The organism is Streptomyces sp. NPDC002793 (genome assembly GCF_040295485.1).
In the GTDB taxonomy this organism is placed as follows: Bacteria; Actinomycetota; Actinomycetes; order Streptomycetales; family Streptomycetaceae; genus Streptomyces.
In genome coordinates, this window is record NZ_JBEOVL010000041.1 from 1 (window position 1) to 57209 (window position 57209).

General features: G+C 69.7%; 52 protein-coding genes and 4 pseudogenes (1 of these 56 running past the window's edge). 10 read left to right on the forward strand and 46 right to left on the reverse strand.

The window, feature by feature from the left end; genetic code table 11:
• Positions 1-132: 132 nt before the first annotated feature.
• The 5 genes from ABT001_RS29130 to ABT001_RS29150 form a co-directional block, all read right to left on the reverse strand.
• Entirely contained in the window at positions 133-366 is a 234-nt protein-coding gene (locus ABT001_RS29130; RefSeq protein WP_351283522.1) for a hypothetical protein, read from the reverse strand.
• A 31-nt stretch (positions 367-397) separates the two neighbouring features.
• Positions 398-634: a MarR family transcriptional regulator gene (locus ABT001_RS29135; RefSeq protein WP_351283524.1), complete on the reverse strand. Its 237-nt coding sequence runs from the start codon at positions 632-634 to the stop codon at positions 398-400.
• A gap of 102 nt (positions 635-736) precedes the next feature.
• Entirely contained in the window at positions 737-1054 is a 318-nt protein-coding gene (locus ABT001_RS29140; RefSeq protein WP_351283526.1) for an esterase, read from the reverse strand.
• Positions 1055-1142: 88 nt separating this feature from the next.
• Positions 1143-1355 (reverse strand): hypothetical protein, encoded by a 213-nt coding sequence (locus tag ABT001_RS29145; protein WP_351283529.1) that lies wholly within the window; start codon positions 1353-1355, stop codon positions 1143-1145.
• An 89-nt stretch (positions 1356-1444) separates the two neighbouring features.
• Positions 1445-1792 (reverse strand): SPDY domain-containing protein, encoded by a 348-nt coding sequence (locus ABT001_RS29150; RefSeq protein ID WP_351283532.1) that lies wholly within the window; start codon positions 1790-1792, stop codon positions 1445-1447.
• Between the two features lie 219 nt (positions 1793-2011).
• Here ABT001_RS29150 and ABT001_RS29155 point away from each other — a divergent pair, with 219 nt between their 5' ends.
• Positions 2012-2275, forward strand: a complete 264-nt coding sequence (locus tag ABT001_RS29155; protein WP_383027574.1) for a hypothetical protein — start codon at positions 2012-2014, stop codon at positions 2273-2275.
• Between the two features lie 4 nt (positions 2276-2279).
• Here the strand turns inward: ABT001_RS29155 and ABT001_RS29160 are convergent, their stop codons facing one another.
• The 27 genes and pseudogenes from ABT001_RS29160 to ABT001_RS29290 all read right to left on the reverse strand — a co-directional run bounded on the left by ABT001_RS29160 (position 2280) and on the right by ABT001_RS29290 (position 24352).
• Positions 2280-2651 (reverse strand): hypothetical protein, encoded by a 372-nt coding sequence (locus ABT001_RS29160; RefSeq protein WP_351283537.1) that lies wholly within the window; start codon positions 2649-2651, stop codon positions 2280-2282.
• A 57-nt stretch (positions 2652-2708) separates the two neighbouring features.
• A complete protein-coding gene (locus ABT001_RS29165; protein WP_351283540.1) occupies positions 2709-3659 on the reverse strand; it encodes an SPDY domain-containing protein in 951 nt (316 codons plus the stop codon).
• Positions 3660-3773: 114 nt separating this feature from the next.
• Positions 3774-4625 (reverse strand): winged helix-turn-helix transcriptional regulator, encoded by an 852-nt coding sequence (locus ABT001_RS29170; protein ID WP_351283543.1) that lies wholly within the window; start codon positions 4623-4625, stop codon positions 3774-3776.
• A gap of 24 nt (positions 4626-4649) precedes the next feature.
• A complete protein-coding gene (locus ABT001_RS29175) occupies positions 4650-5477 on the reverse strand; it encodes a large ATP-binding protein (protein WP_351283545.1) in 828 nt (275 codons plus the stop codon).
• Entirely contained in the window at positions 5474-6139 is a 666-nt protein-coding gene (locus tag ABT001_RS29180; protein WP_351283548.1) for a hypothetical protein, read from the reverse strand. The genes ABT001_RS29175 and ABT001_RS29180 overlap by 4 nt, the downstream gene beginning before the upstream one ends.
• Positions 6136-6612 (reverse strand): hypothetical protein, encoded by a 477-nt coding sequence (locus ABT001_RS29185; protein ID WP_351283550.1) that lies wholly within the window; start codon positions 6610-6612, stop codon positions 6136-6138. The genes ABT001_RS29180 and ABT001_RS29185 overlap by 4 nt, the downstream gene beginning before the upstream one ends.
• Complete coding sequence (locus ABT001_RS29190; RefSeq protein ID WP_351283552.1) at positions 6609-7388, reverse strand: glycosyl hydrolase; 780 nt, start codon at positions 7386-7388, stop codon at positions 6609-6611. The genes ABT001_RS29185 and ABT001_RS29190 overlap by 4 nt, the downstream gene beginning before the upstream one ends.
• Positions 7385-7984, reverse strand: a complete 600-nt coding sequence (locus ABT001_RS29195) for a DUF4913 domain-containing protein (protein ID WP_351283555.1) — start codon at positions 7982-7984, stop codon at positions 7385-7387. Before ABT001_RS29195 ends, ABT001_RS29190 begins: the two co-directional genes overlap by 4 nt.
• A 93-nt stretch (positions 7985-8077) precedes the next feature.
• Positions 8078-8422, reverse strand: a complete 345-nt coding sequence (locus tag ABT001_RS29200; protein ID WP_351283558.1) for a hypothetical protein — start codon at positions 8420-8422, stop codon at positions 8078-8080.
• Between the two features lie 318 nt (positions 8423-8740).
• Positions 8741-8974, reverse strand: a pseudogene (locus tag ABT001_RS29205) (DNA cytosine methyltransferase); the annotation flags it as partial.
• A gap of 121 nt (positions 8975-9095) precedes the next feature.
• Positions 9096-9362 (reverse strand): annotated as a pseudogene (locus ABT001_RS29210) (hypothetical protein); the annotation flags it as partial.
• A complete protein-coding gene (locus tag ABT001_RS29215; protein ID WP_351283561.1) occupies positions 9359-10531 on the reverse strand; it encodes a DnaB-like helicase N-terminal domain-containing protein in 1173 nt (390 codons plus the stop codon). The gene ABT001_RS29215 and the pseudogene ABT001_RS29210, both read right to left, overlap by 4 nt.
• A complete protein-coding gene (locus ABT001_RS29220) occupies positions 10528-10758 on the reverse strand; it encodes a hypothetical protein (RefSeq protein ID WP_118898997.1) in 231 nt (76 codons plus the stop codon). Before ABT001_RS29220 ends, ABT001_RS29215 begins: the two co-directional genes overlap by 4 nt.
• Positions 10755-12543, reverse strand: a pseudogene (locus tag ABT001_RS29225) (type IV secretory system conjugative DNA transfer family protein). Before ABT001_RS29225 ends, ABT001_RS29220 begins: the two are co-directional and overlap by 4 nt.
• Positions 12544-12638: 95 nt before the next feature.
• Positions 12639-13304, reverse strand: a complete 666-nt coding sequence (locus tag ABT001_RS29230; RefSeq protein WP_351283564.1) for a hypothetical protein — start codon at positions 13302-13304, stop codon at positions 12639-12641.
• 91 nt (positions 13305-13395) lie between these two features.
• Positions 13396-14121: a hypothetical protein gene (locus ABT001_RS29235; protein WP_351283566.1), complete on the reverse strand. Its 726-nt coding sequence runs from the start codon at positions 14119-14121 to the stop codon at positions 13396-13398.
• A 158-nt stretch (positions 14122-14279) separates the two neighbouring features.
• The gene (locus ABT001_RS29240) at positions 14280-14777 is read right to left on the reverse strand and encodes a hypothetical protein (protein WP_351283568.1); all 498 of its coding nucleotides are present in this window, start codon (positions 14775-14777) and stop codon (positions 14280-14282) included.
• Positions 14778-14802: 25 nt separating this feature from the next.
• On the reverse strand, positions 14803-15564 hold the full coding sequence (locus tag ABT001_RS29245; protein ID WP_351283571.1) for a hypothetical protein: 762 nt from the start codon (positions 15562-15564) through the stop codon (positions 14803-14805).
• 97 nt (positions 15565-15661) lie between these two features.
• The gene (locus ABT001_RS29250; protein WP_351283574.1) at positions 15662-16225 is read right to left on the reverse strand and encodes a hypothetical protein; all 564 of its coding nucleotides are present in this window, start codon (positions 16223-16225) and stop codon (positions 15662-15664) included.
• 130 nt (positions 16226-16355) lie between these two features.
• The gene (locus ABT001_RS29255) at positions 16356-17051 is read right to left on the reverse strand and encodes a hypothetical protein (protein WP_351283577.1); all 696 of its coding nucleotides are present in this window, start codon (positions 17049-17051) and stop codon (positions 16356-16358) included.
• 32 nt (positions 17052-17083) lie between these two features.
• A complete protein-coding gene (locus ABT001_RS29260; protein ID WP_351283579.1) occupies positions 17084-18589 on the reverse strand; it encodes a putative type IV secretion/conjugal transfer ATPase in 1506 nt (501 codons plus the stop codon).
• Between the two features lie 26 nt (positions 18590-18615).
• A complete protein-coding gene (locus tag ABT001_RS29265) occupies positions 18616-19068 on the reverse strand; it encodes a DUF6238 family protein (RefSeq protein ID WP_351283582.1) in 453 nt (150 codons plus the stop codon).
• A 25-nt stretch (positions 19069-19093) separates the two neighbouring features.
• Positions 19094-20560, reverse strand: coding sequence for an SCO6880 family protein (locus ABT001_RS29270; RefSeq protein WP_351283585.1), 1467 nt, complete (start codon positions 20558-20560; stop codon positions 19094-19096).
• Positions 20561-20691: 131 nt separating this feature from the next.
• Positions 20692-22101: an SCO6881 family protein gene (locus ABT001_RS29275; RefSeq protein ID WP_351283587.1), complete on the reverse strand. Its 1410-nt coding sequence runs from the start codon at positions 22099-22101 to the stop codon at positions 20692-20694.
• 28 nt (positions 22102-22129) lie between these two features.
• Entirely contained in the window at positions 22130-22810 is a 681-nt protein-coding gene (locus tag ABT001_RS29280) for a hypothetical protein (RefSeq protein ID WP_351283589.1), read from the reverse strand.
• The gene (locus ABT001_RS29285) at positions 22810-23118 is read right to left on the reverse strand and encodes a DUF6112 family protein (protein WP_351283592.1); all 309 of its coding nucleotides are present in this window, start codon (positions 23116-23118) and stop codon (positions 22810-22812) included. The genes ABT001_RS29280 and ABT001_RS29285 overlap by 1 nt, the downstream gene beginning before the upstream one ends.
• 88 nt (positions 23119-23206) lie before the next feature.
• Positions 23207-24352: a C40 family peptidase gene (locus ABT001_RS29290; RefSeq protein ID WP_351283594.1), complete on the reverse strand. Its 1146-nt coding sequence runs from the start codon at positions 24350-24352 to the stop codon at positions 23207-23209.
• A 580-nt stretch (positions 24353-24932) separates the two neighbouring features.
• Here ABT001_RS29290 and ABT001_RS29295 point away from each other — a divergent pair.
• Complete coding sequence (locus ABT001_RS29295) at positions 24933-25679, forward strand: DNA-methyltransferase (RefSeq protein ID WP_047471334.1); 747 nt, start codon at positions 24933-24935, stop codon at positions 25677-25679.
• Between the two features lie 97 nt (positions 25680-25776).
• On the opposite strand, the gene ABT001_RS29300 is transcribed toward ABT001_RS29295, so the two are convergent.
• The 3 genes from ABT001_RS29300 to ABT001_RS29310 form a co-directional block, all read right to left on the reverse strand.
• Positions 25777-26709 carry a DUF5655 domain-containing protein gene (locus ABT001_RS29300; protein WP_351283644.1) on the reverse strand — a complete coding sequence of 311 codons (933 nt, stop codon included), beginning with the start codon at positions 26707-26709 and terminating at the stop codon, positions 25777-25779.
• A 340-nt stretch (positions 26710-27049) separates the two neighbouring features.
• Positions 27050-27481, reverse strand: coding sequence for a hypothetical protein (locus tag ABT001_RS29305; protein ID WP_351283597.1), 432 nt, complete (start codon positions 27479-27481; stop codon positions 27050-27052).
• A 63-nt stretch (positions 27482-27544) separates the two neighbouring features.
• Entirely contained in the window at positions 27545-27979 is a 435-nt protein-coding gene (locus ABT001_RS29310; RefSeq protein ID WP_351283600.1) for a hypothetical protein, read from the reverse strand.
• Positions 27980-28350: 371 nt separating this feature from the next.
• On the opposite strand from ABT001_RS29310, the gene ABT001_RS36140 reads away from it, so the two are divergent.
• From ABT001_RS36140 to ABT001_RS29320, 3 genes are all read left to right on the forward strand, one after another.
• Entirely contained in the window at positions 28351-28608 is a 258-nt protein-coding gene (locus ABT001_RS36140; protein ID WP_502967543.1) for a DUF8825 domain-containing protein, read from the forward strand.
• 42 nt (positions 28609-28650) lie between these two features.
• On the forward strand, positions 28651-28896 hold the full coding sequence (locus ABT001_RS29315) for a hypothetical protein (RefSeq protein ID WP_351283603.1): 246 nt from the start codon (positions 28651-28653) through the stop codon (positions 28894-28896).
• Positions 28897-30105: 1209 nt separating this feature from the next.
• Positions 30106-30378 (forward strand): hypothetical protein, encoded by a 273-nt coding sequence (locus ABT001_RS29320; RefSeq protein ID WP_351283606.1) that lies wholly within the window; start codon positions 30106-30108, stop codon positions 30376-30378.
• A 118-nt stretch (positions 30379-30496) separates the two neighbouring features.
• On the opposite strand, the gene ABT001_RS29325 is transcribed toward ABT001_RS29320, so the two are convergent.
• From ABT001_RS29325 to argJ, 5 genes and pseudogenes are all read right to left on the reverse strand, one after another.
• Positions 30497-32743, reverse strand: coding sequence for an MMPL family transporter (locus tag ABT001_RS29325; RefSeq protein ID WP_351283608.1), 2247 nt, complete (start codon positions 32741-32743; stop codon positions 30497-30499).
• A gap of 123 nt (positions 32744-32866) precedes the next feature.
• On the reverse strand, positions 32867-33457 hold the full coding sequence (locus tag ABT001_RS29330) for a hypothetical protein (protein ID WP_351283610.1): 591 nt from the start codon (positions 33455-33457) through the stop codon (positions 32867-32869).
• A gap of 277 nt (positions 33458-33734) precedes the next feature.
• A pseudogene (locus ABT001_RS29335) lies at positions 33735-34932 on the reverse strand (acetylornithine transaminase).
• Entirely contained in the window at positions 34929-35807 is an 879-nt protein-coding gene (gene argB, locus ABT001_RS29340; protein WP_351283612.1) for an acetylglutamate kinase, read from the reverse strand. The pseudogene ABT001_RS29335 and the gene argB overlap by 4 nt, the downstream one beginning before the upstream one ends.
• Positions 35804-36958, reverse strand: a complete 1155-nt coding sequence (gene argJ / locus ABT001_RS29345) for a bifunctional glutamate N-acetyltransferase/amino-acid acetyltransferase ArgJ (RefSeq protein WP_351283615.1) — start codon at positions 36956-36958, stop codon at positions 35804-35806. The genes argB and argJ overlap by 4 nt, the downstream gene beginning before the upstream one ends.
• A 323-nt stretch (positions 36959-37281) precedes the next feature.
• Between argJ and ABT001_RS29350 the strand changes: the two genes are divergently transcribed.
• Positions 37282-37926, forward strand: coding sequence for an FMN-binding negative transcriptional regulator (locus tag ABT001_RS29350; RefSeq protein ID WP_351283647.1), 645 nt, complete (start codon positions 37282-37284; stop codon positions 37924-37926).
• A 127-nt stretch (positions 37927-38053) separates the two neighbouring features.
• Here the strand turns inward: ABT001_RS29350 and ABT001_RS29355 are convergent, their stop codons facing one another.
• From ABT001_RS29355 to ABT001_RS29380, 6 genes are all read right to left on the reverse strand, one after another.
• The gene (locus tag ABT001_RS29355; protein ID WP_351283617.1) at positions 38054-38734 is read right to left on the reverse strand and encodes an LmbU family transcriptional regulator; all 681 of its coding nucleotides are present in this window, start codon (positions 38732-38734) and stop codon (positions 38054-38056) included.
• Positions 38735-39520: 786 nt separating this feature from the next.
• On the reverse strand, positions 39521-40069 hold the full coding sequence (locus tag ABT001_RS29360; RefSeq protein ID WP_351283620.1) for a hypothetical protein: 549 nt from the start codon (positions 40067-40069) through the stop codon (positions 39521-39523).
• A gap of 190 nt (positions 40070-40259) precedes the next feature.
• The gene (locus tag ABT001_RS29365; RefSeq protein WP_351283622.1) at positions 40260-40571 is read right to left on the reverse strand and encodes a hypothetical protein; all 312 of its coding nucleotides are present in this window, start codon (positions 40569-40571) and stop codon (positions 40260-40262) included.
• Positions 40572-40901: 330 nt separating this feature from the next.
• Positions 40902-43829 carry a non-ribosomal peptide synthetase gene (locus ABT001_RS29370; RefSeq protein ID WP_351283624.1) on the reverse strand — a complete coding sequence of 976 codons (2928 nt, stop codon included), beginning with the start codon at positions 43827-43829 and terminating at the stop codon, positions 40902-40904.
• A 50-nt stretch (positions 43830-43879) separates the two neighbouring features.
• On the reverse strand, positions 43880-44704 hold the full coding sequence (locus ABT001_RS29375; RefSeq protein ID WP_351283627.1) for an SDR family oxidoreductase: 825 nt from the start codon (positions 44702-44704) through the stop codon (positions 43880-43882).
• Between the two features lie 26 nt (positions 44705-44730).
• Positions 44731-45399, reverse strand: coding sequence for a thioesterase II family protein (locus ABT001_RS29380; protein ID WP_351283630.1), 669 nt, complete (start codon positions 45397-45399; stop codon positions 44731-44733).
• 517 nt (positions 45400-45916) lie between these two features.
• Between ABT001_RS29380 and ABT001_RS29385 the strand changes: the two genes are divergently transcribed.
• The 4 genes from ABT001_RS29385 to ABT001_RS29400 form a co-directional block, all read left to right on the forward strand.
• Complete coding sequence (locus ABT001_RS29385) at positions 45917-51991, forward strand: non-ribosomal peptide synthetase (protein WP_351283632.1); 6075 nt, start codon at positions 45917-45919, stop codon at positions 51989-51991.
• A 28-nt stretch (positions 51992-52019) separates the two neighbouring features.
• On the forward strand, positions 52020-52787 hold the full coding sequence (locus tag ABT001_RS29390) for a thioesterase II family protein (RefSeq protein WP_351283635.1): 768 nt from the start codon (positions 52020-52022) through the stop codon (positions 52785-52787).
• Complete coding sequence (locus tag ABT001_RS29395) at positions 52784-56566, forward strand: SDR family NAD(P)-dependent oxidoreductase (RefSeq protein ID WP_351283638.1); 3783 nt, start codon at positions 52784-52786, stop codon at positions 56564-56566. Before ABT001_RS29390 ends, ABT001_RS29395 begins: the two co-directional genes overlap by 4 nt.
• A 334-nt stretch (positions 56567-56900) precedes the next feature.
• The coding region annotated (locus ABT001_RS29400; RefSeq protein ID WP_351283641.1) for a non-ribosomal peptide synthetase crosses the window boundary (this coding region is incomplete at its 3' end): on the forward strand, positions 56901-57209 show 309 of its 3469 nt. 3160 nt of the annotated region lie beyond the right edge of the window.

Sequence of the window (57209 nt, forward strand, 5' to 3'; positions counted from 1 at the left end):
CACTCGCCCCAACACGCACCTCACACTTCGCAGCACTCCGCCCCACCGGATAAATCCGATGGGGCGGAACGAAGGGGCATTCGCCAACAGCATCCAGTACATCGGTGGCGCCCCCTCGGCGTCAGGTGAGGGTCAGCCGCGTGCGCTGTCCTTCGCCAGCCCACCCCGGAAGTCGCACCCCGGGCATTCGTCTTGACCCTGGACGTGTCCCTCGTACCAGCCGTGGACTGCCGCATGCAGGATGGCCTCCTCCACGGTGGCCTCGCCGCTGCGGACCGACTCGATGGCCCGACCGACGATCAACCCGAGTACGGCGCTGTCGGTCGAGGGGAATGGGGGCGAGGGCATCTGCGAGTCGGGCGTCACGCCCGCAGCCTACGGGCGAGTACCCGCTCGGTCAGTCGGTCGGGGTGGCCTCCTGCTGGGGGGAGCCGTGCAGGTCTCTGCGAAATCCCCGGCCGACCGGCCTCCAGTTATGGAACGTGGACGGCTTCCAGCGGGGACGGTCCGGCACGCTGTCGTCGTCGGGTGAGGGCAGGCTGCCCCGGCTCTTGCGGCTGCGGGTCGCGCCGACGCTGATACCCAGGTGGGCGGCGACCTCCGGGTACCCCCAGAGCCTCTGGTCGTCGGCCATGGCGTCCTCCTTCGTCGGGTCGAGCGTACGGAACGAACGGGTGCACGCACGACGAGGCCGCCCCTGCCTGAGCGGCGTGGGGCGGCCTTCGGCGGTCCTCGGTCAGACTCCGGAGAGCCGGTTGGAGAGGTCGAGGGCGTCGGTCGCGAAAGAGAGGGCGGCACACAGGCCGGTCACCTCGTACAGGGTCGGCCGGACTAGGCGCGGCCAGTCGTCCGGGGCGGCTGGCCATGAGCCGAGGAGCACCTCGGCCGTGGTCAGCCCCAGGTACGTCGTGACGTCCCAGCCGCTGCACGAGGCGGGCTCCCAGCGCAATCGGATGCGCCCGAGGGGAAGTTGAGGGGCCTCGGCAGTGAGCCAGGTGATGTCGAGGGGGCCGTCGGGGCGGGCGGAGATGCGATGGAGAAGCGCGCTGTGCACGCCGTACGGCATGGGGCGCGCGGCGACATCGTGCAGCGCGGGGCGCGAGAGGGACGAGATGGAAGCCTCCGTGGTGGTAGGGAAGCGATCAAGCCCAGGTGAGGGCGTCGCGCGCCCCCACCGGGAGGTAGTCCTCCTGGCCGTCGTCCGCGATGTACGCCTTGCCGTCGCGGACGACGACCTCGGCACCCACGAAGTGGGCGAAGGGGAAGTCGGGGTTGACGGCGAGACGGACAGGCAGGTTGGGGTCGAGTTCCTGGAGCTGACGGAGTAGGTGGCCGACGGTCAGATACTGAGGCAAGGGAAACTCCGAGAGCAGTGGGGGGCGGGGCCGGAACCAGCGCGGTGCACGGGGCGGGCCGTCGTCGGCCCGCCCCGTGGTCCGGCGGGTCAGCGCGAGGAGTGAGTGACGAGGGCGGCGAGGAATCCGGCGACGGCCTCGGAAGGGGTATGGACACCGAACTCCTGGACCCACACCTCGCCGTCGGCGGGCAGCACTTGGACGCGCCAGACGATCTCGCGCGCCCAGGCGGAGGGGTCCTCGGGAAGCCAGCCGACGTAGACGCCGCCGTCCGGGCTGGTCATGTGACTGTTGGCCTCCGGGGTCTCGGCGATCGTCCAGCCGAGAGCGTCCAGGAGGTCGAGCACCGGAGCGGCGCAGTGGTCGGAGGAGAGCCAGTGGCGGTCTTCCACGGCGGGGCGGACGACGGCGGGCAGGAGGGTGGCAGAGGCGTTCACGGTTGGACGATCCCTTCGTTGACCTGCTGTTTTCCCGACACCCGTACGTTGGCATGCGGCATGCCGAAGTGCGTAGTCGTTTCCCCGGGGATGCCGTCTGCCGTGGGCGAACTGGAGACCACCAGCGAGCGGTCGGCGGGACGGGAATGGATCGGCGACCGCGGTTGTCGTACCTGGGTTGCGGTGAGGGACCGCACGTTGGTGAAGGGGGAGCAGGGGATGGCCGAGGCGAGCAGACACTGGGACGGCGCCGGACTGGAACGCAAGATCCGCGCCGCCGGACGGCCCTGGACCGTGGGCGACATCGCGATGGTCGCCGACGGCCAGTGGGGAGTCGGCGCACAGCCAGACCGGTGGCCGGACGAGGAGACGGTGGAGCGCCGGGTCGCCGAAGGCCGGCGAGTGGAGCTGACGATGGAGGAGCTGGCCCGCGCGGTGGGCCCCCGGGCCGAAGAGGGCCACCGCGACGAGAATCGGAGCTAAGCGTTCACCGTCGGAGCCTCGTTGAGGGCGCAGACGGTCCGACGACAGCCGCCAGAGAGGACGGTTCGGGCACGGTACCCGGGGCGTGCGGCGTCTGTCCGGAGCGGGCGACGCGGAGGCTGACCGCCGTTGTAGTGATCCGGTCGAGTTCGTAGAAGTCCGGTACGTACCCATGCCGGGACAGGGCGTGCAGACGGTCTTGGTGGACGGTTACCGCCTTGTCCGTCATGGCCAGAGCCGTTCGGGTCTGGATGGCGCAGCTCAGGAGAGGGTCCTCGTTGGGGCAGCGATCCGCTAGGCCCTCAAGAACTTTGAGCGGCTGACCCCAAGCGTTCTCGATCATGGACGTGGCCTGGTCGAGCGTGGTGGTGGGCATGGTGGAACTCCTGTTGGGCAGGGACGGTCGAGGGTGGAGTGCGGCCTGGGGTGGGAGTCAGCGTCCGCGCCGGGGCGTCGGCGAGCTGGCCGGCAGCCGGGCAGAGGTCGCGGGCGCGGGGTATCCCGTCCGTTTCTGCGCCGCCCCCGTGGAGCGGCTCTGCGCGGCCATTACCCGGAGGTCGGCTGCTGTGCGTGGTGCCCGCGCGGCACGGTGTACGGCCTGGGTGACCGCGGTGCGGCGTACGTCCAGCGGAGTCGGAGCGCGCGAAACCTGAGCCTCGGCGATCGGCGTGGCCGAAGCGACAGGGGTCATCGTGACAAGGTATTGCATCCGCCGGTCGACTTGGTGGCGTTCACGGACCACCGGGGTCGACTTCGCCATCACAGCGGCGGTTGCGGCGATCAAGTGGGACGGGGTGCGGGCCGTGAACGTCGCTTCGGCACGAGTGCCCCAGCCCGGCGGGCCAGCCCACAGCTCGACGGTCGTGCGGTCGGAGCCGTAGCCCCGCCGATCGATAAGGATGCCCGCTTGGTCGTTAGGAGCGATGATCTCGACGGTGCCGAGTTCAGTACCTCCGTCAAGGGCCCAGCCGGCATCGGTCAGCGGCCGGACGGTGTCCCTCCAGGGGACGGTTGGCCCTGTCAAGAAGCGGCCGGGGGTGTCGGAGGCGATGGCTTCGTCGTAGTCCTGGAGCAGTGCGGCGGTGAGGCCGGCGACCATCTCGGCCGGGGTGACGTGGTTGCACGTCGCCGTCCAGCGAGGCGCCGCGAAGGCGTCCTCGGATGCGCTGATCTTCCACAGTTCGAAGTCGTCGCCGAACCAGCCGATCCGAATCCGTTGGTCGGGAGAGGTCACGAGGAGCTGGCAGGGGCCCTCATCGAGGTACTGATGGGGCCAGTGGGCGACGGGCGCGAAGCCAGCCTCGCCGGTCCCGTTGTAACCAGCCAGATACATGGGGCTGACCAGTACCTCTTGGTACCGGGTCGGGTCATCAGGGGCGTACATGGTCGAGTCTCCGGAAGCGAAGGAGGAGACCGGATCCGCGCACGCAGCGGCGGGAGCCGCCAGAGCGCACGCGGATGCCGTAGTGGCGGCGAGTGGCCTCTAGACTCACCCCCGTCACCGGCCCCGGCCCGGTGCCGACTGAGCTGTCACGGCCGCCGGCACCCGCGGTTCCGGTTGAGGCGTGTGGCTGAACATGACGTTCGACGCGGCGGCGCTCCGTCGTAGAGCCGCTGCGGTCCGGGCGCTGTCGGCTCCCGCCCCCAGCGGAATGCCGACGTGGGTGCGCGTGGCTGCCGCTGTCGGACGCGGTGCCGCTGTTCCATCTCGCAGCGCGAAGGGCTGGCTCCAGTGCTCGACACTCGCGTAGACGGCCCCCAACGCCTGGCCTGCATCGGTGAGCACGTACGGGTCTCCGTGCCGGGAGCCCGTCCGCGCGACCAGGCCATCGGCCTGAAGCCGGACAAGTCGCTGCGGCGCGAGGCCACTGCTCAAACCGGCCTGCTCGACGATGTGGATGAACCGCATTGGGCCGTCAGCCGAGTCGAGGGCCTGGATCACGGCAGTTGAGTGCCGAAGATGCAAGCGGCGCAGCGCGTCCTCGACACGCTCGGCTTCGGCCATCGGTTCCTGTGTCAGGTGGGTGCGGGACCAGTCCGACACCGTGCGGAGGACGGGGGCCAGAGACGTGCCGAGCGCGCTGAGCCGGTACGGCGCACCCCGCCGGTCGTCATCGCGGATCACCAATCCGTCAGCGTGCATCGTGGCCAGCCGTTTGCCTACGAACTGCTCACTGACGAAGGGGAGCTGCGCAGCAACGTCGCGAACGCGCACGGGGCCGTTCACCTGGGCCAGGGTCATCGCGGTCCAGGTGGTCCACTTGGGCCCGATCCGGGCGAGAGCCTCCTCGACGCGCTGGGCGTCGATGGAAGCGATGGAGAAGGTGGGAGGCAGGCCGGGGGTAGCCATGGTGGGGTCCTTATCAGGATGAGGTCAGCGTGAGCGGGGGGTCGCGAGGGAGGTCCTTGCGACGGGCACGGCGGCCGGGTCGGAGAGCGCGCCTGACGTGGTCCGCGTGGTGGTGCGGCCGAGGGCGGCGGACACCCGGGAGGTCGTCGCGCGACCATCACGCATGGCGGCTTCCCCCTGCGCAGTGAGCGAGAGGAGCTGGCCGGGCCGGTACACGTTCTCGGTGATGTCCTGATGCAGTAGCCCGTCGGCGACCAGCCGCTGCACGGTCTGCGGGAAGACCGCCGGGTCCTGCCACTGGGCCTTCTCCCGCGAGATGTACGGGTCCTCGCCGATCGCGTTGCGGCGAAAGCGAACACCTCCGGCCGCAACCGCTTCGAGGGCTACCAGCCCGCGCTCCCCGGCGACGGCCCAGTCGTCGTCTCGGTGGGGCCTCGTCTTCTGGCCCTGCCCGTGGCTCTTGTTGCTCGCGTGTTGAGCAGGCTCGGGCGAGGAAAGAAGCTGGCGGTAGGCGGACAGGGACTCGACGAGCTGGCTGTATGCCCGGTCCTGCTGGGCCAGGCCGTCTCCGAGGTCCGGGAGAGCTGTGCGCAGCAGCGCGTACGAGACCTGGGCTCGGCCGACTTCACCCCGACCAGTGCCTTCGAGCAGCCGCTGAGCGCACCGGACCGCGTTGAGCACGCTCTCGTGTCGCTCGTCCAGCGCCGCTGCGGCTTCGATGACGCGTGTAGCGGCCTGGTGCAGCGGCTCCTCCGGACCATGTGCGAGGGCGTGCACGCTGACATCCCCGACACCGAGCACTTCGACGACGAGATAAGGCCCAGGGTGTGTGTCTGCGTCGTACGGGTTCACTCCGTCGTCTCCATCCGGGCGAGCAGGGAGCGGACCAGAGCGGGCAGGCTCCCGGGATCGTTGTCGAGCCGAGGGCGGTCGCTCACTTCGCTGAGGAGATCGGCGTCATCGAGCAGGCCGCTGGAGATCTCCATGCAGGCGTCGGTGATCCGGGCGGCGGCGAGCAGCGACTGGGAGAGAACCTCGAGGTAGTCGTCCGGCGCGAGGCTGGCGGCCTCGGCTGCGTTGCGGACCGCCTCCAACTCAATTGCGTTGAAGGCGAAGTCGAACTCGTCGTCCCGCTCCGCACCACCGGGCGCGGCGACGATCGGGGCGCGTGGCCCCGTTGGTATGCCCACGCGGGTACAGATCTCATCGACCGAGGAGGTCAGCTCGGCGAACGACTCGGTGAGCCACCCCAGCGCGGAGGCGTAGGAGGCCAGAGCGAACAGGCCCGCAGAACCAGCAGGGCGTGGCGCGGTGGCCACGAAGCCCTCGAACCGGTCGTTCAGCTCGGTGATCACGCGGGGCCTAGCGGCCAGCGGACCCAACACGGGATGCAGGTAGGAGCGGGCGGCGGCCGTCGGGTACTCGGCGGCAGGGATGCCGCCGACGTTCTGAGCGGCCTCGGTGAGCAGATCCGCCAGCTCTGAACGGGTGAGCGCAGTACGGTCGTTGGTCATAGCTGGGTGGCCTTTCGAGAAGCAGTGGCCGAGGGCGGCGCTGGGGACGGGGCAGCCGCGCGGCCCGTTGTCGGCCGTTCGGTGGTGAGCGTCGAGCGAGACCGGGCGGCCTGCACGCGCGCCTCCGTGGCGGAGTCCGGTCCGACCCCTTGCTGGGGCTCGGTCCGCAGGTGGGCCGCGCGGTAGACCGCGTAGTCCTTCCGGCTGCCAGCCGCCACGAGGTAGATCTCGCGCTTGTGGGTCGAGGTCGGTGGCGCTTGGCGGAACTGGATGACCAGCCGGTAAGAGACCGCCGGGTCGACGTACACCTTGTGGAAGCCGGCGAGACGGCCCTTCAACGGCAAGCAGTCGTCGCTTCCGTGGACCAGGTTCTGCAGCTCCAGCAAGGCCAAATCGCGCATCTCAGAGGGGAGTTCCCGCAGGTCGGCAATGGCGTCAGGGTGCGCGGCGAAGGCGAAGCGGGCGCGGCTCACAGCAGCCTCCCCTGGACCGCGCGCTGGACCGGTACCGCCGCCGACGCGCGGGGCGCGTCGAGCCCGGTCCGCGGTGTCGGAGAGGTTCCGGCGGACCGGGAAAGGGCGATGCGGGCGATGCGAGCCCGGACGACAGCACCGTTGTGGTCGCTGTACTCCGGAGGCTCGGGCAGCGGTTCACTGCGCTCGTCTAGCCAGGTCTGGGCGACGCCGACGTCGGGGAAGGCGCCCTCGCGCATCGTGTACGTGCCGGCACCGTGGTTCCACTCCTCGTGGAAGAGGCGAACCGGTGCCTGGGTGGTCTGGGAGTCGTTGACGAGTGTCCACGCCTCGCTGGGGTTGTCGTCAGAGGTGTAGGTGTCGAGGACCTCGTAGCGGGTGCCCGACTTCTGGATTTGCTGTTCCACCTGGAGGGTGAGGTCGTCGGCGGGCTCGATGTAGTCGCCACCGTGCAGTGCGATCCGTTCGAGCGGGCAGCCGCGTTCTGCCAGCCAGTTCTGTGCGAAGGACGCCGTGGCGTGGTGACTCGTCTCGAACGTGAACGTGGACTGCCGCAGATCCCGATCGACCGCGATCGCAACGAGCTGGGGCTCGCCGGGTATCCCCCAGGTGACCGATCGGTCGTGGGCGAGGACGAAGCTGTGCGAACCGTTGGGTGTGGTGTGGTGCTGGGACAGCACCGTCAGGTCGCCAGCCCGGAGAGCCTCCATCGCCTCCTCGGAGTCGTCGTCGACCGGCGATAGATCGGCGAGGCCGAAGTCGAGAATGTCGTTCACGCCGCCACCCCCGCCTGCTCGGGCGCCGGGGTGGCCAGCACCCGGTGATTGGGGCGAGTTGTGCTGGTCGTGCAGGCCGCGAACGGTCCGTCGGGCGCACGCAGGTGCGCCAGGGTCTGGTCCAGGTGGTCGCGGTGCCAGGTCGAGGGGCCGGACAGGCCGGCCTCCGTGTCGGTGAACTGCTGCCAGGCGAGCCAGAGTGCGTGGAGCCGGGCGACGGCCTCGGGGTGTTCGTGCCAGTGCGCGCACCAGGGACGGCTCGTGCTGATCTCCCGGCCGTACACCGGCAGGAAGAGGTAGTTCACCCAGTCGCTGAGGGCAGCGAGTTCGACGGCGTACTCCTTGCCGCCCAGGGCGAGGATGAACACCGAGGCGGGGCCGTCGGGCTTCTTCCCGTCAGCCGCCTCGGCTTCCGGAGCGCCGTCTGGCGGCTGGATGGCGCCGGGGTCGGGCTCGGAGCCGAGGCGGTCGAGGATGACGCCGTGCTGCCTGACCTCGGCCATGGTCTTGGCGAGGGTGCTGGCGAGGTCGTCGAGGTCTGCGTCGGGGACGCGGTACGGCTCGGGGCCGGGGGAGGTCGGGCTGGTGTCGGCCATGGGGGTGTGCTCCATCTGTGAGACGGCGACATGCCCGAGAGGATCCGGAGAATCAGCGGTTTGGCCCGGCCGGAAAAACGCGGTAGTGGAGCGCTATCGGTCGGCGCAGCGGGGACAGCGGGGGAAGGGTGGTGCCAGCAACTGCAAGGCGCGCGAAGCCTGTTGTGGGACGACGCCGTTGCCGAGCGCGGTGAGCTGCGCCGGACGGCCGAGCCCCGGAGTCGCGGTGACCCAGCCGACGTCGAGGCCCTGCATCCACTCCACGAAGTCCGCGCGGAGCCGACCGGCCGCGTCCGTGGGGGCCGGGGCCGGGCGGGTGAGGCTCTCCCATCGGGTGATGGCGGATCCGTACGCTCCCCATCGCCGGTCCGCGCCCCCGCCTCCGGCGTCTCCTCCGCCCAGAGGGGCAGGACCACCGCCGACAAGGGAGGCCGCCATCCCTTCCCGGGGCGGCGGCCCGGGGTGCCCGTGTCGCTGGCCCTCGGCGTCGGCAACAGAGACGCAGCCGCACTGGGCAGGGTCATGTCGCCATTGCCGTGCCGCTGGTTTGGCGAACCCTTGATTCCGTCCGACGCCTTCGGGGTCGGCAGCAGCAGCCACTCGACCTCGTCGGCCAGGTTCGGACCGTGCCCCCCGCTCTTCCGCTTCGATGGATGCTGGCTGCCGCCGTTCTTCCCGATGTTGCTGGTCGGCGTCTTCAGCAGGGTGCCCGGCGGGCCATGCGGCGAGGAAGGTCCGCTCGCGGCGGTGCGGGGCCCCGACGTCGGAGGCACGAAGCACGAGCCACTTCGCGACGTACCCGAGGTCGGCCAGGGATCCGAGTACGGCACCGAGTGCCCGCAGAGCAGGCTGACCTGCGGTGTCTCCCAGACACCACGGGCAGGGTTCCACGTCGCCAGGGGAACCGGCGGGGGAGGTGAGGAGGCCGCGCACATTCTCGATCACAACCAGGCAGGGTCGGAGGGCTGCGACCGCACGGGCGACGTGCAGCCAGAGCCCGGAGCGGGTCTGGGCGTTGCGTCCGGCCCGACGGCCGGCGACCGAGACGTCTTTGACAGGGGAAGCCGGCCGTCAGGACGCACACCCGGGGGACGGTGGACCAGTCGACGGCGGTGATATCGCCCAGGTTCGGGACGCCGGGCCAGTGGCGGGCCAGGATGCGTGAGGCGTTCGGGTCGACCTCGGCATGCCAGGCGAGCGTGCCGCCGAGCGCTGACTGCACGCCCAGGTCGAGGCCGCCGTACCCCGAGCAGAGAGACCCGATCAACGGGGCGGCGAGCCTAGGGGCCGTGGCGCGTAGGTCCGGCGCGGATGCGGAGATGGGGTAGATCAAGGCGAGTTCCAGGGGCAGAGGAGGCTGGTGGGGAGGGGGTCTCACGGGTGGCCGCGCGAGGGTGGTCGGTCTGCTGACAGCGTGGGGAGACGGCTGGCCGGGGCTGGGGGTGACGCGCCTGGGCGGGGTGTGCTGCGGGCGCGGGCGGCTTTCACTCGGTCGGGCGGCGGCTCGGCCACCGGCGGCGCGGATGCCGTGGCCTTCGGAGCCGGACTGCTGTTCGCGGTGGCCCAGCGGGCACGTACCTCGTCGAGCGGACCGAGTTCGTGCAGGGCGTGGTTGATCAGCCGGCCGGACCCCAGAACCTCGTCCTGGGCCAGGGTCCGGATGGCTCGCGCGGAGGCGGCGGCGGTGCGGGTGACGGAGGAGCGCATCACCCGCTGTCCGAACCAGTCAGCGCTTCCGGGGACCATGCCTTCGCAGACGGCGGTCAGCTGCTCGCTCGACACTGTGCCGTCGGCCAGCAGGCCGCGTCGCTGGGCCTCCCAGAGCAGTGTGATCCGGTCGATGGGTTCGCCCCGGTGGTGCAGCGCGCCCAGGCACCGGTAGAGCTGCCCGTGGGTCGGGTCGGCGAAGTCTCCCGGCCGCAGCCAGGCCACCACCTCGCCCATGGCCCCCGGCTGTTCGGCGAGGACGGCCAGGAGGATCCGCTCGTCCTCGGCGACTTGGCCGCTCTGCGCCGGAGGCGGGATGTCCGTGGCGGCAGAGGGCCCAGCGGTGGGTGAGACCGGTCGAGGGTCGGTTCCCCAGCGTCGCGCAAGGTCGGTGAGTACGCCGGTCAGGACGTCCGCCGTGCGCAAGGCTCCCTCGACCTCGCCCTGGACGGCGTCGGCCCGAGCCGCTTGGTGGAGACGGATCGCGTGCTGGGCGACGGTGCGGTGAATCGCCCCCTCCAGCACCATGCGTCCGTACACCGGTGCGTGCTCGGTTCGGGGACACGCCTGGATCAGAGTGTGGGCGTACGCCGCGGTCAGCCCGCGCACGTGCTGTCCGGCCTCCTCGACCGCGTCGGTCACCCACGACAGCGGCAACGGACCAGCGGCCGAGAGCGCGGGATGCCCGTCGTTGCGCAGCTTGCGGAGCGCGGCGAACAGCGCCTGGTGGACGGGCCGATAGAAGTGACCCGCAGCGAGCCACTCCAGGTGCGTGAGCTGCTCGGGGTCGAGGAGTGCGGCACCGAGGACCGCCTGCTCGGCACTCATCAGCGGGTTCACCGCCGGCCTCCGGGATCAACGCAGGACGCCTTGTCCTGCCGGACGAGGAGGTTGGCGACTGCCTGATCGGCAGCGGCCATCGACAGCGCGAAGTCGTCCAGGACGGCGGTGAAGGCGGGATCGGAGGCGGGAACCGAGCCTGCCCCGCCGTCAAGCCACCACCGGCCACCGCACAGGACGACCGGAGCGTGGGCCAACCGCCCCTGCTGTGGTGTGGGCGCGCTCATGCCGACAGTCCAAGATCGTCCTGGCCGATGCTCTTCGCGAGGGCACGCTCGGTGATGGCCTTCGTGGCGCGAGCGGAAGCCGGGCCGACCACCTTGGCGGAGGGCTCCTTGTACCAGGGCTTGAGGTTGAGCATGGCGACCCGGATGCCGGTGGCCAGCAGCAGTACCTTGCCCTTGGGCAGGGCGCGGATGGCGTCCGGCGGAAGGATCCGCTCCGTGCGCATGCTCACCGAGGTGGACTTGCCGCCCTCGCTGGTCGACACCGAGGTGGTCTGGACGTCGTGATCGCCGACCTGACGGCTGAGCCGGTCGGCGAAGTCCGCGTCATCGGTACCAGATCCGATGATCTTGATGGTGGCTGCGGAGTACAGGGCGTCCATACCGGCCTCGCCCCAGCACCGCTGGCCCTGACGGTAGGACTGCAGGATCGTCATCGGGATGACGCCTCGGCTGCCCAGGTGGCTGTAGAGATCAGGGAGGTCCGAGATGCGGCAGACGTTCGCCGCCTCGTCGAGGACGCACAGGGCGGGCGGGTCGAGTCGCCCGCCGGAGCGCTCGGCCACGATCACGGCCGCGCGCATCACGGCGTCGGCCGCTGCCGCGATGATCGCGGACGCGCTGCCGCCGCCGTCCTTGCTCAGCAGGTACAAGGTGTCGCGGGACGTGGCGAAGGCGAACGGCTGGAACTCGGGAAGGTCGTCGTTGGGGGTGACCCAGGCGGCGACGTCCGGGTCGAGCAGGCAGCTCGCGTACTGCCTCGCGGTCTCATAGATGCCGTCGCGCGTTTCGGTCGCGCCGGAGACGGTGCCCTGGAGCTGGGCGGCGACCGCATGGTGGCCGGCGTCGGTGAGCAGGTCCACCGGGGTGCGGTCGGCCGGCATCGCGAGCCAGGCCAGGACGTCGGTGATCGGCCACCGGTGGGACGCGGCGGCGAGGAAGAGGGCACCGAGGGTGTTGCTCGCGGCGGTGGACCAGAAGTCGGAGCCGCTGGACTCGTCCACGCTCGCGGTCACGAAGTGCCCCGCCAACCTCTTAGCCCCGGCGAGATCGCGGGCGTCAGCGAGGATGTCCCACCACATCTCGCGCGGGTGGTGGGCGATCTGCTGCGGATCGAGGGTCCAGATCGTGCCGACCTCGGCACGGGCGTCCACCGTGGTGGTGAAGGCGTCGTTCGCGGCTTTGTTACTGGTGAGCAGGACCGGGCCCGGTGCCGAGAGGATCGCGGGGATCGCCAGCCCGGACGTCTTGCCGGAACGCGGTGCCATGATCGCGACGATCACGTCCTCCCAGGACGCGCGGACCTCCGCACGACCGGGATCGAGGGTGCCGAGCAGGATGCCGCGGTCAGCGGGCAGGACCTCTTTTACTCTCCCGGCCGCCCAGGCTCGGGCGCAGGCTCTTCGCCTTGGCGACGATCTCCTTGTCCAGCAGCGGCGCCAGGTCCGCCTTGCGGGCGAGGCCGGACTTGGACCCGGCACGCCAGCGCATCCACAGCACGGCAGCGGTGACGACCAGGGCAACGGTGAACAGGGCGGGGACGACGCGTGCGCCGACCATCAGCATGCTGGTGCTCAGGGCCGGCCACAGCACCTCCGGGTGCAGCAGCGCGTCCGTTACGCGGAAGGGGGCCCGTGTCCCGCTCCCGACGAAGGTGTTGGTGAGATTTCCGGTCAGCCAGGCCAGGGAGCCGAAGGCCATGGCGGCGCCGAGGATGCCGAACAGGAGGTAGAGGAGCGCGTCCGACCCGGTGGTGGTCGAGGGCGCGCTGGTGCGCGGGGAAGGCACGGCGGTTCCTTGGGTGTGCGAGCGGGCACGGGCGGGGCGCGCTCGGCTCTCGTGCAGATCATGGGGGTACTCCTGGACGTCTGCGGCGGAACGTTTCAGCGGGGTCGGCCAGCAGAACGAGGCGCGGGCGGAGGTGCTGCGGTGGTCGGCGGACTGCCGGTCAACGGCGATGTTCCGGCGCGCGGCGAGGAGGCGCGGGCCGCCCGCTGCCGGTCTGCATCGACGTTCCGGGCAGCGGACGGCACAGGAGCAGCCTCGGCACCGAGGACATCGTCGAGCAACTCCCGGCTGCGCAAGACGTTGACCATCTGGTGGTGCCGGGGGTCCGTGCGCTCTGCGGGACAGGCAGCGAGACCGTCCTCGGCGACTTCCAACTGCTCACGGACGTCCTGGAGCATCCCGTACGCGGCTGCCAGTCGGGTCCACGTCTCGAAAGTCGGATGGTGATGCGGGTCGTCGAAGTCGAGACGGGCGCGAGTCCAGTCGGCGGCAGAGGCGACGAGTTCGGTCAGCTCGGGCAGAGCCCCGACCAGTGCGCCGTTGACCTCCTCGATGATGCCCGCCACCTCATCGGGCGAGGCGTCCTCGTGGAGGCGAGAAATCATCCCGCGAACCGAGTACGGATCGGCGGAAGCGCTGGGCAGGTACCTGACCTGCAGCGGCTTGTCGGAGCCCGGTGCCACGCTGCGGTGGGCGAGCCGGATGTTGTGCTGCATGGCCGCACCGACGGCCTCGCCGATGCTGGAGTAGTACTCGGGCACGTTTGCCTCTTCGGGTGAGTGGTCCTTGACGGGTGAGTCGAGCGGGGGCGCGCGACGTACTGGAGGCCGACGGCGGAGAGAGCGGCCGGGGTCACCGTCGGTGGGTTGAGGCGCGCGGTGGGTGACCCGTCGCAGAGCAAGGCGCCGTCTGGGAACTGGACGCCGAGGAGACCTTGGCCTGGTTCGCCGCAGGAGAAGTGGCGAGAGCGGCACCACGGTGATCACGGACGGTCCGTGCTGGGGAGTAGCTCGTCGAAGCGTCGCCGACGCGGCGTAGCTCGGCCTCGGAGTCGACGAGTTCGGACTGGGCCGAGCTGACGAACTCCGAGGCGAAGCCGAACCGGTCGGCGAGCGCATACGCGTCGTCGTCCAGGTCGTTGACCTGTTCTCCGGCTGCTTCCAGCGCCTCCCGGACACGCTCCAGCGCACCGTGTTCGGGGTGAAGGAGGTGGTCGACTGCCCGCTGAAGGCTGGCTCCGTCTTCGGCCGCACGGATCTGGTCCGTGATGCTGAGGAGTTCAGCTCCGGCGGCGTAGGGCCCCAGCGCATGCACCGGAGGGCTCATCCGGGCCGTGTCGAGAGACGGCGGAAGGGTGACGTCATAGCGAGCGGCTCGAAGCATCTCGGCCGCATGGCTGGCGATGGCGACCTGGTCGGCGAGCGGAGTGGTGGTGGGCAGGCGATGGCGTCGGCCGTGCCAGTCGTCGATCTGCTTGAAACCGGCGTGACGGAGGAGCTGCGCGGAGAGGTCATCAGTAGCGCCCTTGGCAACGACGCTGCCGCTGAACTCGGACGTGATGGTGATCGAGGTAGGCACGGAAGTCTCCGGGGCAGAGGGAGCGAAGGACCCGTTGGAGGTGGGCCAGTGGGCAGAGCGTCCGGCAAATCCGGGGTTTGGTCCGGCCGAGAATCGCTGGTAGAAGCCGCACGGCGGCGGTCTGCCGGGCGCCCCGCCGCAGCAGGGCACCCGGTCGGTCAGAAGAAGGGATTCTCCGTCGGCCGGTCGGCCCCGGTGGCGGCTCGGAGCAGTTCGGCGAGGTCCTCGGGCTCGGACGACCTCTGGTCTATCCACCACCCGGCACGGGTCACCGTACGAGCGTTCTCCTCGATCTCCGCCCACTCCGCTTCGCTGGTCGTGCCTTCGGTGACCAGTGCGGTGTAGGCGTTGGTCAGGATCTGGTGACGACAGCGCACGCCCCAGGGAACGGCCCGCTCGGTCCCCTCCAGGGGAGGCATCCGGTACTGCTCGGACCAGGCTTCGGACGCCGCCTGCTCCGCGGCGCGCTTCGCCTTGAGCCAGGCGGCCTTGTCCTGCTCGTCACCCTCGTTCGAGGCGCGCCAGCAGTCCGTGCACTCCTGCCTCGCGAGCCACTCGGCGAAGCCGGCGCGGCGGTCAGCCGGTCGGTCGGACAAGTCGCGGTCGGCATGGTGACCGCAGGTGTGGTCGATAGGCCAGATCGTCTTCACGGCCATGGAAGGGCCTCCTTGAGGAGTTGGGTCAGCGGTCGCGGGAGTACGCGATGCGAGGGTCAACCGGCCGGACCGCCGGTGTGGTGACGGCGGCGGGGACCGGCGCCCTGCCCGGGATACCGGCACGGGCCGGACTGGCGGCGAGCGCGGCGGCGCTCAACGGAGACGCGCGGGCGGGACCACGGCCGCGCTCACGGCCGGCGGTCGGCGTGGCAGCAGGGCGGGGCCGAGCCGTCACCTCTTGAGCGAGGCGGGGCTGCACTGCGACCTGGAGCCCTGAACGGTGCAGGGCCACCGTGGCGTCGGCGACTTTCCCCAGCGCCTCGACGCGATCGGTGGTCGCGGGGAGCGTGTAGATGTCCAGGCTCGAGTCGTGCCGCCAGCCGTCCTCCACCAGCGCCAGCCCGCTGAGGCCGGAGACACGGTCGTCGAAGGCTGCGACGATGCCGAGCTGCGGGTGATCGGCGAAGGCGACGTCTGGTTCACCGAGCGGGCCGCGGTCGCGTACCTGTGCCGTGTCGGGCGCCGGTGCAGGGTCAAGTGCGACGTCCACATCGACCTGGTAGCCGGCCTTGCGCAGCAGCTCGATGGCCCGGCTCGTACGGCCGTGTCCGTCACGGTTCTGGTCGGCCAGCGCGTACAACGTCGGCTGGTCGGGGACGGGATGAAAGTCGATTCCCTTGAGCATCCAGGTGCTGGCCGCGAGGTTCTTCGGGTTCGCGGCGACGATGCCGTGGACGGGGTGGTGGCCGAAGGCCAGGTCGGGCAGCACGTCGTAGTGGCTGGGCATGGCAAATCCATCCGAGGCGGGTGCGGTTACAGGTGCGGGCGACGGGCGGATCAGTTCTGAGGGTGCGGTGCACGGAGGACTCCTGGGTCGCGGTCGGTCAGAGCCGGGGAGCGGATGAGGGACGAGCCGGCGACGGCGCGGCCCGCGCGGAAGACTCCGTCGGCGGACCGGTCGGGAGCACGCGCTGGCCGATCGACGGTGAAGGGGCGAGAGCGACACTCACCCGGGATGGAGCGGAGCCGGGCGGGGAAACGTTGACGACGCGCTCCTTGGCGGATCGTTCCTGCTCCTGGCGTGGCGGTACGCCAAGCTGGTCCAGGCGGGCGTCGACGGCGGCGAGGAGGTCCGGCACGCTGCCGCCGTGGCGCGCATGCGGACCGTCCGGCTCGGAGTCGTAGATCACCTCGTAGACGGCAGGCTCGGCGGACCGGTGGCGGGTGACCATCCAGCTTTCCGGGGTCTCGGGGTGCTCGGAGGGTGGCTCCTGCGGCGGCGAGATGATCAGTGAACTGCCGTCGGGAAGCTCGGCGTGGACGATGTAGTCGCTGAGGCCGTACTCGACGGTGCCCTCCAGGCCGCGCTGCCCGAGCGCGGAACAGAGAGCAGCCTGAAGGCGACGCGGATCGGACGTGGCGGTCGGGGGCGGGGTTTCGTGGTGCATGGAGTTCTCCGTTGCGAACGTCCCGCCGCACGGCGGGAGCCGCCGGGGGCGTTGAGCTGGAAGGAGTGCGGTGGTCCATGAGGATCCGGTGATCGGGCAGTTTGGCGCTGCCGTGACTGCGTGCTAGGGATCACCGCGAGCGACCGGGAGCCGGCGGATGCGATGCCGGCGGGCCCTGGGGCGAAGGGGCTGATACGGCAGGGGTGTTGTGCGTCGAGCGGGTCAGGGCGACGCGAGCCCGCTCGGTCTGCGCTGGCCGTTCGGTGTCCGCTCGGTGCGCGAGGTATTCGCCGACGCGCACCAACGCCAATCCCTTGGAGCCGAGTTCGTGTGAGTAGTGCCAGCCTTCGGTGTTGCGGTGCTCCTCGGCACGCTCCTGGTAGAGGTGGAGCACGCTCGGCTGAGAACCGTCCATAAGCGCCATGACGTCGGCCCATTCGTGCCGCAGCTCCTCCGCCCGGAACAGGATGGTGTCGATCCCGCGTATCCGACGGAGGTCGTCACTGATCGGCCCCTCGACGTAGTCGGGGCCGTCGGCGGCGGCGCGGACCCCGGCCAGCACCTCGGGCCCGTGGTCGAGGAACACCTCGGCGTGCTTCCACGCTTCGGCGTCCCGCTTGACCTTCCCGTCCCCGTAGACCTTGTCGTCCAGCGGCCAGCCGTCCGCGTCGCAGAGGGAGTCCGAAACCGCGTCCCAGGCGTCGCACGCCTCGTTGATGCCGGCGGCGGCCGAGGCCAGTGCCGGGAGGTGCCGTCGCCACGCCAAAGGGTCGGTGGCCTGCGACGGCTGCTTGTCACCGGAGGAAGGAGTGGAAGAAGCAGACATGACCGATTCCCGTTGCTGTGCTGGTCGTTGGGCTAGGCGGCCATGCGGGAGTCTGTGTCGAACAGCTCCCGCTCGGCCGGGTGGAGGATGTGCTGGGTGATGAACGAGCGGCCGGCGACTTTCCACAGACCTCGGCCCTTGGTCAGGGCGGACACCGCCTGGGTCTCGACGCCGGTCAGGCCGAGCAGAGATGCAGCGGCGGCGAGCTGGTCGGGCTCTTGGCGGTAGATGATGCGCGTGCTGCAGTCCGCGAGGAGCCCCTCGGCAAGGACTCGGCCGCGTGAACCGGCGTCGCCCGCCGAGAGCAAATCGCTGAGGCGGTGGATCACCATCAGGTTCGCGATGCCCAGCCCTCGGGAGAGCTTCCACTGGCTCTGCATCCGCTCCAGCAGCCCGACGTGCCGCATCAGCCGCCACGCCTCGTCGTAGATCACCCAGCGCCGACCGCCATCGGGATCACTGAGGGCTGACTCCATCCACGCGCTCGCGCACGTCATCGCGAGTACCAGTGCCGTGTCGTCACCGGAGCCGCCGAGACGGGAGAGATCGATGGACAGCATTGGTGTGGTCGGGTCGAACGACACGGTGCTCGGCGCGTCGAACATGCCGCTCAAGTCGCCGTGCACGAGACGTCGCAAGGCATGGGCGAGGTCCTGGGCGGCTGAGCCGAGGTCCCCCGCCTGGTGGCCGAGGGCCTGGTCGAGGCGTTCGGGGGAGCCGAGTACGTGGGCGATCTCGCCGAGCAGCGGCACCGTGCCCCGGGCGGCGGCGTCAGCGACGACCAGATCCAGGGCCAGGTCGAGGGCGGTGTGCTCCATCGGCAGCAGGTCGCGCTTCAGCACGGTGCCGGCGAGGCTGGCCAGCAGCAGCAGACGGCGCTTGCGAACCTCCGTGAACCAGTCCTCCTCGCTCACGGAGGCGGGGCGGGCCGGGGCGTCCAGCGGGTTCAACCGTCCAGGGAGCCCCGGGCCCAGGGCGATGCTGTAGCCGCCGAGGGCTTGCGAGACACCGGTCCACTCCCCCTTGGGATCGCAGGGGATGTAGATCCGGTAGCCATGGGCGATCGACCGGGTGGCGATCGACTTCGCCAGCGCGGACTTGCCCATGCCGATGATGCCGGCCAGGACCGCGTTGGGGTTGGTGAAGCCCTCCACCCTGCCGCTGTTGTAGAGCGAGAACGGGTCGAAGCAGAAGGCCGCCTCCGCGTGCACATCGCGGCCGATGAACACCCCTTCGGCGCCCAGGCCGCCCTCGGCCACGAACGGGTATGCGCCGCTGGCTGTGGCGGTGGTCATCCGGTGGGCGGGCAGGGCGAGCTTGCCGCCGCGGGCGGAGGCCGGACCGGGGCGACCGGCGAGCGGGTAGGTGGGCCGCAGATCCGGGTTGAGGGTCTGCTCGGCGCGGTGCTTGGGTGGGTTTCCGGCGAGGCGTGCCTGGCGGCGAGCTTCGGTGAAACCGGCTCGGGCGGCCCGCTGTTCGGCGCGTGTCGTCTTACGGGGCACGAACAGAGGGGAGGCGCTGGCGCGGGTACGGGGCATGAGCGTTTCTCCAGATGAGGGGTGGGTCAGCGGCGGACGAGGCCGGTGAACGGGGCGTGCAGGTCGGCCTGGGTGGTGCGCCGCCGGACGAGATGAGCGGTGCGCTGATGGCGCTGGCAGATGGTCAGCCCCGGTGCTCCCTCCGGAAGGCCGGCTTGGCACGCCTCCGGTGCGGGGATCTCGCCGGAGTCCGGCCGGGGCGCCGCGTGGTAGGCGGCGTGGAGGTGCTCGGCGGCCTGCCAGATGCGGGTGCGGGCGGTACGGAGCTGGTCGCCCTCGACCGCGACAAGCTGCCTGGTGCGACCGGTGTGGGCGTCGAGCAGCCCGTACAGCGCGACGAGGTGGGCGTGCAAGGCGTCCAGCTCGGCCCGGCTGGTGACCAGCGGGCCGCCCGGGATGTTGAGCGCCCGGTGGAAGTCGAGCGCGGCGGTGGCGAAGGGCACGAAGTCCTGCGCGGTCGGGCTGGCGGTGCGGGACATGAGGGTGCTCTTTCGAAGGGAAGGGTCAGGCAGCGAGCGCGAGCGGCAGGGCGGCGGCGGTGAATGCCTCGGCCTGCTGCCAGGTCAGCGGCCGGAGGTCGAGCTGGGCGCCGACCGCGGCGGTCTCCACGACGGCGCAGGCGGTGCGCAGCTCGTCCTCGGTGTCGGCCGAGACGGTCAGCAGACCGGTCAGGGCGACGTCGGCGTGCCCGGCGATGAGCTGGCGTTCGCGGGACTTGATGTCCTGGTACTCGATCGAGTCGGCCTCGGAGTCGACCTGGCCGCGCCGGGCGCGTTCGGCGGCGTCGGCGATCACGCTGGACTTCTTGCGCTGCACGTCGCGCAGGGCGGCGTCGAGGTTCTTCGGCTCGTAGGAGAGCGACAGCGTGCGCCGGACGCCGCCGGTGAACAGGAGCTGGTGCAGGAAGCCGGCGCTGGTCTCGGTGCGCGGCCAGTTCTCCACCCAGTAGGTGGCGTGCACGGCGGTGTCGGTGGCGATGTGGTCCGCCTTCTCGACGACCACGACGGGGCCGGCGGCGGCGGGCTCGGCCTCGGGGCGACCGGCCGTGGACCAGCGGTCGAGTGTCGCCAGCGCCTTCGGGTCGTAGGAGGTGCGCACCACGGCGGCGATCTCGCGGGCGGTGAGCCAGCCCGTCGGGGTGAGACCTGCGGTCCGCGCCGCCTGGTCGAACGTGGAGGTGAGCTGGGCGAGGACGCTGAAGGCACCGGTGAGACCGCCGCCAGCCTGGTTGATCAGCCGACGGGCCGCCTTGGTGTCCAGGGACACCGCGACGTACGCCTCGTGCGGGGCGGCTGCGGGACCGGCGCTCTGGATCAGCTCGTTGTAGATCGCGCTGGCCATCGGGGTGTCGGGGCGGCCGTGCTCTTCCCAATAGCGGCGCAGCGCGTCGCCGGAGTCGGGGATGGTGCGCTCGATCACCTGGATGCGGGCGATCTGCCCGGTACGGGCGAGAGCTGCCAGCGCGCGTCCCCAGCCGCCGACGTTGGCCTGCTGGGTGCCGGGGTCGAGCAGGGCGTAGGCGCGGGAGGAGACCTTGACCACCGCGGTCAGCGTCCCGGCGTGTGGGTTGTGGACGGCGCCGTACTTGCCGTCGGGAGCAGTGGTCACGCGCAGGCTGGCAGCGGTGCCGGGAAGGTGGAGTAGTCCCTCGCGGGTCGGCCGGCGGGAGGGCCGGGTGAGCCAGACGAGCTGGCCTCGCATCCGGCGCAGCGCGTACCGGACGACGATCGGGGCCCAGTCCGCCAGAGCACGGCCTCGGTGGCGGACGAAGACGAGCAGGGCGATCACGGCCCACAGCGGGATGAGCTGGAGGGCGCCGACCACACCGCGGGCGAGGATCACGGCGAGAAGGAGAAGGCCGGTGAGCCCGGCGACGACCAACTGCGGGACGGACAGGCCGAGCAGGACGCCGCGCCTGCTGCGGTGCGGGAACTTCACGGTGGGCGTGGAGGACTGGTGCTTGCCGGACATGGTGGTTCCAGACGGTGGGAGCGGGCGGAGGACGGGGCGCGCGGCGCTCTTCTGGACGTCATGGCGCAACCTTCCTGCTGGTGGGGGGCGGGGGCGGGCCGTGGAGTGCGGCCCGCCCCCGGGGATGTGGGTCAGGAACCCGACGGCGACTGGGTGGGATACACCCAGTTCGTCGGCGTCGCGGAGCCGGTGGCCGACGGTCCGGACGCGGACGCCGGAGTGCCCGAGGCCGAAGGTCCGGGGTCGGCTGGCGGCATGGAGGTCATGTCGCCGCCCGGAGCCGATGCGGCTGCGAGGTGACCGGAGCCGCCCGCAACGCCTTGGGCAGGCGATTCGGACCCTTCCGGTTCGTCCTCGCCAGGACGTGTGATCAGTGGCGGGATCCCGGGGCGCTGGATCAGAGCCCGGCCCTTGTCGCCGCTCGCGTCCGGGTCTTCGCCGTACCGGAAGCGGGTCTGCTGCTTGGGCGGCCCGGCGTCGATGCCCTCCTTGCTGAGGTTGCCGCCGGAGGGGTTGATGCCGGAGGCGACGCCATCGGTGCCCGCGCCCGGGACCTGGTTCGGACCCTGCGGAGCGGGGGCGCCGGTACCGGCCCGCAGCGCGAGGCTGCCTGCGGTCTTTGCGGATCCTGCGGCGACCGCCATGCCGGCGACACCGGTGCGGTGCATGTCGTCGTGGCCGCCGCCGTCGCTGGCCCAGTGGACGAACTTGTACGTCGCGTAGGGGCAGAGCAACACCAAGACCATCACGACGATGCCGGCCATCGCGTCGGACAGGGCCGCCATTCCGTCGCTGGCGTCGGTCTTGCCCATGGCGGAGACGCCGATCAGGAAGACCACGGTCATCAACAGCTTGGAGACGATCAGGGTGCCGGTGGCCTCGATCCAGCCGCGCCGCCACCGTTTGGCGACTTCCCAGCCGCCGCCCGCCCCGGCGAACACCGCGAGCGCGACCATGATCAGGACGCCGACCTTGCGGGCCACCATCACGCCCCAGTAGAGGAAGGCACCGATCGCGCACCCGAAGGCCACTAGCGCGGGCACACCCCAGCCGAGGCCGTACATGGCCCCCATCTGGTCAACCTTGATCACGCGGCGGATCGCGTCGTCGATCGAGGTGTTGGCGGCTTTGAAGAGGCCGTCGGACAGCGCGTCCACGACGGTGATGGCGACGGTCGTGAAGGCGATGGCGGAGAAGCTGAACAGAACTCCGGTCATGGTGCCGAACGCCGCCTTGGCGAGGGCACGTTCGTCTCGGCGCCAGGCCGCGGTCATGAGCTGGATGCAGAAGATGCCGACGGTCAGGGTGAGGCCGATGGGCAGCAGCAACTCGTAGTTGTCCCGGAACCACCCGGCGTTGAGGTCGATGGCCGTCGTCTTGTTGACGGCCTTGGCGGCCAGGTCGGCCGCGCTGGACGCCAGCTCGCCCGCCGACTTCGCGATCCACGCGCCGAGACCGTCGGTGACGGTGCCGGCGGGGTTGGTGGCGAAGTCGACAGCGCCGCACACCTTGTCCATCAGCGGGAAGTCGCAGACTCCCATGGGTCGTACCTCCGTTCTGGGGCGAGGGTCAGGGCGCGACGGACGGCATGACGCCGACCAGGGCGCAGGAGTGGTTGGGCCGGCACTGGACCGCGAGGGTGGTGGACCGGCTCTCCGCGCCGCCGGCAGCCGAGCCCTTCCAGCGAATCGACTGCTTGCCGGAGACCGTGACGGCGTAGACGTACGCCTGGGTGATCGCCCCGGGGTCGTCCTGGAGGGCCTGGATAAAGGCATGCGGGAAGTGCCCCTCGTTGATCTTGGCGGTGGCGACCTGCTTGTTGGCCGCCATCTCCTTCCACAGCACGGCCGAGGGGACCGCCTGGTCGACGGAGGCCGGGTCGGCGTAATTCGACTCCGTGGTCAGCCAGCCGCGCAGCGCCTTGCGCAGCTCGGGCTGCGAGTACGCGCGGGTGTCGTACGACCACAGCGCTGCGGCGGCGGCCTTCCCGTACGTGATCGGGTCGTGGGTTTTCGGCGGAACGGGCAGAGCGCGGGGCCGGGTGTGCGGCCCGAACGGTGCCGCGGGCGACGAGGACGCCGTGGGCGAACTCGGCGGTGGGGAAGCAGTGTCGGAGGGGCTTCGGCCCTCGCGGGTGAGGTAGGCGGCCAGGCCGGCGAGGGCGACGAGCACCGCCAGGACGGCAGTGCCGAGCAGCGCCCGGCGGCGCACGCGAGATGCGCCGCCGGGGTGGGTGGAGTGCTGAGCCATCAGTGAACCTGCGTTCCGAGCGTCGAGAAGAACGCCACTACACCGTTGGCCGCACCGAGAAGAAGGGCCGCGCCCGCGCTTACCAGCACGCCCTTCTTCCCGTTCGCCTCGGCCTGGTGACCACCGGAGTGGTGCCCCCAGGCCCACACGCCCGCGCTGACGGCGAGGGCTCCGACCACGGCGATGAGCCCGAAGAGGTTGATCGAGCCCATCACCTGCTTGAGGACGTTGAGGCCAGGGAGCCCGCCCTCGTTGGGCTTGATTCCGGGGTCGTAGGCGAGCTGTATGACCTTGTCGGCGAGATACACGGGAACTCCAGTTCGAATGAGCGCACGCCAAAGCCCGGTGGGGCGGACCAGCGGTGCGAGGGGAGGTGGGGAGGGGGAGGAGCGCCGGTCAGACGACTCGGCGGGCCGCGAGAATCCGCGATTTCCAGGACGCGACGGTGGTGATTCGTACGACGTCACCGGTGTGCGGGGCGTGGACGATCAGGCCCTGCCCGATCGCCATCCCGACGTGTTCCGGTACGGCGGCCGTCCCCTCGGTGAAGAGGAGGTCGCCCGGCTTGAGGGCATCGACCGAGACGGCCTTGCCGTCCTTGACCTGCGTGTACGTGGTCCGCGTCAGGGTGACCCCGGCGGCCTTGTACGCGCCCTGCATCAGGGAGGAGCAGTCGCAGCGGCCCATCGGGTTTTTGCCGTGGGAGTCGGTGCACGTGCCGCCCCACTGATACGGGGTGCCGAGCTGGCCGAGCGCCCACCGGATCGCCGTCTGCACCTCTCGCGGCGCGGAGGCTGGAATCTTGTACTCGTCCGGCAGCGCGCCCGCCGGGATGGTGCCGAAGTCCCTCCCGTCACCGTCCGCCGAACAACCCCCCGCGGAATCGGGAGAGGGGCTGCCGGCGTCGGCAGAACCGGACGGCGACGGGCTTGGTGATGCACCGCCGGCCTCCTGCAGCAGGGGCTCGATGGCCTTCTGCAGGGCGGTGGCCAGAGGCTCCCACTTGGCGTACGCCTCGGGGAAGCCCGACTTCTGTACCGCCTGGGCGGCCTGGGTGACAGAGAGGGACTGCCAGCCGGAGACCTTCTTGAGGCCCTCGTAGAACTTCGTCGAGGCGTGGACCGGGTCGAGGATCTGGCTGGCCGTGCCCCAGCCCATCGACGGCCGCTGCTGGAAGAGCCCCAGCGAATCGCGGTCGCCGTAGGTCAGGTGCCGCAGGCCGCTCTCCTGCAGAGCGGTCGCCAGGGCGACGACCTGCCCTCGGGCGGGGATGTTCATCGCGACGCCCGTGGCCTGGATCGTCTTGGCGTTGGGCACTTGGTCGGCAGGCGCGTCCAGACCCGGCACGGAGACTGAGCCCTTGTCGCCGCCGTCCAGGATGGCCTTCACCTGCTTGGCGACGGCGGAGGCGTCCACACCCTCTGCACCGCCGGTCGAGCACGAAGCCGAGGCGGTCCCGGCACCGATGCCAAGGATCGGCACTGCCAGCAGGAGTGGTCCGGTGGCGCACAGACCGACGAGGGCTCCCGTCGTCTTCTTCACGGCCGCCGCCGTTCAGCGCGACGGTGGTGCGGACCGGTCGAGGGAGGTGGGTCGGGGCGGGGGTGTGTCAGGGCATGCTGCATCGCAGTGGCTCCTCGGTGTTCGAAGGAGACGCGGTGCCGACTTCTCGTGCAAAGCCGTCGGCACCGCGCCGATGTGCATCCGCCTCTCGGCGGGCCCGGGTCAGAGGAGTTGGTAGCTCCAGGACGCCGGTTTCAGGTCACGCGCGGCAGCCAGCCGCGCTCGTAATCTCAGGCAGTGCACAGGGGCCTCCTCACGGCGCTCGCGGACAGATGGTCAACATGCCTCCGACGCTGCTCGATTGGACGAGACAGCACGGATAAGCACAGCTCAACGGGGGTGGAGCAGCGCTCCTTCCCGGTGGCACGGCGAGACAGTAGACCGGGATTCCGGCCGCGCCAAACGACTGCCATCCAGGGGCTCGAAGCAGGAAGCCACCTCGTTAGGCGCGGCCGAAATTCGCCGTTAACCTCCTCTGCAACCTCGCACCGGACGCACGCCGTTGAGCGCTGCCCGGAGCAGGTCCAGACTCCGCCGCGCCCGAAGAGAGGCCCTCCCCATGAGCTACACGCTGCACCGAGGCGATGCCCTGACCGTCCTGAAGTCCCTCCCGGACGAGAGCGTCCAGGCGGTGATCACCGACCCCCCGTACAACTCCGGAGGCCGCACCAGCTCCGATCGAACCGGCCGCACCGCCCGTGCCAAGTACGTCACGAGCAACTCGGCGCACGACCTCGCCAACTTCCCGGGAGAGAACCGCGACCAGCGCTCCTACCGCTCCTGGCTCACCGAACTCCTCACCGAGGCGTACCGGGCCTCGACCGAGCACGCGGTCGCGATGGTCTTCACCGACTGGCGACAGGAGCCGACCACCTCCGACGCCCTCCAGATGGCGGGATGGACCTGGAGCGGCACGATTCCGTGGATCAAGCCCTCCAGCCGGCCCCGCAAGGGCGGGCCGAAGCAGGACTCGGAGTTCATCATCTGGGGCGTCAAGGGCTCCCTCGACAACACCCGTGACCTCTACCTGCCGGGGCACTACATCGCCTCCCAGCCCCGCAAGGGCCGGGTTCACATCACCCAGAAGCCGGTCGAGGTCATGCAGCAGCTCGTCCAGGTCTGCCCCGAGGGCGGCACCGTCCTCGACCCGTTCACCGGCAGCGGTTCCACCGGGGTCGCGGCCCTGCGTGAGGGACGTCGGTTCGTGGGCGTCGAGCTGTCCGCGCACTACGCCGACGTTGCCGAGGAGCGGCTGCGTGCCGAACTGACGAAGGACGACTTCGAGCTGGCCGGACCGGAGGCATGAGCGTGAGAGCGGAGAGGCCGGGGCCGGCGGCCCACAGACGCCAAAGGGGCGGCTGGTGCATCGACTAACTGATGCACCAGCCGCACCTCCTGTTATGTCAGGCCGCCTCGAACGCCCGCCGGATCAGCGGCGCCGCCTTCTCCAAGTCGGCTGCCGAGACGATACGGACCTCCAGGTCGCCGGTCCCGAGGTGTCCGATACCGCGCATGTCCCGGGTGAAGCCCTCCTCCAACTCGACCGAGTCCGGGTCGAGTCTGAGATACACCAGGATCGCCTCGTGCTTCGGACGGAAGATCACCGACGCCACGTTCACCAACCGCCGGTAGGCGATGTAGTGCCGCAGCGACGCCACCTCCACCTCGCCCCACGCCGTGAGCGCCTCGTCCAGTTCCGCGTACAGGTCCCGCAGGCACTCCGGCACCTGTCCTCCACCCGCAGGCGGAGAGACCACCGAAGCCGTCGGCACGCTGTCCGCCACGGGTGCCCGCTCCCGGCCCCGGCGAGACGAGGTGCTCGGGAAGCCGGTCGCGGAGTCCACGAGCAGCAGCCCCAGCAGGCCACCGTCGAAGATCCGGTAGCGCACCAGGTCAATCCGCTCGGGCAGCCGCTGCACGGCCACCCGGTCGTGGTGGGAGAAGCCGGCCGCGATGCAGATCATCCGCGGACGACGCCAGTCGACGGACTCGGCGGCTTCCGCGCCCAGCACCGTCCGGACGAGCGCCTCGAACTCGTACTGCGCCGACTCCAGCCAGGACAGGTAGGAGACCGCCTGGGACATCACTCCGCTGTCCGAGCCCTTCTTGAACTCGATCACCACCGGGCTGCCGTTCTCATCGAGCCCCAGGGTGTCGATCCGCCCCCGGTGCCAGGGGCCAGTCGGATACTCCGATGCCAGGAAACGGACGCCCAGCATCTGCTCCAGGCCGGCCTCGGCCCGGCGCTGCAGCTCCACCTCTAGCGCCACCGTCGAGCCGGCCAGCTCGACATCCCGTCCGTCCGCGTCCTGCCGGAACATCATCAGCTCGGCCACCAGCGCCCCCTCCCGCGATCTCTGCAAGGAAGCCAATCGAACGAACGCCTTGGTTATTCCATCTAAAGCTCGCCGGACCGTTTGGTCATCGAGTGGGGCAGGTGCACGCTGCGGAGTAGCGGAAGGCGCCTGGCTAACAGCGGTGAAGTCGTGTGACTAGGCAGCCCAGTTGGCCACTCTGAGCACCATAGTTGGCCACACCGCCTGACACGGCCCTGTTCTCGTATAGCTACGGCGAACGGACATATAGCGCTGAGTAGCTGCCGTAACCCTCGTTTCTCCGCTCTGGCCGCCTCGTTGAGCTGAATGAGTGACGGCGAGGGGTGGGGTGAATGAATCACTAAGGCAGGTGCCGGAGGATCGCTCGGTACGCGGGCCCTTCCAAGTAGTCGTCGTCGGGGGCAACCCGGTCGACCTTGGGCGGACCGTATGAGGGTTCCCACGTGTCGAACCACGGCGTCCGGGGGCCGACGTACACGGTCCCGTGCGCGGGGAACTGGTCGGCGGTGATGTCGACGACAAGGCCCTCCCGCTCTGCCCAGGCGTGGGTCTCGTGCGGGTTCTCCCTTTTGCCGCAGGCATACAACCAGCCGTCCAGACCCCGCTCGGCGAGGTAGGTGCACAGCATGACCGTGGCCGCGCCGCAGCTCCCCTGAGGGAAGTCCCGGAACCCTGGGTGTGGTGCATCGAGGTCGCCGGCCTGCTTGGCGTCCTCGATGGCGCGGCGGAAACGCATGGCCTCCAGCAGCACGTGGTCTTCGTACGAAGCCATGGCCGGAACCTACCTGGTGCGGTGAGAGGCAGCGTGTAGGCGCTCTGGCGGCCCTTACGTAACCTACGGCCGCTTGAGTGGGGTGCGTCCGCAGTCGATCGCTTCGGCGGCCTCGTTCTCGTCGTAGCTCATGGTGCCTTGGCCGTGGCAGTCCTCGCAGGTGTCCCACACGAGGGAGTAGCCGTCGGGTGCTTCGTCGTCTTCCTGGCCGACCTGGATGGATCCTTCACCGTCGCATTCGAGGCAGTCGAAGACGTACTCGCCGGGTTCCAGCGCCAGTTCGTCGGCCCACGCCTCGAAGTCGTCGACATCGGTGTCGGGCGCGCTCGAGCGGGCGCGGGCCAGGACGGCGATCCCTCCGGCGAGCGCCGCCATCGCGCCGACGGCCACGGCCGCCCGGCCCATGGGGCCGAGGCGGTCCCAGCGGGCGGTGATACGTCGGCGCAGCGGCGGCCTGGTCTCGGCGTCGTCTGCTGGCTTCTGTGGTCCGTCGGTCATCGTGTGCCCTCGAGTGAAGTGGAGTAATAGCAAGGGGCGTTCAGTGTGGCAGGAGCGCGGCCGCGATAGGGCGGGAATGCCGGGAGCCCGGCTACAGCTACGCGGCCGCAGCCCCGTGTAGTTACTCAGCGCTACATGTCGGTTCGCCGTAGCTAAATGAGAACAGGGCCGACCTGCACGGATGGCTGGTTTGTAGCGCTTCGAGTCCCCCAGGCGCCCCATGGCAACGCTCTGCACCAGCAGCGCGCCCCCTCTGACCTGCGCGAACGTCATACCCAGAGTGGCCAACTGGGCTGCTCAGTCACAAGTCGTCCGCGTCGATCCGCGTGGCTAGTTGCCCTTGAAATCGAACATTCGATCCAATAGTCGCTATGCGCCCGTACGACTTTCCACCTGACCTTCTACGTGACCAGACCGCCTGGTACGGCACCTACCGGCAGCTCGCGGACGGTGCCCCGGCCGCCAGCCCGACCGAAGGCCGCCGCCGTCTGCTGGAGCTGTCGGCCCGAAGCGCCGACCACCCGTTCTGGAGAGGGCCAGCCAGAACCCCGGCTGCCCGGATGGAACTGAAGGAGCTGGCTCAGCGCAGCGTCCGCAATGCGACCCCGGCCATCCGGCGGGCGGGGTGATCGACGGCCGAGCGATGGCCGGTCAGCGAAACGGACCTCAGGGTGGAGTGCACGCGTAGTGCGCCGATCGTCGTCCATCGCCCCTCGGCGGCGGGGGGCCGACGAGTCACGGTTCACCGCCGAGGCCGTGACGAGATCCTGGGCACCGCCTACTCCGACCACGACCTAGTCGTTTTTCTCGAAGCGCCCGGCGTCCCTGACCCCGACGGAGTCCTGAACGATCCGAAGTGGCTGGAGTGGCGCGACGGCCCAGACTGCCTGTGGTCCACCCGATCCGATGCGCGCTGATCCGGTTCCGTACGAGGTCACCGTCCGCGTGCCGCACCACCAGCACCGGGTGGGTCACGTCATTGGGCGAGGTGGTCGCCGAGAGCGCGTGCAGCAGTTGTGAGAAGCTGACAAGCGCGTCGGACGGAGGGGCCATGTCGGTCCGGGTCGTCCCACGCGCACAACGGAATGGTCACTGGGAGCCGCCCGGAGGGGCGCTCCGGTGGACAGCCGGTGGACAGACGCCTTTGGGCGAGCCAGTACGAGGCCGCACGGGGAAGACTGGCGCACACGGTCTGATCTGGGGAAACGTCATAAGGAAGCATGGTGGGCACCACCCGACACGATCGCTCTCGGTCTCGTAATGCGTAGGTCTCGGGTTCGAATCCCGAAGGCGGCTCTGTGGTGAACCCCAGGTCAGGCCTTTGACCTGGGGTTTCTTATTTCGGATGACCTTGAAATCGACCCAAGTTGCGCCTCTGGGGTCTGTGCATCGTAATGCGTAGGTCAGAGGTGTCGGTTCTGTGACGAGGATCCAGCCCTAAGCCTCTTACCTGGTCTTTTGTGTTTCTGGAGGGCTGGCTGCGCCTCGTCTCACGGGACTCCGGTGGACAGGCGGTGGACAGCCGTGCAGTGGGGGTGCAGTCCTGCGCAGATCCCGACGAGGACGGTTGGCCCTTTGGCTCATGACGGTAACGCTATCCATGGTCCGTCGCTCTCGTAGGTCCCCGACAAGAGTGGCGGCTGCCGGCTCGGACGTGCTCAACTGTTGTCCCCTGGCGGGGCGTGCCGTGTTGAGTGCGGCGCCGACCTGGTTCGCGAGGGTCACGGCGACGAGGCGTGCTTGCAGGGACGGGCCTGCACCGCGCGCGGGTCGCATCATGAAGCGTCCGTAGAAGTGGCCGCTGGCGAGCGTGCGCAGTTCGACTTCCTGGTCCGTCCGGCAGTCCGAGCTGGTCGACGTCCCAGTGACTATGCCCCGAGGTAACGGTGCCGTCCTGTTGCAGGCGCGGTGGGTGGCTGAGCAGGGTGTGCCGTACCCGAAGCGGCAGCCGTGTAGCTGGAGCAGCCCGGTGAGCTGGCCACGCACGTGGTTGACGAGGGCGTCGGGGTGGCGGCGGACTGAGCCAGTTCGGCGGTGTCGTGGATTAGGGCCAAGACACCACCCGTGACAAACGTGCCTCAAAGCATCCCTGCAAGCACATCAGGCCCAGCACTTGCCAGCTGCAGATGAACGCCGCTGCGAAGGAGACGTCCGGCCTGTTCAACGTCGCGCAGGGCGAGCCGCGCCTCAGCGGTGTGGCCTTGTTCGGCCTCTCCGTCGGAAGAGCCGTGCTCGAGCGCGCGTCGCCCGACCTCGAAGCCAATGTGGCCGCCCTCGAATACTCGTGCTTCGTCCTGCTGGAAGAGTGCCCTGGAAACTCCGAAAAGCTGGTTCCTGGCCCGCTGCTTCGACGAACTGCTCGCATCGGGCGTACGGGGAGTGGCGTCCTTCGTGGATGAGACCTTGAGCGAGAGTTGTCGCCCAGGGGCAGCCCTGCCCACCTCGGGCGGGGCCACCCCTGCCGACGGGATCCACGTCAGGTGCGCTGACGTTCGGGGTGACGTCCGGTGTCGGTGATCACTTGGAGAAGCGCGGCTGTGCCTCCCGGCGGTGCTGCGGCAGCTGCAGTTCGGGGGCGGGGAGCTGGGACAGGCGCGCTCCCTCGACGTCCATGTTCGGTAGCAGACGGTCGAGCCACTTCGGCATCCACCACGCCGAGTCGCTCAGCAGCGCGAACAGGGCAGGCACGAGGGCCATGCGGACGATGAACGCGTCGAACAGGACCGCGATCGCCAGACCGAAGCCGATCATCTGGATGAAGTCGTTGTCCTCCATGATGAAGCCGGAGAAGACGCTGATCATGATGAGCGCCGCCGCCGCGACCACCCGGCCGCCGTGCTGGAAGCCGGTGACGACCGCGTCGTGGGTGTGCGCGCCGTGCGTGTACGCCTCCCGCATCCGGGTCACCAGGAAAACCTCGTAGTCCATGGCGAGACCGAAGACCACGCCGATCATGAAGATCGGCATCGTGCTCATCACCGGGCCCGGCTCGTCGACGCTGAACACATCAGCCAGCCAGCCCCATTGGAAGACCGCTACCACGGCACCGAGTGCGGCGGCCACGGAGAGCAGGAAGCCCAGGGCGGCCTTGAGCGGGACGAGGATCGACCGGAAGACCAGCGTCAGCAGCAGGAACGCCAGGCCGACCACCAGGGCGAGGTAGGGGAGCAGTGCATCGTTGAGGGTCTCGGAAAAGTCGATGAACATCGCTGTCTGACCGGCCACCAGGACGCGCGTGCCGGTGTCCGCCTCGATGCCTTCAGCCCTGTCACGCAGCGACTTGACCAGATCCTCGGTCTTCGGGTCGGCCGGTCCGGTGGACGGCATGACGTTCAGGATCGCGGTGTCGCCGGACTTGTTGGCGTCCGCCGGGCTCACGGAGACGACGCCCTTCTCCTTGCCCAACTGCTTGCTCACCCTGCCGGCCGCGGCTGCCGCGTCCTTGGCCTCGACCGTCACCATCAGCGGGCCGTTGTAGCCGGAGCCGAAGGAGTCGGAGACCATGTCGTACGCCTTGCGCTGCGTGGTCTCGGCGGCCATCGTCCCCTCGGACGGCAGTCCCAGCTCCAGACTCGCGGCGGGCACGGCAATGGCGCCGAGACCCACCACGCCGACCAGCAGAATGGCGACGGGGTGACGCAGGACCAACCTTGCCCAGCGGGTACCCAGGTTTGGTTTCTGCCGGGCGGCACGCTTCTCGGCCTTGCGCCGCTGACGTGCCGAGAGCGGCTTGCCGTACTGTTGCGCCCGGTCCCTGCGGCGCAGGACCTTGACAGGTGCGAAGCCGAGCAGCGCGGGAACGAGTGTGATCGCGATGAGTACGGCGACGACCACGGTGGCCGCGCCAGCCAGACCCATCTTGGTGAGCATGGGGACGTTGACGACGGCGAGACCCGCGAGCGCGACCACGACGGTGAGACCCGCGAAGACGACCGCGGAGCCGGCGGTGCCGACCGCTCGTCCCGCGGCTTCCTCGCGTTCCCTGCCCTCGGCGATCTCGGCGCGGTAGCGGGAGAGGATGAACAGCGCGTAGTCGATGCCGACCGCCAGGCCGAGCATCAGTGCCAGTGTCGAGGTCGTGGAGGACAGGCCGAGTGTGCTGCCGAGTGTGACGATGCCGCAGATGCCGACGCCGACGCCCATGATGGCGGTGACCAGCGGCATTCCGGCGGCCAGCAGCGAGCCGAAGGTGATGAGCAGCACCACGGCGGAGACGGCGAGGCCGATGATCTCACCGGAACCCATCGTCTGGGACGGTGGCACGGCATCGCCGCCCATCTCGACCGTGAGACCGCTGCCGCTGGCGTCCTCCACCGCCTTCGTGAGCGCTTCGTGCGCCTCCGGGCTCATCTGGGTGGCGCCGACTTCGTAGGCGACCGATGCATAGCCGGTGGTGCCGTCCTTGCTGACGGCCTGGCCCTCAAACGGGTCGACGACGCTCACGACTTCGGGGGCCCGGTCCAGGTCGGCGACCAGCGCGTCCACCTTCCGCTTCTCGCCGAGGTCGGAGAGCTTCTTGCCCTCGGGCGCGCGGACGACCACCCGGGCTTTGGCCCCGTCGGCGCTCAGCGTGGGGAACTTGTCCTTGAGGAGGTCGTAGGCCTTCTGCGTCTCCGTGCCGGGCATCGTGAATGTATCGGCGGGAAGGGCTGGGGCGGAGGCGGCGGCGAAGATCGCGCCGATGAAGATCAGCACCCACAGCAGGGCCATCGTGCCCCTGCGCCGGAAGGCGAGGCGGCCGATTTTGTAGAGAAGGGTAGCCACAGCGAAAGAGCTCCTATCGGATTCGCCGGTGAACGGTGGGGGCGGGGATTGCGGTGACGACATGGGCCGCGGGGGCCACGGCAGGAGGAGGAGGGCGGGCAGGCCCAAGGGGAGCCGGGGTCGCTATGGATGGTTCTCCTCACGCCGGTTGATGCCGTTGTCGGGCTGGAACTGGCCGGTGCAGGTGAGGAAGACGTTGTCCAGATCGGGGGTGTGGACAGTGAGGGCCTCGGCCTCGATCGATTCGTTGTCCAGGACCTCCAGCACGGCCCGGAGCGCGGGGATGCTGCCGTCCGTGGGGATGTACACGACGAGCGCGTCGTCGTCGCTCGTCACGGCATCGAAGGCCGCGGCGGCTGATTCGAAGCCGCGTACGTCGGCGAGCTGAAGCCGGATGTGCCCGCCGGCAGTTGTGGGTCCCGATGCCTTCGCGGCGTGGTCGCCGCCATGTCTCCCACGTCCCTCCCAGTTCGTCGGTGGTGTCACCACGAACTCGGGTGCGAGACCGTCCAGTCGCAGGACGACCGAGCCCGGCGCCAGATCGCGGCTGACCCGGCCCACGGCCTCGGACAGCGCGTTCAGCAGCACCAGCCGGGCTGCTGACTCCAGAGGAGCGGCGAGCCGGTCGGCCAGGGCACGGGTTTCGTCGCCGCCCGCGTCGGCGACGGCCACGAGCTCATGTCGGAGGTAGGCGACGTACGGCGTGAGATCCATGACGCCATCATGGCACGTTTATGGCGCCATGCTCTGGCGGTCATACTGGGAGGGGGTGAGCTTGACCGAAACCCGCCTGCCGAACGCCGTGTGTGGCTGGGGATGCCGACGGCTCGTCGCTGCTCTCAATCAAGCCGTTCATCTGCGTAAATGAGGCCGGATGCGATGGTGCGTCCGAGGTGGCGGCGAGCTCTTCGGCCGGCCGACCTGCGGAGCCGGATGGCGTCAGCGGCTCGATGTTGACGCCAAGAGTGGCGCCATGGCAGCGCTTGGCTGGTCAGGCGCCCCCTTTCGCGTACACCTGGTCCAGTGCGCCCGGCAGCGCCCGGAGGAAGGCCGCGACCTCGTCGTCGGCGATGATCAAGGGCGGGGCAAGGCGGATCACCCCGGGCGTGACGGCGTTCACCAGGAAGCCCGCGTCCTCGAGCGCTCGTTCAGACTCGCGGGCCAGCGGCTCGGTGATCACGACCGCGAGCAGCAGGCCGGCTCCCCGCACAAGATCGACCAGCGGGTGGCCCAGCCCTTCGATGCCCTCTCGTAGGCTCTCGCCCTGCCGCGTGACGCGCGACAGGAGACAGTCGGCCGCGGATGGTGTCGAGGACCGCGAGTGCGGCCGCGCAGGTCACCGGATTGCCCCCGAAGGTCGTGCCGTGAGCCCCGGGTGTCAGGAGACCGGCAGCCGCACCGAAGGCGAGGGTGGCACCGATCGGCAGTCCGCCGCCGAGGCCCTTGCCGAGAGTGACGATGCCCGGCTCCAATCCGTGGGCCCGGTGCTCGAACCAGTGCCCCATGCGGCCGATGCCCGTCTGTACTTCGTCCAGTACGAGCAGCGCTCCAGTCGCGCGGGTGATCTCCCACGCGGCGGCCAGATAGCCCGGCGGCGGTACGACGACGCCGTTCTCGCCCTGGACCGGTTCCAGGACCACCAGTGCCGTGTCGGTGTCGACTGCTGCCCGCAGCGCCTCGGCATCCCCGAACGGCACATGGGTGACCCCGCCCGGCAGCGGCCGGAAAGGGTCTCGTTTCGCGGGCTGCCCCGTGAGCGCGAGCGCGCCCATGGTGCGGCCGTGGAAGGCTCCCTGCGCCGCGACGACGCGACTGCGCCCGGTCAGTCGTCCGATCTTCAATGTGGTCTCGTTCGCCTCGGCACCGGAGTTGGCGAAGAAGACCCGTCCGGGGCGCCCCGACAGCGTCAACAGCCGTTCGGCGAGCCGGACCTGCGGTTCGGTGACGAAGAGATTTGAGACATGGCCGAGCCGGCCGATCTGCTCGCGCACCGCGTCGACCACGGCCGGATGCGCGGTGCCCAGGGCGTTGACCGCGATACCGCCGAGAAAGGCCAGGTACTTCTTGCCGTTGGCGTCCCAGTACACGGCACCCTCGTCGCGTACCAGCGGCACCCGCGGGACCCCGTACGTGTCCATCAGCGACGTCTGCCAGCGCCCGGTGAGCCTGCTGTTCGGCGTACCGCTCATCGCAGCCCTCCTTTCTCGTCCGCCACGACCGTGGTGCCGTACGTCACGTCGGTGAGCAACGCGGTGAGGACCGAATGCCGTACGCGCCCGTCCAGCACCCGCGCCCTGGGCACTCCATGACGTACCGCGTGCAGGCAGGCCCTCATCTTCGGAACCATGCCGTGGGTCAACTCCGGCAGCAGCTTTACGAGTTCGGTGGCCGTCAGGATGCCGATCACCTCCTCGCTGTGCGGCCAGTCTGCGTACAGGCCCTGCACGTCGGTGAGCAGGAGCAGCTCCCGGGCGCCGAGCGCGGTGGCAAGCGCGGCAGCCGCGGTATCGGCGTTGACGTTGTAGACGTGGCCGTCGTCGGCACTCCGGGCGACCGACGAGACCACCGGAATGCGGCCGTCCGCGAGCAGCGCGTTGAGGACGCCGGTGTCCACCTTGCTGATCTCGCCGACTCTCCCGATGTCCAGCGGCTCCCCGTCGACCACCGGCAGATGTCTGACCGCCGTGATGGTGTTCGCGTCCTCACCGGTCATGCCGACTGCGTACGGACCATGACGGTTGATCAGCCCGACCAGTTCGCGCTGTACCCGGCCGGCGAGCACCATCCGGACCACGTCCATCGCCGGGGAGGTCGTGACCCTCAGTCCTGCCCGGAACTCCGAGGTCAGTCCGTACCGTTCGAGCTCCGCGCTGATCTGCGGACCACCGCCGTGCACGACGACCGGGCTGAACCCGGCGTCGCGCACCCGCACGACGTCGTGGGTGAAGGACGCCTTCAGCTCGTCGTCCACCATGGCGTTGCCGCCGAGTTTGACGATGACTGTCCGCTCATGTGCGGCGGCCTGCCGGCCATCGGCGGCGGCGCTGTGCCGGGGTGTGCTCATGAGGAGTACGCGCTGTTCTCGTGGACGTACGCGGCGGTCAGGTCGTTGGTCCAGATGGTCGCCGCATCGTCTCCCGCCGCGAGGTCGGCGGTGATGACGACCTCCCGCCGGCGCATGTCCACCGTGTCGCGGTCCTCACCGATCGATCCGCCCCTGCACACCCAGACCCCATTGACAGCGACATTCAGCCGGTCCGGCTCGAAGGCGGCGGAGGTGGTGCCGATCGCGGCGAGCACCCGGCCCCAGTTGGGATCCTCGCCGTGCAGGGCGCACTTGAGCAGGTTGTTGCGCGCTATGGACCGGCCGACCTCGACGGCATCGTCCTCCGAGGCCGCGTGGACGATGTCGATCCGGATGTCCTTGGAGGCGCCTTCGGCATCGGCGACGAGCTGCCGCGCGAGATCCTCGCAGACTGATTGCACGGCTGCCGCGAACCCCTCGTACGCGGGCTCGACCCCGGACGCGCCGGAGGCGAGTAGCAGCACGGTGTCGTTGGTGGACATGCAGCCGTCGGAGTCGACGCGGTCGAAGGTGGTACGGGTCGCCGCGCGAAGGGCGCGGCCGAGGTTCTCGCCGTCGACGTGCGCGTCGGTGGTGATGACGACCAGCATGGTGGCGAGACCGGGTGCGAGCATGCCCGCCCCCTTTGCCATGCCCCCGACGATCCAACCGTCACCCTCGGCCACGGCGGTCTTGTGCACGCTGTCGGTGGTCCTGATGGCGATCGCGGCCGTCTCTCCACCGTCCGCGGAGAGGTCTGCGGCTGCCTTCTCGACTCCCGTCAACACCCTGTCCATCGGCAGTCGGACACCGATGAGCCCGGTGGACAGGACGGCGACATCGGCCGCGTCATGGCCGTCGAGAACGCCGGCCGCCTTCTCCGCGGTGGCCCTCACGTCCTCCAGGCCGTCCGGTCCCGTACAGGCGTTGGCGCCACCGGAGTTGAGTACGACAGCGCTCAAGGCGCCATTCGCGATGACGCGTTCGCACCACACCACCGGCGCCGCCTTCACCCGGTTGGAAGTGAGGACGCCGGCCGCCGTCGTGAGCGGGCCGCTGTTCACTACCAGCGCCAGATCCGGGCCGCCGCCGGCCTTGATCCCCGCGGCGACCCCCGCCGCCGAGAACCCGCGTGCTGCGGTGACACTCATGGTGCAACTCCTCCGGTGAAAGGCCACAGTTGGTTGGCGGAGCACCCGTGCGCGTGACACGAATGTCAATTTGAAAGATGTCGTCGGACAGCTCACTTGCCGTGCCAAGGCAATTCAGTATTACGCCGAATAACTCCGGTGCGCCATACCGGGTGGGGCGGAGACGGGGCGTCGGGGGACTTGGGAACATGGGGCGTTGTCCCGCCGACAGGACAGCGGTGCGAAGGTTCCCGGCATCTTGACTTTGATACTCAGGGCACTGATAGCGTCCCTGAAATGAAGCCATGCCTTGCGTGTCTGATCACCGAAAGGGCGAGTTTCGCATGTTCGTTCCGAGGCAATATCGCGAACCGGATGCTTCGTGGATGGTCGATTTGCTCCGCAATAATCCGCTGGCGCTGATGGTGAGTAATGGAGATGCCGCCGCCGCGCCGTTCGCCACGCATCTTCCCGTCATACCGGACCCTGCGATGGCCGATGAATGGTCCGCCGATCTTTCGGGCGCCACACTACTGGGGCACATGAATAGGGGAAATCCCCATTGGAAGGCCCTGGAAACCGGTGACGTTGTCCTGCTGATATTCACCGGTCCGCACGCCTATGTCTCGCCCACGGTGTACGAGGTGACACCGGCCGCGCCGACGTGGAACTTCACCTCGGTGCATGTGCGCGGTGTGGTGGAGAAAATCGATTCCGCGGAAGAGACCCTGGAAGTGGTCCAGTCCACCGTCCGTGCGTTCGAGGCCGATTTCGGTGACGACTGGGACATGACCGAATCGCTCGGCTACTTCCGCAGGATCGTGCCCGCTGTCGGGGCGTTCCGGCTTACGGTGTCGGGGGCCGAGGGCATGTTCAAGCTCAGTCAGGAGCAGAAGCCGGAGGTCCGCGAGCGTGTGCAGAAGGCGTTCAGCGGGCGGGAGTGCGGCCGCCACCGGGAGACGGCCTCGTTCATGAGCCGGTTGCCGTGACGGCTGTGGTCCCTGAGAGTTGTGGCAACGGCCAGGGCCCGAACTCCGTCAGGAGTGCGGGCCCTGTGCGTCATGTCGTCCTGTCCGGCTCCGGCAGGGGTGTTTCCCCGTCGGTCGGCTCGCCGGGTCAGGCGCTGAGGCCTGCTTGTTCCTCCGTTTCCTCCAAGGCTCGTTCGGCCGCGTTGTCGAGCGTGGCGAGCACCCATTGCTCGAAGTCGATTCCCGACTGTTCCGCGGCCTTGTGCCACCACTGGAGCCGATTTCCCGGTACGGCGAGCTGCCGGGTGGCTTCGACCTGCTTTCCCTGGTTCCGCTCGTCCTCACGGGCCAGACGGATGGCATTGCGCAACTGCTTCGTGGTCCACCCCGTCTGCTCGGCCCGGTCGAGCCACAGGTCCTGTTCCCCGACCGACAGAGAGGCGAGTTCCGCGTGGTGCTGGAAGGTGAGTCCCGGTCGACGGCGGTCTAACTCGAAGCGCCGCGAGACCCACGCGTAGTTGCGCAGCGTCTGATACTGCAAACCGGCAGCGCGGATTCCGCGCTGGTACCGGTCGGTGTAGTGATCCTTCCCGTAGGCCAGCCAGTCACCGAGCCACCAGGACGAGGAATTCACTATTCCGGAGAGCTGCCTGCCGGCACGTTCCCAGTCGTCGAACGTCAGTCCGGCGGGGATCTGTAGCCCCACGTTGGTCGTGAGCACCTGACTGCGCGGCCCGTCGCCGCTGGCTCTTCGCTGCCGTGGCCGACCGTCCGGGTTCTTGCGGAACAGCACGACCTTGGACCCGTCGAGGTCGCAAGCGTGATTCATCATCATGCCTCCATGTGCATGTACGTCCATTGGGCGAGGGCATATCAGCCCGCTCCCGAACGGGAGCAGATACAGAGGGATCTGACATTGGTAGCTGGAATCGGCGGAGTACCGATCACCATCGCGCACGGCGATGCGGAACTGGGAGTTCAATTTGTTGCCAAACCGTCGGGCGATGGCCCTCTCCGGCCGTTCGCCGAATCTGATCGCCCCTGTTACAGCCAGCGGCTGACCGACGGGCGCGGGCGCGGACTGAGTCTCGCGTCCGGCCTGCGGATCGCCGTCACGGGGCGCAGCGATCGACCGTCCATGGCATGGGAAATAGCTGCCGCTCGGCATGTGCTTCGAGTCTGTGGGGGCATCGCTCGGGTCGGCATGTGCAGGAAAGTGCCCAGCCACCGGTCGCCCCGTACGCCTTGACCACAAGTCCCCCTAGACCTGGCAGTTGCCGACGAGTGTCCCTGCCGACAGCGAGAGGATCCCGAACGATCCTCTTCCAAGGTCGTCAAGTAGAACCCGGGATCGACAGAAGATTCAAGGAGCAAGTCGCCGCCGGGCGTGAATTTTCGGAGACCGAAGAGGGCAGCACTCCTTATCGGAGGATTAGGTTCCGTTAGATTTCACGGAATGGGTGCGAGCTGCCGCCCGGTTCCGGCCAGAGAAAGAAATTATTCGGCCAACTGCTCCCGTATGCACGAGTTGCCCCGGGTGGAGAAGTCGGAAAGGTCCTGTTGCGGAACGAGCAGAATGTATCCGGCGTGGTAGTGAGGCGCTCGCCTCGCGAAATCAATTCACCCAGCCGGTGTAGCTCTGGCCGCCCTGCGGAGTTCGCCGTTCGGGACGGCGGGCGGGCTCGTCATAGGTCAGCATGGCGGAGGCCGCCCTGACCAGCCAGGCGTTGACCGACAGGCCTTCGCGGCCCGCGGCCTCCTCGATCCGAGCCTTCAACTGCTCGGGCGGCCGGAAGTTGATGCGGGACGTGGCACCTTCCTTGGCGCCAGGCGCGGGAGGTGGGGCGGCTGGGAGCGTCGGAAGGGCGCCATTGCGTGAGCGCGCGAAGTCGTCCTCGGCGTCGGTGGCGGCGTACTCGGACGGCGGCAGCGTGACGACGAAGCTGGGGTCCAGTCCGCGGAGCCGGACCTCGACGGCGCCCGGAGCCAACTCACGGGTGATCTCGTCCGCGGCGGCCGACAATGCGTCGAGCAGAACCAGCCGGACGGCGGAGGACAGTGGCGCGACCAGACGTTCGGCGAGTTCGCGTGACTGAGCGTCCCCCGACTCCACCGCGGCGATCAGCTCCTGCCGCAGATTGTCGACATACCGCATGAGTTCCATGGCGACATCCTCACGCTGACGTGGCGCGATGTGCAAGTCCCGTCCGCTGTGGTGATCACCGGACCCCAGCGGGGCGACCGAGCGCGCGGGAGCCGGGCGGGCCACAGGTCGGGCCGGTGCGAAGCAACCGCGCCGGCCCGCCCTGTGGCCCCAGGTGCCCATGCGTCCTGGGGTGCGTTCGAAATGCTGGTCACAGCGAGTCGTTGTAGTAGGCCGTGTCGGGCTTCGGCGGCCGGCGATGCCGCGCTTGCGCAGACAGGCGCGGTTCGCGCGGGAGCCGTATGCCCTGTCGGCGCGAACCCTGTCCGGTCGGGCGCCGCGGGCGGCCCGGCCCGGTCCTGGGCACCCGGATACGCCCCACGACCACCCACGACCACCTGGAACTATGGGCGTCACCGCGCTGCCCGAGCGTGATCAACAGTGACGTCGTCTCCTGGTCCTGCTCGGGCTCGGTGAAGACACCGCCCGGCGGCTCGACCCGCAGCTCCGCTTTCGCGGGCACCCACCGCATGCCGGTGGGCGCGGGCGACGGTCCGGTCCACCGAGACGTCCCAGTGTGATCAGCCCCTCGGTATCGGGCCGGGCGTGCAGTCGCCCGAAGCTGCAGTGCCAGGTGCCGTCCCGCTGCCGACGCAGGTCCCGGGCAACCGCGACGATCGGCGGCAGCTCCGGCCCCGCGCACGCCAGCACAATCTGTGCGCGCAGGGCCAGGGCCTGGGCCTGCCGCCCCACACGTCCACCGCTTCGACGTCGCGGGGCCCGAGGAACTGACGCGCCGGCGACAGAAGTCACACCACACCTGACGATCAACTACTGGTGCCGGACACCAGTGCTATGCGAGCGGTGCCCCGTTCCCGCTCGGTACGGCGCTGTCCCGCACCCCTTCGACGAGGCTGATGAACTGGCCGGCGGTCGAGTTGGCGTAGAAGTCTCGGAGCCCGATCCTGGGCAGCCCGCGCTCGCGCATCGTGGTGAGGACGTGGACCACGAGCAGGGAATTGCCGCCGAGTTCGAAGAAGTTGTCGTCGCGGCCCACGTCCGTCTTCAGGCTCTGCCGCCAGATGCTCAGGATCTCCTCGCCCACGCCGCCGGACGGTGCACCGGTTCTCTCCTCGGTCAGGCGCCCGTGGACCGCGGACCCGGCGGGAGCGGGGGGCGGGAGCTGCGGCACGTCCGGTTTGCCGTTGGCGGTGAGCGGAACGGCGTCGATCTCGGTGAGCGTGGACGGAATCATGTAGTCCGGCAGGATGCGGCGGGCGTTGTCGAGCACCTGCCGGGTGCCGGTGTCCCGCGCGCGGTCCGGGTCGAGTACGACATACGCGTCGATTCGGCTGCCCGCGGCGTCGCCGGGAGGTGCCTGACCGACGACCACGACCGCAGCGGTCACGGCCGGGTCGCCAGCCAGCACCGACCGGATCTCGTCCAGCTCGATGCGGTGGCCGCGGATCTTGACCTGGTTGTCGAGGCGGCCGAGATGGTCGAGCAGCCCGTCCGGCCGCAGCCGCCCCTTGTCACCGCTGCGGTACAGGCGTTCACCGGTTTCCTCGTCGATGACGAACCGCTGCGCAGTCAGCTCCGGCCGGCCGAGGTAGCCGTCCGCCACGCCCGCCCCGCCGACATGGATCTCCCCGGCCGCACCCGGGGGGAGGACACGTCCCCTTGTGTCCCGTACCGACAGTGACCAGCCGGGCAGTGCACGGCCGACCGAGCGGGACCCGGCGACGACATCGGCCGGGGTGATCGTCTTTGCGGTCACATGGACCGTGGTCTCCGTGATGCCGAACATGTTCACCACCCGGCACCAAGTGGGCGAGTGCCGGGCGAACCACGGGGCGAGCAACTGCACGTCGAGTGGTTCGCCGCCGAAGATCAGCAGCCGTACGGACAGTTCGGCCGTCGCCGACTGGTCCGCGCGTACGAGCTGGGCGAAGGCGGACGGGGTCTGGTTGAGCACGGTGACCCGTTGTTCGGCGAGCAGCCGGTGGAACTCGTCGGTGTCCCGTGCCGTCCAGTACGAGACGATGACGAGCCGCCCCCCGGTGAGCAGGCAGCCCCAGATCTCCCACACCGAGAAGTCGAAAGCACTCGAATGGAAGAGAGTCCAGACATCGTCGGGGCCCAGCGCGAAGTCCGTGGAGGTGGCTTCGAGGAGGGCGGTCACGTTCCGGTGGGGGACGACCACGCCTTTCGGGCGGCCGGTCGACCCCGATGTGTAGATCACGTAGGCGGCGTCGTCCGGACTTGCGTCCCGCTCGGCCTCCGTGGCTTCGAGGAGGTCGCCGTGTTTGCCCAGTTCGTCGAGACCGATGACACGAACATCCGGAATGTCGGGAAACTGTGCGGCATCACCGATGACGACGGGGAGCCGGGCGTCGTCGACGATGTACGTCAGCCGGTCGGCCGGATAGCGGAAGTCCATCGGTACGTAGGCGCAGCCCGCCTTCAGGATGCCGAGGAGTGCCACGACGAGGGGAGCGCCGCGGTCCAGGCAGACGCCGACCCTGGTCGCGGGAGTGATGTCGAGGTTGCGCAGTCCCGCCGCCACGGCGTCGGCGCGCTCACTGAGTTGACGGTACGTCAGCTCACCGTCCTCGTCGACGAGAGCCACCGCATCGGGGAAGCGGTTGGCCACGTCCTCGAAGCGACGGTCCATCCGCCCGCCCTCGCCGAGCCGGCGGTCCGCACCGCCCAGCCTCAGAACCTCCGCCGTCGCCTGCGGGGTCATCAGGGGTACGTTCGTGAGGGCCGACTGGTCGGCTTCCTCCGCCGTCAGCGCGGCGAGCCGCTCCACGGATGCGCAGAACATCTCGGCCACGTGCGGCGAGACCATGCCCTCATCGAACCAGGCCGAGGCCTCGACCGTGCCGTCGGACCGCTCCGTGCAGTGCACGGTGAGCGGGAAGACCGGCGCCAAGCCGGCCACATACATATGGTCGTCCGCGCCGAACTCCACAAGACCGACTGCGGGCAGCTCCGGCCCCACCGGGGAGGGCGGTGTCCCGTCCAGCAGCGCGAGCAGATGGGCGGGCCCCTGCTCCTCGTCGATCTCCCCGACCCGCAGCAGAGCGACTGTGCCGCCGGATTCCGTGTCGAAATGTCCGACCTCGACAGTCCCTTCCCCCCGGTACCTGGCCGTGGTCAGGGCGACGGCGCCCAGCAGCAGCCTGCCGCTCACTGCGCCGCGCGGCAGGGCGAGCCGACGGCCGGTGACGATCCCGCGGCGGCCCGGACCGCCCAGTCCCCAGTCGACCGGGGCCCATGGCGCGGACGGTGTTGCCACCGCATCGGTGACGGGGAACGGCACGCTCTCGGCCCGACCGACGCCGGACAGGGCGACTTTGGCCAGTCGGCCAAGTGCGGTGCGCGCGACCCGTCGGCGGTCGGCGACGAGTACGAGATGCGCAGTGCCGTCGGTGTACCGCAGCAGGACGGCGCGTACGGGGAACGGATCGTCACGAACCGGCCGGAGTGCTTCCTTCCGTAACCGTTCTCGCGCCGTCGGGGAGTCCTGCGATGTCGGCACCGCCGTCTCCCACAGCTCCACCGTCCGGGAGTCGCCCCACTGCCGAGCCGCCTCGTCCAGGCGCCGGCGAACCGCCGTGCCGTCCACCGGCGTCGGCAACGCCGCGATCAGAGCGTGGCAGTCGCGTCCTCGTTCGGGCAGGCGCTGCTGAAACGGCAGCACGGCGTGTCCTCGCCCGCCTGCCGCAAGTGCGTTGAGCTTGACGCCATCGGCCGTGTTCTCGGTGTGTGTCGCCATGGTCCGGTCTCCTGCCGGTGTCGTAGCGGTCTCGTGGTCCGGAGACGCGCTCACCTGCTGGTGAATCCTCCGTCGACGGTGATCACCGAGCCGGTGACCTGCCGGGAGTCGTCACCGGCCAGCCAGGTGGCGGCACCCGCGATGTCGGAGGATTCGATGAGCGCGTTCATCGGCTGGTCGCGCAGGAAGAGGTCCTCGTACTCCCCGGTCGGGACATCGAGCGAGCGCGCGATCTCCACCAGCATGCGGCCCTCTACCAGCGGGTTGTCGCGCACCGAGCCGGGGCAGAGTGCGTTGACCCGGACCCGGTGCGGTGCGTAGTCCAGCGCCGCTGCCTTCGTGAGGCCGATGAGGCCGTGCTTGGCGGTGACGTAACCGCTGAAGTTGCGGTAGCCGACCAGGCCGGCCGTCGACGAGATGTTGATGATGCTGCCGGACTTCTGCTCGACCATCGCCGGCGCGACCGCCTTGATCATTCTCCAGGCGCCCGAAAGGTCGACGTTGAGCATGAGTGACCAGTCGGGCTCACTGATCTCATGGAGGACCACACCCGACGGCGCCGCTATGCCTGCGTTGTTGACGAGAACGTCGACGGTGCGGAACCGGGCCAGGGCCCCCTTGACGGCGGTCTCGACCTGCGCCGTTTCGCGCACGTCGACCGCGGCGGCGACCACGGCGCTGCCCCGCTGCTCGCACAGCTCCGTCGTGTGGTCCAACTGGCTCCGACTGCCGAGCGGATACCCCACACCCTCGAGATCGTCCGCGATGTCGAGGAGCACCAGATCGGCGCCCTCGTCCGCGAACCGGACGGCGCACTCCCGGCCGAGACCGCGGGCCGCTCCCGTGATCACGACGGTCTTTCCTTCCAGCAACATGCCCATGGCTCCCTGCCCCGTTTCGTTCAGCTCCCGGCGACGATGTGCAGCAGCGCCTCGGCCGAGTCGGCCAGATACATGTGTCCGCCCGGCAGTTCGACGTACCGGAACTCGGCCCGGGTGGTCTCGCGCCATTGCTGTGCATGCTCCCTGGAGACCAGGGCGTCGTGCTCACCCCGCAGCGAGGTCACCGGGACGGCGAGGGGTTCGTTCGAGGACGGCTTGTAGTTCTCGTGCATGGCCACGTCCGCGCGGAGCACGGGCAGCAGCAGCTCCCTCAGATCAGGATTGTCGAACGCCGCGTGCCGGTATCCGGCGAACTCCTGCACCCGCTCGACGAATTCGTCGTCGTTTAGACCCGTCGCCCTGGAGTCGCGTCCGTTCCAGGGGCCGGGCGAGCCGCTCACATAGAGATGCGTGGGTCCCGGGTGGCCGAGCCGCAGGAGTTCACGCGCGATTTCATAGCACAGAACGGCGCCCAGGCTGTGGCCGAAGAGTCCGAAGGCCGGCATTTCCGCGGTGATCTCAGCAATCCGCGGTGCTAGTTGCCCGGCCGCGTCGATCGCGTCGGTGAATGGCTCGTCGAGAAAAAGCTCTTCGCGTCCCGGCAGTTGTACTGGAAGCACCTTGATTTCCTGCCCCGAGACTTCCGTCCATGCGCGGTAGAACCCAGCGCCGCTGCCGGCAAAGGGCAAGCAAACCAGCGGAAAGGGATGTGACAGCAATGGTTTCCCCGTTCTTTCTCGAGCTGTTGACTGCGGACGGCCCGGGCGGTGCCGCCCTGAGTAGAAGCGGGCCCTTGTCCCGTCGACAGGACGGCAGTGGGCAGGCAGGTGAGGGAGATCCGGGCTGTTCAGGGTCGGTGTCCACCGGCAATCGGCGTGAACTCGAATAGCCCGAAGGGCATAGCCTCGCCCGCCACACCGTAAGCGGATTCAGGTGTCCTGTCGACGGGACGCCATGCCATCGCGGACATGATGTCCGGGGACTGCTTCATGCTTGACCCGGCAGCCCGCAGGTATGAAGGTGTGGGAAGTCCTGGGATTGAACGACGCGCCTCAGCAATTCATCGGCGGTACGACCAGAGACTTTTCCTGTCCGGCAATTCAGGCCGTGGGGCAGGTGGCGTTGTGAACGGTTTTCCGATCCGCTTGTTCGCGTGGGGTGATGGATGTGCATGATCCGTTAGAGCGGGACCGGTCGCTGACGGCGGTGAACGATACGGTCGAACGGATCCACGACGCGACAGTCACCGCGTTGTTCGAGCAGCAGGTCCGACTGACCCCGGATGCGATCGCGGTGGTGTCCGGCGACATCGCGCTGACCTATGGAGAAGTCGACGCCAGGGCTGAGCGGTTGGCGCACGGCCTGGTCCGGCGCGGCGTCGGCCCCGAGTCGGTGGTCGCGGTCGCGCTGCCCCGGTCCCCCGATTCGGTCGTGGCCCTGCTGGGCGTACTGAAGGCCGGTGCCGCGTATCTGCCGATGGACTCCGACTATCCGGCCGAGCGGGTCGAGTTCATGCTCCGTGACGCGCGGCCGGTCCTCCTGCTGACCACGGCCGGCGCGACGGCGGACCTGCCCGGTTCCTGCCCCGCCGTGGCGATGGAGGACCTGGACGAGCCGGGAGAAGGGGTCCGTGCATCGGAGACCCGCCGTACGGAGCACCCGTCGGGGCTCGCGTACGTGATCTACACATCCGGATCGACCGGTACCCCCAAGGGCATCGGTGTCACCCACCGTGACGTGGTGGGGCTGGCGACGGACCGCCGTTGGCACGGCGGCGCGCACGAACGGGTGCTGCTGCACTCGCCGCTGGCCTTCGACGCCTCCGTCTACGAACTGTGGGTGCCGCTCCTGAACGGCGGCCGGGTCGTCGTGGACCTGTCCACGGACCTGACTCCCGACGTACTGGCGGAGCAGGTGGCACGCCATGGTGTCACCGCGGTCTGGCTCACGAGTGCGCTGTTCAACCTCCTGGTCGAGGAGGACGTACGCTGCCTGACCGGGCTCCGGGAGGTGTGGGTCGGCGGCGACCGCGTCTCACCGCCCGCGGTGAGACGGGCCATCGCGGCCTGCCCGGGCACGGCGTTCGTGAACGGCTACGGGCCCACGGAGACCACGGTCTTCGCCACGAGCCACCGTGTCGATCCCGCCGGGCCGCCGGCCGCGGACGTTCCCATCGGACGCCCCCTGGAAGCCATGCGCGGCTATGTGCTCGACGCCCAGCTGCGGCCCGTCGCACCGGACACGCCGGGTGAGCTGTATGTCGTGGGTACGGGAGTGGCGCGCGGTTATCTGCACCGGTCGGCGCAGACCTCGGAGCGATTCATCGCCTGCCCCTTCGGCCCGGCCGGTGAGCGCATGTACCGGACCGGGGACCTGGTGATACGCAACGCCGACTGCGATCTCGTCTATCAGGGCCGCGCGGACGCACAGGTGAAGGTGCGCGGCTTCCGGATCGAACCGGGGGAGATCGAGACGGCGCTGCTGGCGCATGCGGCGGTGGCGCACGCCGCCGTGATCACCCGCGAGGACGGCGGCGCCGGCGCGGCCAAGCAGCTGATCGGCTACGTGGTGCCCGCCCAGGAGCACGGGACCGTGCTGGACATCGCCGCCCTGCCGGCCGAGCTGCGGGAGTTCCTGGCGGAGCGACTGCCGGAGTTCATGGTCCCCGCGGCCCTCGTCGTCCTCGACCGGCTGCCGCTGACCGCGAACGGCAAGCTGGACCGTGCGGCGCTGCCGGCACCCGCGTTCACGGGCGCGGACTACCGGGCACCGCGGCAGTCCGACGAGGAGATCCTGGCGGGGGTCTTCGCTGAGGTGCTCGGCCGAGCCCGCGTCGGCATCGACGACGACTTCTTCACCCTCGGCGGCGACAGCATCCAGTCCATCCAGGTGGTGTCACGGGCCCGGGCCCAGGGTGTGCTCGTCAGCTCTCGGGAGATCTTTCAGCACCGGACAGTGGCCCGGCTGGCCGAGGCCGCTGGCGCCAACGCGTTGGCGGGCCGCGGACCGGTACTGGCCGAGCTCGGCGGCGGCGGGGTGGGGCGGCTGCCGCTGATGCCGGTGTCGCACTGGATCCAGGAGGCCGGACCGGGCTTCGACCGTCTGCTGCAGGCGGTGGTCCTGGAACTGCCCGACGGCATCGACCGCGACGAACTGGCCGCGACCCTCACCGCCGTGCTCGACCGGCACGACCTGCTGCGCGCGAGGCTGCTGCCCGACGGGATGCTCGTCGGGCCGCCGGGCTCGGTGGACGTGGAACCGTTGATCCGGACGGTCGTCTGCGAGGGACAGTGGACCGGCGAGTCCTGGCGGGGCCTGCTCGTGAAGGAACTGGACGCGCTGGCGGGGCGGTTGGACCCGGCGGCGGGGACCGTGGCGCAGTTCGTGTGGTTCCAGCCACCGGCCGGGCCCGGCCGGCTGCTGGTCGGTCTCCACCACATGGTGATCGACGGAGTGTCGTGGCGGATTCTGATGCCCGATCTTGCGGCTGCCTGGCGGGCTGTACGGGCAGGGGACACCCCCGAGTTGCCGCCGCTCGTGACCTCGGCGCGGCGCTGGGCGCACGCCCTGGCCGACGAGGCGCTGCGCCCGGAGCGGGCGGCGGAGCTGGCGCAGTGGGTCGCGATCGTCGATGGACCGGACCCGGTCCTCGGGACACGCCGGCTCGACCCGGCCGTGGATGTGCAGTCCACGGTGGAGAAGGTGCGGGTGCAACTGCCGGTGCCGGTGACCGAGGCGCTGCTGACCGCGGTGCCCGCTGCCTTCCACGGCGGAGTCAACGACGGCCTCCTCGCCGCACTGGCGCTGGCGGTCGCCCAGTGGCGCCGCGGCAGGGGAGTGGACGAACCCTCGACGCTGCTGAGGCTCGAAGGCCACGGCCGCGAGGAGGACGCCGTGCCCGGCGCGGACCTCTCCCGCACCGTGGGCTGGTTCACGAGCGTGTTCCCGGTGCGCCTGGACCTGGCCGGCATCGATCTCGACGAGGCGTTCGGCGGCGGCCCCGCCGCGGGTGCCGTGCTAAAGGCGGTCAAGGAGCAACTGCTCGCCGTGCCCGGCCGAGGTCTCGGATACGGGCTGCTGCGGTATCTGAACCCCGAGACCTCCGAGGTGCTACGCAAGAACGCGATCGGCCAGGTCGGTTTCAACTACCTCGGCCGCTTCTCGGCCGCCGACATGCCGGAGGAACTGCGCGGCCTCGGCTGGACCCAGACGGTCGAGCTGGCCGAGTTCACCGAACTGGCCGAGCTGGACGCCGGACACGACGCGGCCATGCCCGCGCTGTCCGAGGTGGACATCAACGCGACGGTGACCGACACCCCCGAAGGGCCCCAGCTGAGCGCGGTGTTCGGCGCCCCGGCCGGAGTGCTGTCCCCCGCGGAGGTCCGCGAGCTCGCCGGACTGTGGCAGGACGCACTGGCAGGACTGGCCCGGCACGTCGCCGATCCCGGCGCCGGTGGCCTGACGCCCTCGGACGTGCCGTTGGTCTCCGTCGGGCAGGGTGAGCTGGAGACGTGGGAGTCGCAGTACCCGGGCCTGGTGGACGTCTGGCCGCTGACCCCGCTGCAGTCCGGCCTGCTGCATCACTCGATGCTGGCGGACACCGATGCCGACACCTACCAGGTGCAGCTGGTCTTCGGGTTCGAGGGGGCCGTCGACGCCGCGCGGATGCGGGCCGCGGGGCAGGCCCTGCTCGACCGGCACGCGAGCCTGCGCACCGCCTATGTGCCCAACGCCGCGGGTGACGTCGTACAGCTGGTCGTCGAGCAGGTGGCTCTGCCCTGGCGTGAGATCCAGCTGTCCGACGAGGAGTTCGAGCGTTTCCTCTCCGAGGACCGGGCCGTGCCGTTCGGCACGGCGACGCCCCCACTGATGCGCATGACCCTGGTCCGTATCGGCACCGAACGCACCGAACTGGTCCTCAGCGCGCATCACGTCCTCTTCGACGGCTGGTCCGAACCGCTCCTGCTCCGGGACCTGCTGGGGCTGTACGCCGCGAGCGGCTCCGATGCCCACGCCCTGCCGAAGCCGCGTTCCTTCAAGGACTTCCTCGTCTGGCTCGCCCGGCGCGACCACGAGGAATCGGTCCGGGTACACGCGGGCGCCCTCGAAGGCGTCACCGGGCCGACCCTGCTCGCGTCGGCCGGGACGGCGGACGAGGTCGGCGGTTTCGGTGAACTGGACCTGGAGCTCACTTCCGACGAGGCGCAGGAACTCGCCGTCCGTGCGGCGGAAGCGGGCAGCACGCTCAACAGCGTCGTGCAGGCGGCATGGGCGATCGTCCTCGCCGAACTCACCGGCAGCACCGACGTGCTATTCGGCACCACGGTCTCCGGCCGCCCGCCCGCGCTGGGCGGCGTCGACACCAGTGTCGGACTGTTCATCAATACCGTGCCCGTACGCTACGGATGCGCACCCTGGAAGAGGCTCACCCATGTCGTGACCGAGTTGCAGACCTCGCAGGCCGACCTGCTGGAGCACCACCACTGCGGTCTGGCCGGCATCCACGAGGCGACCGGGTTCGGAGTGCTCTTCGACACCCTCGTCGTCTTCCAGTCCTATCCGTTCGACCATGCGGGAATCGCCGGGGCGAGCGCCGCTGCCGGACTGTCCGTCCCCGCGTTCCGCAACATCGCCGGATCGCACTACCCGTTCGTCGTGATGGCGGAGCAGGACCCTCACCTCCGGCTGCGCCTGCAGTACAAGCACAGCGCCGCTGACCGGGACACGGCGGCTCGTACCGGGGCCAGGCTGCTCCGGGCGCTGCGGGCCTTCCTCGCCGATCCCCAGCGCCGAGTCGGCGAGGTGGAGGTGCTCACGCAGGAGGAACGGACCGCGTCGACGACCGAGCCGCACACTCCCGACGAGCTGATCCCGGTGACGTTCACAAGGCTGACGGAGGAGAATCCGCAAGCGGTCGCGCTCCTCGTCGACGACGTGCCGACCGTCCGGCGGGAGCTGAACTCACGGGCGGACCGCCTCGCAGGTGAACTCGTCCGGGGCGCCCTGGGCCCGGACTCCGTCGTGGCGGTCTGCTGCTCGGACCCGGTGGACCAGGTCATGGCGCTGCTCGCCGTCCTCAAGGCCGGCGCCTGCGCACTGCCCCTCGACCCGAAGGACCCACCGCAGTGGTCGGAGGCGATGCTGCGCGACGCCGAGCCGGCGGCGGTGATCGTCGACAGGGCGGGGGACGGACTGCTGCGCGGAGAACTGCGCCAGATCCAGGTCACCCGCGACGCCGTGGACAGCGCCCCCGCCGACGGCCGTCGGCAACGTCACCTGCTGCCCTCTCACGTGGCTCTCCTCGACTACACACCGGACGCGTCGGCGCAGCCGTACGGCGTGGCGGTCACCCATGGAGGTCTGGCCGCCGATGTCCCCCGCTTCGCGTCCGGGGCACCGCTGGAAGCCGGTCCCGGGACGCGGCCGGCGGACCTTCTGCTCACCCTCTGCGCGGGCCGCACGGTCGAGGTGCGCGAGGGTGCCCCGGAGGTGAACGGCGGACCAGCGGACCGTACCCGCGTCCATGTCCTCAGCCCGTCCCTGGCACCGGCCGCGCCGGGCGCCGTGGGCGAGCTGTACGTGGCCGGGGAGTTCGGGCGCGGTTGCCCGGGACGCGCCGGACTCACCGCGTCGCGGTTCGTCGCGGATCCGTTCGGCGCGGCGGGCTCACGCATGTACCGGACCGGTGTACGTGCCCGGGTCACCGCCGACGGCCGGCCGGAACAGCTCGACGACCCGGGCGCACTGGCCGCACGACGGGCGGTGGAGACCGTTCTGCTGACCCATCCCGACGTGGCCCGGGCCGCGGTGGTCGCGGCTGGGGAGGGAAACGTCGGCTACGTCGTGTCCGCGGGCCGCGTGGAGATCGCCACCGACGAGCTGCGGGCGTTCGTCGCCAGGTTTCTGCCCGACCGTGTCGTGCCGTCCGCGGTCGTGGCCTTGGATCAGCTGCCCACGACGGCGAACGGACGGCTCGACCACAAGCGTCTGCCCGAAGCCCCGGGCGGACCACGCCGGACGGCGGGCAATGAGCGCGAGGAGTTCCTGTCCCGGCTGTTCTCCGACGTCCTCGGACGGGACCAGGTCGGTGTCGACGACGACTTCTTCGCACTGGGCGGAAACTCCCTGCTCGCGACACGGCTGATCGGCCGGATTCGCAACGAGCTCGGGATGGAGGTCTCCATTCGGTCTGTCTTCCACCACTCGACCGTCGCCGAACTGGCCTCGCACTGGGACGACATCGCCACAGCGAGCGGTCCCCGCTTGCGCAAGAGGAGTTAGGAAGCCCCCAGCAATGACCGTACAGAGCATGGAACTTGTCTCCGAGACCCCCTACATCTGGCGCGCCAGGCAACCCGGGAGCCGCCATCGGCTGATCTGCTTCCCGCACGCGGGCGCCGGCGCGACCACATACGCCGAATGGGCCCCGGCACTTCCGGCGGAGATCGAACTGGTCGCCGTGCAACTGCCCGGCCGCCAGAACCGCATCGCCGAGGAGCCATTCACCGAGGTCGGCCCGCTCGTCAGTGTGCTCACCCACGCTCTGCGCCCTGTGCTCAGCGGCTCGTTCTCCTTCTTCGGCCATTCCTGCGGCGCGGCACTCGCCTTCGAACTGGCCAAGGCGCTGCGTGCGCAGGGCCGTCAGGGCCCGGAGCAGCTGTTCCTCTCCGCCCAGTCCGCCCCGGGCGTGACCGGGATCCGGCATCTGCACGACCTTCCCGAGGACGAGTTCCGTGCCGAGATGGTCGGACTCGGAGGCATCGACGAGGAGATCGCCGGCGACGAATTCGTCATGGCCTCCCTCCTCCCGGTCCTCCGTGCCGACTTCGGCCTCTGGGAGCGCCACACCCCGGCTCCGGACGCTCCGCTGGACTGCCCGATCACCGTCCTGGCCGGCGACTCCGACCCCCGGGCGCCGAAGGAGACGGTCGGCGAGTGGAGCAGGCAGACGAACTCCGGATGCAGCACCCACTTCTATCCCGGCGGCCATTTCTACTTCCTGGAGAAGCCGGCAGAAGTGGTCTCCCTCATCGCCGGGAAGATGCTGGCCCCCGCGGCGAACCGGAGGACCGTATGACGGCCCTGGACGCGTTCGGCATTCTCGACGACATCACCGCGGCCGCCCTGGAGGTCCCCGGCGTCGACGACGCGGTCGCCGTGGTGCGCAAGGGAGTACGAGCGGCCGCGCCGCAGCGGGCCACCGAACCGGCGCCGCGGGAGCCGGACCTCACGGACGGAACACCCGCCGACCTCGACGGCGGTCCCCTGACGGTCCCGGACGGCGCACCCACCACGCTGCAGGAGGCCCTGCGCGCGGCGGCCGAACTCGCCCCGGACAAGGGCACGGTCTTCATCACCAAAGGTCATGAAGACGTGCTGCAGACCTATCCCGCATTGCTCGCCGAAGCAGAGCGCGTGCTGGCCGGACTCCGCGCCGCCGGTCTACGTCCCGGCGACGCCGCACTGTTCCAGTTCGACGACAACAAGGCCTACCTCACCGCCTTCTGGGCCTGTGTGCTCGGCGGATTCGTGCCGACACCGGTCGGGGTCGCCACGACGTACCGGGCGCCGAACGAGACCAATCGGAAACTGCACAACGCCTGGAACCTGCTCGGGCAGCCCGTGCTCCTCACCGACGACGCCACTGCGGGTCCGCTCGCCGGGGTCCGGGAGCTCTGGTACGAGCCGGAGGTGCGGATCCTGACCGTCGGCGAGCTGGCCGCCTTCCCGCCCGACACCGCGTGGTTCGAGGCCACCCCCGCATCACCGGTGCTCAACCTCCTCACCTCGGGGAGCACCGGTGTGCCCAAGTGCGTGCACCACACCAACGCGAGCGTCGTCGCCAGATCGCTGGCCGTCGCCGAGCACTGCGGCCTGACCGGTGACGACATCAGCCTGATCTGGATGCCCTTCGACCATGTCACGGTCGCCATGTACAACGTCCGCGACGTGTTTCTGCGGTGTATGCACATCAACGCCAAGATCGAGCACTCCCTGGGTGACCCGCTGCTGTGGCTCGACTGGGTCGACCGCTACCGCGTGACGAACACCTGGGCGCCGAACTTCGCCTTCGCCATGGCCAACGAACATGCCGAGGAGATCCGCACGCGGCGCTCGTGGGACCTGTCCTGCCTGCGCGAGATCACCAACGCCGGCGAACCGGTGGTCGCCTCGACCAGCCACCGGTTCCTGGAGCTGCTGGCACCGCACGGGCTGCCCGCCGACGCGATGCGGCCGGTGTGGGGCATGTCCGAGACCTGCTCGGGAGTCACGTACGCCCGGCAGCACCGCGACGACAAGGCGGCAGGCACCGTCGCCATCGACCCCTCCTCACTGAGCGGGAACATCCGGCACGTCGACCCGCGCGACAAGGACGCCGTGGTGCTCTCCTCGGTGGGACGGCCCATCCCCGGGGTGCGGATCCGCGTCGTGGACGGCGCCGTGGTGCCCGAAGGGCGGCTGGGCGAGCTGCGCATCCGCGGCCTGACGATGATGCACGGCTACTTCGCGAACGACGACGCCAACCGTGAGTCGTACGACGAGGACGGCTGGTTCCGCACCGGTGACCTCGCGTTCGTGCACCACGGGGAGGTCGTGATCGCGGGCCGGAGGAAGGACCAGATCATCGTGCGCGGCATCAACTACATGGCGCACGAGATCGAGAGCGTCGTCGAGCAGGTCGACGGAGTGCGCGTCACCTTCGCGGCTGCCGCCGGCGTGCGTGAGCCCGGCGCGGGCTCCGATCAGCTCGTGGTCTTCTTCGTGCCGCTCCAGTGGGACAGCGACGCGCTCGCCGACACCACCGAGATGGTACGGGCCAGCCTGGTACGCGAGGTCGGTATCGCGCCGGACCTGCTGGTCCCCGTCACCGAGACGGAGTTCCCGAAGACCGGGAGCGGCAAGATCCAACGGGGCGCGCTCGTCGACGGGCTGCGCGCCGGTACCTTCGACGGCCGGGTGGTCGGTACGCGGCCCGAGCAGCAGCAGTTGGACACCTGGCTCTTCAGGCGGCAGTGGGCCGAAGTGCCCCCGGCCGCCGAGACGACGGACGACTCAGGGGTCCTGGTCGTGTTCGGCGAGGACGACGACCTGCGACACCTGGACATCGAGGGGCCGTTCGTCACCGTCCGCCGGGGCGAGACATTCGGCGAGGAGGCGCCCGACCGCTACCGCGTCAGGACGGACGACCGCGCGGAACTGCGGCGCCTGCTCAGGGCGGTGGCCTCGGCACACGGTCCGGTATCGGCCGTCGTCCATGCCCTGCCCCTGACCCCCGGCGGCGACCCCCTCTCCCGGCTGACGGTGGCGACCGCCGAGCTGACCTCCCTGATCGGGGCCCTCGCAGACGCTGAGTCCGGCCGTCCGCTGCTGCTCGTCGTCACCGCGGGCTCGATCCATGTGCGTGACGGGGACAGCGTCGACCTCGGTACCTGCGCCCTGCCCGCACTCGTACGGACCGCCGTCGCGGAGAGCGCGTCCGCTGTCATCCGCCAGCTCGACCTGCCGGCCGACACCGGTGCGTGGACGCAGGCCGTACGCGCCGAACTCGCCGACCGGCACCGCACGGGGATCATCGCCGCACGGCAAGGACGGCGGTGGCAGCCGCGGTTGTCACCCGTCGAGGCGGACGGCGGACCGGACAGCACGGCGCCGCCCGCGGTCACGGGCGGAACCTACCTGGTCACTGGCGGTCTTGGCGGCATCGCACAGGACATCGCGTCCTACCTCGTCGCCGCCTACGGGGCCCGGCTGCTGCTCGTGGGCCGCTCGCCGGCCGACGGCGAGAAGGCCGGCCGGCTCGCCGAACTGGCCGCACTCGGCGATGTCATGTACCAGCAGCTCGATGTAGCCGACGCGGCGGCGCTGGCAGCGGCGGTCGCCGAGGCCGAGGAACGCTGGGGGAGGCCGCTCGACGGCGTACTGCACCTGGCGGGCGCCGACCCGACAGGACAGTGGGCCGACCTCGAACAGCACATGGTCGCCAACGAGTCGGCGGAGAGCTTCGCCGTGCAGTACCGCGCCAAGGTCGCCGGCACACTGGCCGTGGCAGATGTCCTCGCCTCACGCCCGGACGCCTCGCTGGTGCTTTTCGGTTCCGTCAACGGAGAATTCGGCGGGCATTCGTTCGGCGCGTATTCTGCGGCCAACGGTTTCCTTATCGGATTCGCTGACCACTGGCACCACGAACGCCGCCGCGCAGTACATTGTCTGTCCTGGAGCATGTGGGACGGTATAGGAATGAACCGAACGCAGTCGGCCGCCCCGGCCCGCAGCCGTGGATTCCGGTCCATCGAGCCAGACGAGGGATTGCGGCTGTTTCTCGACGCGATCGCCTCGCCCCATCACGGCCTGATCATCGGCCTCGACCTGGCGAATCCGTCGATCATCGACGAATTGGTTCCGGAGCAGTTGCGGGCCAGCGAGATTCTCGTCGCCTACACCGCCGACGGTGTCGAACCGGAGGCCCTGCGTGCGGCCGTCGCACTGACCATACGCGACAGCCCGGTGCCGGTACGTCTGGTCGAAGTGCCGCACATCCCGAGGGACATGAACGGTGCTGTCGACACCGCCCAGCTACTGCTCGACGCCGCCTCCGGCAATGCCGGGCGCCGGTTCACGGCACCCGAGACCGACCTGGAGCGCCGGATCGCGTCCCTCTGGTCGGACTCCCTCAACCGCCCCGAAATCGGCAGGGAGGATTCCTTCTTCGACCTCGGCGGCGATTCGATCCGGGCAACGCGTCTGCTCGCTCTGGTCGATGACGCGTTCGCGATCCGTGTCGCAACACAGGAACTGTACGAGAACCCGACCGTGGCAGGGATGGCGGAGATCATTGCGCGGCAGGAAGTGAACTGACCGACGCGCGGGGCGGCCCGCGGGTGAGCAGCCCCGCTAAGAACCGGTGTCCTGTCGACAGGACATGAGCCGGCGCAGGGCGCTCATCCGCGGTGAATTTGCTTGACCCCGCAGCACGCAGACCGGAAAGTATTCGACGTGGGAATCCCGCTGCCGCCCCTGAAATCAAATATCCGGCGCAGTGTGATGTGGAACGGGAATCCGGCTTGCATTCGTTCGAGCTTCTGAAACCCACGACCGCCGAACTGTCATGCGTGATCGACGCTGAGGCCTGCGCGTGATCGGGCCGCCGTCCATGGCCGCGCAGGATGACCGATCGAGGAGTAGACGCGAAATGATCCCTCTGTCCTTTGCGCAGCGGCGGTTGTGGTTCATCGACCGGTTCGAGGGACCGTCAGCGACGTACAACATCCCGTTCGTCCTGCGTCTGAGCGGGGCGCTGGACGTGGGCGCGCTCTCCGCCGCGCTGCGCGATGTGGTCGCCCGGCACGAGAGCCTGCGCACGCTGTTCGTCGAGGACGGCGACGGCATGCCCGTGCAGGAGGTCCAGCCGGTCGAGGGCCTGCTGTCGGCCGTGCCCGTTGTCGACGTGGGATCCGATGGCATCGACGCCCTGGTGGCCCGTGCGGCCTCCCACCGGTTC

Coding starts and splice junctions, on each gene's coding strand:
- ABT001_RS29135 (WP_351283524.1), bottom strand. CDS start 634: ATGGCCGACGACCAGAGGCTCTGGGGGTACCCGGAGGTCGCCGCCCAC.
- ABT001_RS29245 (WP_351283571.1), bottom strand. CDS start 15,564: ATGCCCAGCCACTACGACGTGCTGCCCGACCTGGCCTTCGGCCACCAC.
- ABT001_RS29320 (WP_351283606.1), top strand. CDS start 30,106: ATGAACGCCGCTGCGAAGGAGACGTCCGGCCTGTTCAACGTCGCGCAG.
- ABT001_RS29390 (WP_351283635.1), top strand. CDS start 52,020: ATGGAACTTGTCTCCGAGACCCCCTACATCTGGCGCGCCAGGCAACCC.
- ABT001_RS29275 (WP_351283587.1), bottom strand. CDS start 22,101: ATGGGAGTCTGCGACTTCCCGCTGATGGACAAGGTGTGCGGCGCTGTC.
- ABT001_RS29265 (WP_351283582.1), bottom strand. CDS start 19,068: ATGTCCCGCACCGCCAGCCCGACCGCGCAGGACTTCGTGCCCTTCGCC.
- ABT001_RS29395 (WP_351283638.1), top strand. CDS start 52,784: ATGACGGCCCTGGACGCGTTCGGCATTCTCGACGACATCACCGCGGCC.
- ABT001_RS29330 (WP_351283610.1), bottom strand. CDS start 33,457: ATGGATCTCACGCCGTACGTCGCCTACCTCCGACATGAGCTCGTGGCC.
- ABT001_RS29360 (WP_351283620.1), bottom strand. CDS start 40,069: ATGGAACTCATGCGGTATGTCGACAATCTGCGGCAGGAGCTGATCGCC.
- ABT001_RS29195 (WP_351283555.1), bottom strand. CDS start 7,984: ATGGCCGACACCAGCCCGACCTCCCCCGGCCCCGAGCCGTACCGCGTC.
- ABT001_RS29160 (WP_351283537.1), bottom strand. CDS start 2,651: ATGCCCACCACCACGCTCGACCAGGCCACGTCCATGATCGAGAACGCT.
- ABT001_RS29280 (WP_351283589.1), bottom strand. CDS start 22,810: ATGGCTCAGCACTCCACCCACCCCGGCGGCGCATCTCGCGTGCGCCGC.
- ABT001_RS29180 (WP_351283548.1), bottom strand. CDS start 6,139: ATGACCAACGACCGTACTGCGCTCACCCGTTCAGAGCTGGCGGATCTG.
- ABT001_RS29250 (WP_351283574.1), bottom strand. CDS start 16,225: ATGCACCACGAAACCCCGCCCCCGACCGCCACGTCCGATCCGCGTCGC.
- ABT001_RS29155 (WP_383027574.1), top strand. CDS start 2,012: ATGGCCGAGGCGAGCAGACACTGGGACGGCGCCGGACTGGAACGCAAG.
- ABT001_RS29170 (WP_351283543.1), bottom strand. CDS start 4,625: ATGGCTACCCCCGGCCTGCCTCCCACCTTCTCCATCGCTTCCATCGAC.
- ABT001_RS29165 (WP_351283540.1), bottom strand. CDS start 3,659: ATGTACGCCCCTGATGACCCGACCCGGTACCAAGAGGTACTGGTCAGC.
- ABT001_RS29355 (WP_351283617.1), bottom strand. CDS start 38,734: ATGAATCACGCTTGCGACCTCGACGGGTCCAAGGTCGTGCTGTTCCGC.
- ABT001_RS29255 (WP_351283577.1), bottom strand. CDS start 17,051: ATGTCTGCTTCTTCCACTCCTTCCTCCGGTGACAAGCAGCCGTCGCAG.
- ABT001_RS29220 (WP_118898997.1), bottom strand. CDS start 10,758: ATGAGCGCGCCCACACCACAGCAGGGGCGGTTGGCCCACGCTCCGGTC.
- ABT001_RS29270 (WP_351283585.1), bottom strand. CDS start 20,560: ATGTCCGGCAAGCACCAGTCCTCCACGCCCACCGTGAAGTTCCCGCAC.
- ABT001_RS29295 (WP_047471334.1), top strand. CDS start 24,933: ATGAGCTACACGCTGCACCGAGGCGATGCCCTGACCGTCCTGAAGTCC.
- ABT001_RS29370 (WP_351283624.1), bottom strand. CDS start 43,829: ATGGCGACACACACCGAGAACACGGCCGATGGCGTCAAGCTCAACGCA.
- ABT001_RS29200 (WP_351283558.1), bottom strand. CDS start 8,422: ATGGCGGCCTCCCTTGTCGGCGGTGGTCCTGCCCCTCTGGGCGGAGGA.
- ABT001_RS29350 (WP_351283647.1), top strand. CDS start 37,282: ATGTTCGTTCCGAGGCAATATCGCGAACCGGATGCTTCGTGGATGGTC.
- ABT001_RS29305 (WP_351283597.1), bottom strand. CDS start 27,481: ATGGCTTCGTACGAAGACCACGTGCTGCTGGAGGCCATGCGTTTCCGC.
- ABT001_RS29310 (WP_351283600.1), bottom strand. CDS start 27,979: ATGACCGACGGACCACAGAAGCCAGCAGACGACGCCGAGACCAGGCCG.
- ABT001_RS29260 (WP_351283579.1), bottom strand. CDS start 18,589: ATGCCCCGTACCCGCGCCAGCGCCTCCCCTCTGTTCGTGCCCCGTAAG.
- argJ (WP_351283615.1), bottom strand. CDS start 36,958: ATGAGTGTCACCGCAGCACGCGGGTTCTCGGCGGCGGGGGTCGCCGCG.
- ABT001_RS29240 (WP_351283568.1), bottom strand. CDS start 14,777: ATGGCCGTGAAGACGATCTGGCCTATCGACCACACCTGCGGTCACCAT.
- argB (WP_351283612.1), bottom strand. CDS start 35,807: ATGAGCACACCCCGGCACAGCGCCGCCGCCGATGGCCGGCAGGCCGCC.
- ABT001_RS29375 (WP_351283627.1), bottom strand. CDS start 44,704: ATGTTGCTGGAAGGAAAGACCGTCGTGATCACGGGAGCGGCCCGCGGT.
- ABT001_RS36140 (WP_502967543.1), top strand. CDS start 28,351: ATGCGCCCGTACGACTTTCCACCTGACCTTCTACGTGACCAGACCGCC.